The sequence below is a fragment of the uncultured Methanobrevibacter sp. genome (assembly GCF_946184425.1).
Taxonomy (GTDB): domain Archaea; phylum Methanobacteriota; class Methanobacteria; order Methanobacteriales; family Methanobacteriaceae; genus Methanocatella.
On record NZ_CAMHFP010000014.1, the window covers coordinates 1 to 42,260 of the forward strand.

The window sequence follows — 42,260 nt, forward strand, 5'->3', positions numbered from 1 at the left end:
TGCTTTTTGCATTTCTGAACCGTATTCTGTGATGGTTCTGTGTGTTTGTGAGGATGAACAGCATTTGTTTCTTGATGGACAGTGTTTACATGCTTCGTAGTTATTGTATAGTCTTTTTATTTTATCTGGTTTTTCTGGGTCTTTGTGTGGTTCAGTGTATGTTTTAAAGTGATGCATATATTGGTTTTCTGGGCATTTGAATGCATCTAATTCATAATCGTATATGAAATTGTCTTTATGATGGGGATTTTCGTTTATTTTACCTGTTTTTTCTTTGGATTGTTTTCTAGTTGGTATTAATCCATCTATTTTTTATCTGCAAGGTAGGATAATGATATTTGGTTTAAGTATATTGTGTCGGGCTTATGTATTTTGGTTTGGTTTGTATGTTTCTTATTGCTTTTTCTGCGATGTTTGGTAGTTCATAATGGTCTGTAGGGTTTTGTGTGACGTTTATTGCACAGATTAGTTTGGTGTCATAATCGACTGCAGATTAGATATTATAGGCAACATGAAGTTTCCTTTCTTTCCTTTCATAAATCTGGCTTCTATATCATTTACAGGTATTCTGTCTTGTCCTGTGAATGTGAATTGTGTTTCTATTCCATATAATAGTTCTAATTTATCTTCATCATTCATGTCTTTCTTTTCCAGTAATCTTTGGGCAGGTTTGTGAAGTTTTTCAAGGCTTTCAGAGTCTATTGGTCGTCCTTCGTAGTAATCTACCAATATTTGTGTTTCTTTTTTGGTAATGGTGGTGTTGTTGGAATTGTATGCTTTTTTGATGGTTCCATCAATTGCAACGTGATTAAAATCAGTGAATCCTTCATCAAAGACCTTTTTTAAGGTCATTTTCAATAATACTTCGAAATAACAGCCATATTCTCTCCTGTATCTTTGAATTGATCTTTCTGATGGTCTGATATCATCACAAACGTATTTAAATATATCATGGTACCTTGCCATGTCTGTAATTATGGATGTTCTATCAATATATTGGATTTTAGCATAAACCAGTAATTTTAACATAGAATCAACAGGAAGGGAGTCCCTTCCTTTCTTTTTCTTAGGTTCTTTGATTTCCAAAAGTGGAAAAACTTCATCAATAAATTCGACCACAAAACGAGAAATATGATCCTTTGGAACATTTCAATCTAATGTCTTAATTCCTAATTTTGCTTGATTCTTATCAAATTTTCTTTTAACCATAAAAAACAACACCAAAACTAATTATACTTAATATAAAATATATACAACAAAGTATATAAACTCAACTGTTTAAAAATCAATTAAATTAAAAATAAAAAAATAAAATAAATCCAAACAACTAAAAACAAATAAATAATCTAAAAAATTTAAAATTACGAATTTTAAATTACTATGATAGAAAAATAATAAAAATTAAAGCAAAAAATTTTTTCACAAAAATTCAAAAATTAATTTTGGCGGACACCCTTTTACAAAATTATCAAAGTTGAATAAATTTATGTAGATTGGCTAATTATTTTTTCCAATTATATGTCTTCTCTTTATTTTAATTTAATATATGAGTAATATTTTTTATAGCAAATAATTTTCAATAAATATTATGATAGTAACTTTTAATAATTTTGCATAGTAAATTTTACCTGTTTTTCGAACGGCAATGTTATTAAGTAAGTTATTTATATGCTCTTAAACAAATATTTATAAAAAGTGAGAAGTAGTGTAATTATGAATGAAACATATATGATTAATTGGGCATATGTTATTCTTTTATTTATTCTAGGTTTTATTACATACAGAAGAAAATCCCTGGATTTATTCGGATCAGCAGTCATGATTATCATGGGTATTGTAATTATCTTTTCAGCGGGAGCAAATTGGTTGATTTTAATTGTCCTGTTTCTTGTCATGTCACTTCTTGCAACAAAATTCTCTAAAAAATATAAGATGTCCTTAGGTGAATTTGAAGGAAGAAGAACTTCCAAAAATGTTATTTCAAATGGTGTTGTGGCATGTTTCATGGCTGCATTTGGAGGGTACTATTCTACTTTTGTAGGTGGTTTTATAGGAGCCATTGCAACAGCGACTGCCGATACTTTGGCTTCCGAAATTGGGGTATTGGATCAGCATCCTCGCCTGATTACAACTCTTCAGGCTGTGGACCCTGGTACAAACGGTGCCGTATCTCCTTTAGGAACTCTAATTGCAATAATTGGGGCGGCAATAATTGGTATTGCAGCATTCCTTTTAGGTGTTGAATTTGATTTTGTAGCTGCAATAGTGGTTGCAGTTGTTTCCGGAACTGTAGGTTGTTTTATAGATAGTATTTTAGGTGCTCTTTTTGAAAATCATGGTTGGATGACCAATGAACATGTAAATCTTCTTGCAACAATCGCAGGTGCACTTGTTGGAATTTTCTTAATGAATTTATTTTAATCTATTTTTTATTTTCAATATTCAACATAATTTCATTTTTTCAAAGTTAATTTTAAATAAATTATTTTAACTATTAAATATAAAAATTATATTAGTATATTTTATTAGGTGATATTTATGAAAGGTCTTATTTTAATCATGGATGGTATGGGTGACCGTCCTATTAAAGAATTGGGAAATAAAACTCCTCTTGAAGCTGCAAATACTCCAAATATGGATAAAATGGCTGAAGAAGGAATAACTGGGATTATGGATTCAATCGCTCCAGGTATTATTCCTGGAAGTGATACCGCACACTTGTCCATTTTAGGATATGACCCTTATGAAGTATATACTGGAAGGGGTCCTTTTGAAGCAAATGGTGTCGGTGTTGATGTATTGCCTGGAGACATTGCATTCAGATGCAATTTCTCAACTGCAGATGAAAACCTAATAGTAACTGACAGGCGTGCAGGCAGAATCAAAGAAGGCACAAAAGAAATAGTCGATGTGTTGAACACAATGGTTTTGGAAGACTATCCAGACATCAAAATCATTTTCAAGGAATCCACAGGCCATAGGGCAGTTTTAGTTTTAAGGGGTGAAGGGCTTTCAGGTAAAGTAAGTGATGCAGACCCTAAAGTTGAAGGAAATAAACCAAAAGAAGTAAAAGCTTTGGACGATACTCCTGAAGCGGCGAAAACTGCAGACATATTGAATAAATTAGTTGTAAAAACTTATGAAATGGTTAAAGATCATCCTGTTAACTTAAAAAGAATTGAAGAAGGTTTGCCTCCTGCAAATATTGTCATTCCTCGTGGGGCAGGTGAAGTTCCTGTTGTGGAATCATTAAATGAAAAATATGAAGTTAATTCAGCATGCATAGCGGAAACAGGTCTTATTATGGGTATTGGAAGATTTGCAGGCATGGACATTATTGAAATGGACGATGTAACTGGTGGAATTGACACCAATTTAGAAAACATTAGGGATACAATTGTAGATCAGGTTAAAAATTCAGAACATGACTTTTTCCTTATAAACATCGATGGTGCTGATGAGGCTGGACATGACGGACAGACAAAAGAGAAAAAGGAATTCATTGAAAAGGTCGATGAAGTTGTAATGAGTGAACTGATAAAGCTTGAAGATGTCTATATTTATTTGACTGCAGACCACTCAACACCTATCTCTGTAATGAATCACTCAGGAGATCCTGTGCCGGTATTAATCAGAGGTCCTGAAGTCAGAACTGATGATGTTAAAGAATTCTCAGAACGTGCTTGTGCAAAAGGAGGATTAAACAGAATTAGGGGTGCTGATGTAATGAATATTATGATGGATTTAATGAATTATGCTCATAAATTTGGAGCTTAGGTGATGAAATGGCGGCTAAAAAACTTTTCGGAACATCTGGAATAAGAGGAAAGATTGGCTCTGAAGTAACATGTGAACTTGCATTGAATGTCGGTAAATCCTTAGCTTACTATTTGGGTAATGAAGGTTCTGTTGTTCTTGGATATGATACAAGGACAACAAATAAAATGCTTGATCAGGCAATTTGTGCAGGATTGCTTGAAAGTGGTGTGGATGTAATCAAAATTGGTATGGTTCCAACACCGTTGGTAGGTTATGCTACCGAAAAATTAGGTGCCGATGCGGGAATCATGCTTACTGCGTCCCATAACCCTTCCCAATATAACGGAATTAAATTATGGAATAAAAATGGAATGGCATACACTTCTGCTCAGGAAGCTAAAATTGAAGAAATTTATGGCGAAAAATCCTACATTTCCGTAACTTGGGATAAAATAGGTCGTTTAAGTATAAATGAAGAGATTAAAGGCCAGTATATTGATGATTTGGTTTCAATGGTGGATATTAAAGAAGGTCTTAAAGTTGTTATTGACTGTGCATCAGGTGCGGGAAGTGAAATATCACCTTTAGTATTTAGAAAAGCGGGATGTGAAGTTACCACCCTTAACTCACAACCGGATGGATTTTTCCCGGGAAGAAATCCTGAACCTAATGCAGAAAACCTTCAGACATTGATGAAAACAGTTGTAGCTATTGGAGCTGATTTGGGTATTGCACATGATGGTGATGCTGACAGAATGATTACTGTTGATGAAAATGGAGATATTTCCCCATTTGATTCATTGCTGGCATTAATATCCAAGGAATTTGATGGTGACATTGTAACAACTGTTGATGCAGGATTATGTATGGATGAATCCGTAAAAGGTGAAGTTTTAAGAACTCCTGTTGGTGATGTAAATGTGGCTGAAGTAATCATTGAAAAGAATGCCGCATTTGGAGGCGAACCATCCGGAACATGGTTGCATCCTGATTTCTGCATGTGTCCTGATGGAATCCTGTCAGGTTTAAGAATGGCAGAATTGGTTTCTAGGAAAGGCAAATTATCCAATCTTTTAGCTGAAATTCCTTCATATCCTAATATTCGTGAAAAAATTACCTGCTCTAAGGAAGCAAAAATCAAAGTCATGGAAAATATGGAAGAGTTGCTTAAAGGAGCATTTGATGATATTCGTGAAATCAACTCAATCGACGGTGTTAGATTAACATTTGAAGATGACAGTTGGGTTTTGGTAAGACCATCCGGAACTGAAGACTACATCAGAATAACTTTGGAATCCCGTGATGCAAAAAGGGCTGAAGAAATTAAAGAAACCTGTGTGGAAATTATTAATGAAAACTTATAGATGAGTTACTCATCTAACTATTTTTTTTTATTTTTAACATTTTATTGATTATCTGATTCATTTTTAAGAGATTTTTCAAGCTCTTCGGTTGATGCCTTTGGAGATATTCTCTCAAGAATTGATGATCCGTAATGTGGCAGGATTACAAGCCCTATGATTGTTGCCATCCAAAATGAAATCATCCTTTCAACAACGGTTACAGGTGCGGTTATTGCAGTTGAAATGCCTGAAGTTGAATACAGGTATATCATTGTTCCGTCAACTGCTCCAAGACCTCCTGGAAGCAATGGAATCATTCCTATAAGTGATGCAACGATGAACACTTCTCCAATTAGTGAAAAACTTGTCACTGCTCCAAATGCCAAAAAGACGAAGTACACTCTTGAAATTTCAACAATCCAGATTAGAAATGACAATGGAATTGTGGTGTATAATACTTTTTTATTTGAAATCAGAAGATTCATTGTATTTTGAAAACCGTTAATGTTTTCGTGTATTGTTTCTTCCAGATGCTCTGAATCCTTTTTAAATCGGTTGGTTAATCTAAATATAAATTTCTCAATACGATTTCCGAAATTTAAATTGATACACATATAAACAAGAATAATCAAAATCAGAATGATGGCTATTGCGGCTATAATCATAATTACTATAAGCCAATCAGGGATATTCGGACTAAAACTTAATGTGAATATTGTAATGACTGTCAAAACGATGAACGGAAATGTGTCCAATACTCTGTCTGCAACAACGGTAGCAAATGTCTCCTTAATTTTGTATCCATGTTCTTTTGCAAGGATATATGCCCTTACAGGTTCTCCTCCGCCACGACCTGAAGGTGTGATGTTGTTAATGGCAAATCCGACCATTGTAATCGGAAGCAATGTTTTAAAACTTATGTTTATATTTGCTGTTTTGTTAAGCATATTCCAGCGGAGATTGTACAAAAGAAAAGTAATAATCTGCAATGCTATGGCCAATCCTATTAACATCATATTAGCCATTTTCAAAGCATTCCATACCTTGTCCACACCAATTATTCCAAGCATCGCTGAAAAAATTACGATACTTGCGACCACAAATATTGCCGTTCTTTTATCCATCGATTAATTTTATAAATTTAATATTATAAATTAATTTTGATTTATTCAAAAATGGCTATATGGTGGGATATTTCAAATCAGTTACATTATATTAGTTTTAATCATTCAATAACTTATTTTTTCACTTTATTTTTAATAAAAACTTTTATATTGTCAATTTAGGTATTATGAGCATTGAATGAACTTATTGTTTTATGAGAAAAAAAGAATCTGTATGATTTTTTTGTTTAACATTATAATTTATGATTTTTATTCTATTTAAACTTGTATATCTAATTTTTTCAATGAAAGAAAAAGTTTTCTATAAGTTTTTTTTTATTTAATTGAGTTTAATGTATCTAAATAAATTTTTATCTTCTTTTAATTGGAATGGGGTGTAAAATACTTTGTAATATCTATTTAAAAAATTTAATCTTGTTTAATCTTTTTAAACAGTCTTTAAACACGTTATTGCTGTTAATTTTGTCATTGTAATATAAATATTACACTTATAGCTCAATTAAACCTTCTGGTTTCTTTATTGGCATAAGTATATATACTTTGGGCATTAGACTAAAATCATGTTTAATAGGAAAAACCTGTTAATTTTACTTTTATTTATAATTGCTGTCGGAACTGTATCTTCAGTAAGCGCTGCTGATGTGAACAATGAGACAGTAATCGATTCTACGGATGGTAATGTGGAATTAACAGATGATTTAAATGATAATAATTTGGCATCTGTTGAAAATGATGATGAAACAGTTGACAATGTACTTAAATTAAATGAAAAATCTTTCTATGATCTTCAGAATTTGATTGACAATGCAAAATCAGGATCAACAATTTCATTAACTTCTGATTATTATTGTGACTCTGATTTTGAGGGTTATGGAGTTGAAATCAATAAACCTCTGACAATCAACGGTAACGGACACACTATTGATGCGCAAGAGTATAAGGGAATATTTTTAATCTATTCTGATGGTGTTGTTTTAAATAACATAAAATTTGTAAACGGATTTGACGATTATGAAGGTGGTGCTGCATTATTTATTCTAAATAATTTAACTACTGTTAATAATTGTCAATTCATAGATAATGTGGCGGAAAAGGATGGTGGAGCAATATATACTTCAGGACGTCTTGTGGTCAATAACTGTAAATTCACAGGTAACCGTGCTGAGAATGGTGCGGCAATTTATGCTTTTTATCCTGATTATGGAGATGAATCTGTAACAATATCAGGTTCTACTTTTGAAAATAATCGTGCTAGTAGTTATGGTGGAGCTATATATTTGGATTCTGACACTCAGGATAAGTTATTTGCTGATGGTGCTGCTAAAAGCTATATAAAAAACACTGTATTCAGGGAGAATCAAGCAAAATATGGTGGTGCAATATTCAATTTCCAATACACCGATATTCTTAACGGTGAATTTTATGACAATTATGCCAGCGAGGGAGGTGGAGCTATCTATATGAACAATGGTTACGTGATTGTTGAAGATGATGGCGATGAATTCTCACAAACTTACGGATTGATTATTCACGGTACCTCTAAATTTATAGGAAATGAAGCTAATACGTATGGGGGAGCTATTAGACTTTACGCAGCTCCTGATCATGTTAAATATGGTGTTAAAGGATATTTCAGAGTTTCAGGCAACACTTTATTCGAGTCAAATTATGCGGGAACCGGCGGTGCATTATCTTTCAGTGGAGTGGCTGATGCTATTGTGGAAGATGCGACATTCAGATATAATGATGCTGACAGTCAGGGCAGTGCAATGACTAACGGTACTGCAGTTCGCTGTGTTTTTGAAGGAAATTCCGCTCCTGTAACTTACAATACTAAAATTATTGAAAATGTTGAAGGTAAATTAACATTGGTGCAATCAGGTTCCTATTATGGTGACAAGACCATAACTGTGACTTTAACCAATGCAAAGACTAATGCACCTTTGTCAGGTAAAAAAGTAAATATTGCAATTAATGGAAAATCTGTTACATTAACAACCAATTCCGCAGGTAAGGCTACCTATAAGGTTCCATTTGCCCCTGGAACTTACACAGCAACTGCAACAGTTTCAGACAAAAACATTAATGCAAAATCTGTAAAATTATCCAATATCAGAATTCTCAAAGCACCTATTACAATCGCCCCATATAAGCTGTCAACACCATACGATTCAGGAAAATATTTCCAGGTCAAGGTAGTCAACACCAAAACCAAAAATGCTGTTGGTGGAGTTAAGCTTAAATTGACTATCTACACTGGCCGTTCAGCAAGGGCTGTATATGTAAACACCAATTCTTTGGGAGTTGCCAAATACGCTGCGTCCACACTTGCAATTGGTGCTCATAAAGTTATTGTAAGCAATGCTCAGCCTGCATATTGCACAGGCACAAATAAAATCAGTTCAATTTCAGTTTCAAAGGCAAGTTACAGCATTTACGCTCCAAGGGTATCAAATGCATTTAAAATGGGCACATTTAATATAGCTGTTAAAAATAAGGTATCAGGCAAAGTTGTACCTGGTGTTGCACTTACAGTTAAGATTTACACCGGATCCAAATTCTCCACACTTGTGGTAAAAACCAATGCTAAAGGTGTAGCCAGCATAAGTACCAAAACTCTTGCAAAAGGCAGTCATAAGGTTGTAATCAACATTAAGGCCAATGCCAAATATAATGCGGCCGCTGCAACCAGCTATATTAACATTGTAAACAAAATACCTACAAAATTAGATTATGAGATGCCGTTAGTTTTCTATGCTACACATGATGGATATCACTCCCACACTTACGCTGTGAGGGTTTCTGTAATTTTAAAGGATAATACTGGAGAAATATTGAGAAAACCGGTAACATTAATCCATTCAGGTGGTTACACTGCCAATGGTTATTCTGGTGATTCTATCACTGTCAGTGGTGGAAGACCTGGAACTGTCACTATACGATTCGCCGGTGACAGTAGATATGCTGCAAGTTCCTATAAGATTGATTTAGGATATGATATTTAGATTAAACAAGAGATTTCATTCTCTTATCTTTTTTTTATTTTTTCTATAATTTCTTCATGTTTAAAATATTCTTTTTAAAAAAAGCAGGGAATTCATTAAAATTTAAATAAATAAAAATAGTAATTGAAGAAGAAATTTATTCTTCTTCTGCGATAAATGCGTCTATTCCGAGAGCTGCGCATTCTGGGCAAACCCAGTCATCTGGCATGTCTGCAGGAGTTTTTCCAGCAGGGATATTGTATGCAGGGTCGCCTTTTTCTGTATCAAATCTGTATTCACAGTGTAAACAAACATATACTGTCATTTTAAAATCTCCTTTTTAGTTTCACTATTATTGTTATAATAATAGCTAATTATATTTTGACTCTATTTTAACTCATATTTAAAATTACTTATTTTTTTAGGAAAGTTAATTAATAAGTAAGGAGTTAAACATATATCATTATAAGATAATTTTATAAGGGGATATAAAATGAAAGCGATTATTTTAAGTGCTGGTGAAGGGTCCAGAATGAGGCCGTTAACACTTACAAAGCCTAAGACCATGTTGCCAGTTGCCGGAAAGCCAATCATACAATATAATATCGAATCATTAAGAAACAACGGTATAACTGATATTTTATTAATTGTGCGGTACAAAGAAGAGATGGTTCGTGACTACTTTGGTGACGGTAGTGATTTCGGCGTTAACATAACTTATAAAACTCAAAAAGATTTCCTGGGAACTGCAAATGCAATTTCCTATGGGGAAGATTTCATTGAAGACAGTCTAATTGTTCTGAATGGAGATATCATTCTTGATGATGAAATCATCAATGAAATTATTAAAAAGTATAATTATATGAATCCTGACACATTGATGGTATTGACTGAAGTGGAAGACCCTTCAGCTTTTGGTGTTGTTGAAATAGAAGACGGAAACATTAAAAATATTGTTGAAAAGCCTAAAAAGGAAGATGCTCCAAGCAATCTTGTCAACACAGGAATCTATATTTTTAATAAAGATATTTTTGATAAGATTAAAAATACAGAAATCTCCGAAAGAGGAGAATACGAAATTACTGACTCATTATCTATGCAGATTGAAGATGACAAAAAGGTAATTGGCCATAAAACCAACAAGGATTGGATTGATGTGGGTCGTCCATGGGAATTGATTGAAGTTAATGAGGAACTGATAGGTCAACTTAAAACAGAAATCAAAGGAACTATAGAGGATGGGGCTCATATTCATGGGGAAGTATTTCTGGATGAGGGAAGTATCATTCGTGCCGGAGTTTACATTGAAGGAAATGTGTACATAGGTAAAAACTGTGATATTGGTCCTAATTCCTATATTCGTGGTAATTCCTACTTTGGCGATAATGTTCACGTTGGTAATGCAGTTGAAATCAAAAATTCAATTGTCATGGAAAACACTAACGTCAGCCACTTAAGTTATGTTGGAGATTCTGTGATAGGATCCAACTGTAACATAGCTGCCGGAACTAACATTGCTAACCTGAGATTCGACAATCAATCCGTCAAAACCAAAATCAAAAATAAGATGATAGACAGTGGAAGGCGTAAGCTTGGTTCAATCATTGGAGATTCTGTTAAAACAGGAATCAACTCCAGTTTTTCTCCTGGAGTAAAGGTCGGCCACAATTCCACTATTGGATCTGGGGTTTTGTTATATGATGATGTACCCTCCGATACCCGTGTATTGGTAAAACAAAATCATATCATACAAGATAAAAATAAGAAAAAATAATTGGCGATATTATGGAAAATAAAAAAGACTCTATTGTAATATGCCCTGGTGCACAAGTAATTGGTGATGTTGAATTGGGAGAAGACGTATCCATCTGGCATGGTGCCGTTTTAAGGGGGGATACTGATTCAATCACAATAGGTGACAATTCAAATGTCCAAGATAATTGTGTTGTTCACTGTACTGCTGGTTTTCCAGTTGAAATAGGAAAGAATGTCTCTGTCGGTCACGGAGCAGTTGTTCACGGATGCAAACTGGAAGACAACGTTTTGATTGGAATGAATGCAACTGTTTTAAACGGCGCATGCATAGGTAAAAATTCCATTGTGGGTGCAGGTGCTGTTGTAAGTGAGGGAAAGGAATTTCCAGAAGGAAGCTTAATACTGGGAGTCCCCGCCAAAGCAGTCAAGCAGGTCACAGAAGAACAGATTAAACATATTCAAGATAATGCAGATAACTACCTCAAACTTTCCAAACAATATAAGGAAGACTGAATTATGAAACCAAGACAAATTGTAGATGAAATGGATTCCTATGTTCCTGGCAGGTCACAAGATGAAATTGCAGAGGAATTCAACTTAAATAAAGATGAAATTATTAAATTAGGTTCAAATGAAAATCCCTGGGGTCCATCTCCAAAGGCTATGGAAGCTATTGAAAAGGAAATCATGTCAATTAACAGATATCCTGAGTCTCAGCTAAAAGAACTGGTTCATGAAATGGCTATGTATAGTGATGTTGATGACTCACAGGTTATTGTTGGTGGGGATGGAGCTGATGAAATCATAGATGTGCTTGCAAAAACATTCATTGATGAGGGTGATGAATTTGTTGTTCCGTTACCTTCCTACATGTATTATGAATACCTGTTGCAGCAGTATGGAGCCCATCCGGTTTATGCCAAATGGGATTTGGATAAAAACGAATTGGATGTGGATTCAATTTTTGACTGCATAAGCGAAAAAACAAAAATGATTTTTTTATGCAGCCCGAACAATCCTACAGGAACTTTAATCGGAAAAGAAATCCTTGCAGATATTGCAGCTAAAAATCCGAATATTCTCATTGTAATCGATGAGGCATACTTTGAATATTCCGAAGTCACAAACAAGGATTTGATTAATGAATATGATAATATTTTCATAATCAGAACAATGTCCAAGGTTTTAGGTCTTGCTGGTATGAGGATAGGTTATGGTTTGGCTTGTGCGGAGATTATTGAATATATGCATAGGATTAAGCCTGTATTTTCACTTACAAGATTATCTTTTGCCGCTGCTCTCAACACATTCAGAGACAAAAAATACATTGCCGAATCAATCGAAAAAGGAATTGAGTCAAGACAGTATTTATATGAAGAATTATCAAAAATCGATTCACTTAATGTATTTCCATCAAAATCTAATTTCATGTTGATTGGTGTTAAAGACACTGGTTTTACAGCATCTGAATTGGCTTTGGAACTTATGAAACGTGGAATTATTGTTAGAGATTGTACTTCTTTTAAGGGATTGGATGAATATTGGATAAGAATCAGTATTTGCACTCTTGAAGAGGATGAGAAATTTATTAATGTTATGAAAGAGGTTTTAAATTAAATGTTTATCGGTGGAACGGTAATATCTTCAGTGGAATTTCATGGAAATATGTCACTGGTTATTTTCATGTCAGGTTGTCCATTAACCTGCAGATATTGCCATAATGTTGAATTATTTGAAGATAAAACTGAATGGTCTCTTGAAAAAGTGAAAGAAGAGATAGATTCTTCTGCAGATTTTTTAGATGCCATTGTAATTTCCGGAGGGGAACCGTTGGTTCAGACTGATGCGGTCATAGAAATATTTAAATATGTTCGTGAACTGGGTCTTAAAACAAAATTGGATACCAGTGGAATTTATCCCGAAAAGATACGTGAACTTCTGAATCTTAAGCTTATCGATTATGTTTCTTTGGATGTCAAAACAACTTTTTCAAAATACAGAAAGATTACGGGATCTAATGTCGGATTCAAGGTTAAAAAGTCAATGGAATTAATAAACAGCAATCCTGATGTTCATCTTGAGTTAAGGACAACTTATGTTCCGACATTGCATACTAAAAAGGATATCCTCAATCTTGTTGATGAGATTGAAGGGGATATCTATACTCTTCAGCAATTCAGAAATAAGAATGTTTTAGACCCGGCTCTTGAAAAAGTGGAGGTTCCGAATCCTCATGACTTAAGAAAAATAGCTGAAGAAATCAAACCTTATTTCGACGGTCAGGTTAAAGTGAAAAGCGCCGAATTTGGAGAGCAGATAATTTAATATTAAATGGAGGTGTCAATTTGCCAATTTTATCTTTTTCAAGTAATGATATTGATGTTATTACTGGTAAAAAAACAAGAACTATACGTAAAACTTGGAAGACTCCTCTTAAAAAAGGTGATAGGCTTTATTGCTATTGGAATCTTGTATCTAAAGAAAAAATGAAGATTTTTGAAGCCATCGTAACTGATGTTGAAAACATTCCGTTCAGTGAAATTGAAGGCAATGAGGAATTGGCCAGACAGGAGGGATTTGAAGATGCAAAGGATATGCTTCGTGAATTTAAGAAGATGTATGGTGGCAGAATCGACAAATCCGAAGAGTTCCAAATAATCTATTTTGAAAAGCTCAACATTGACGATTGGAAAGGAGACAAGATAGATGAAAAGGCCATGATTACGAAAAGGGCAGATATTCTTTTTGACACTGGTAAGTTTGATAAATCTACAATGTGTTATGATGCCGCTTTAAGACTGGATCCAAATGATGTTTATTTGCTTAACAAGCAGGGAGATAACCTGTCCAGATTGGGCAGGTTCATTGATGCAATTGAATGTTATGACAAGGCATTGGAAATTGAGCCTGACAATGAGTATATTTTAAACAACAAGGCTATTGCCCTTTTAAATTCCGGAAATATTAATGAGGCATATAAATCAAGCACCATTGCATATAATTTCGCTCCAAGCAATCCTATCGTTTTGTATTGGAGAGGATTTATTCTGGAAATGCTGGGAAGATATGACCAGGCATTAAGGATTTATGACAAGCTTATTCAAATTGATGGCGAAAACCCTGAAGTATGGAACTCCCGCGGTAATCTGTTGACTGATATGGGAAGACCTGAAGAAGCTATCGAATCATTTAATAAAGCTGTAGAAGTTTGTTTGGATGATTCTGAAATGGATGCTTCCGCAATCAATAGGATGGGCAATGCCTTCATTGATTTGGGTAAATTCGATGAAGCTTTAGATTGCTTTAATAAAGCTATTTCTCTTGAAAAATACAATATTGACTTTTTATTAAATAAAGGTGTTGTATTGATGGAATTGGGAAAATTTGAAGAAGCGGTAGATAGTTTTAATCAGGTGTTGCTTAGAAATCCGGATAATGAGGATGCATTTTTCTTAAAAGAGGAATGTTTGGAAAACTTTTAGATATTTGGTTTTGTGATGTAGATTGCTGTTCTACACTTTATTAATTTTTATTTTACATTTGCTTATTTTAGAAAAAAGATTATTTTAATTTAATGAAATCCTATATCTTGTGATTTAATTATTCATAAAATCAATTTAATGAGAATAAAATTTGGTGATGGTGGGAGTTTAATTATTTTTTATATTTTTTAATTAAACTCATTCCCCATTCGGTCATTTCGTCTGCTTTTTCCTGTGAGTCTGATTCTGAAAAGCATCTGAAAATTGGTTCTGTTCCGGATGGTCTTATGATTACCCATCCATCTTCTTTAAGGATTTTTACACCGTCTGTCAGGTCTAATTTAAAATCTGTTGTAGTTTTAATCTCTTCTGCAATGTTGTTCATTACTTCCTGCTTTTGATCGTCGCTACATTCGATTTTCATTTTACTTGAATAATAAATTGGAAGCTCTGAAACTAATTGGGACAATGTTTTTTTCTCTTTGGCAATTGTTTCTAAAATTTTTGCCACAGTCATTACAGCATCCCTTCCATAAACGAAGTCAGGGAAAATTAAACCGCCATTTTCTTCCCCTCCAAACAGACCATTTTCCTCTTTGAGTTTACGGGCTACAAGCAAATCTCCAACAGCGGTGGCTATAACTTTACCGTTGTATTCTTCTGCAATATCATAAATTGCCTGTGATGTAGCAACGGTTGTAACGATTGTTCCTCCATTGTTTTCTTTAAACATTTGTTTTTCTACAAGTGTGAATGTTTTATCTCCCAAAACAAAGCTGCCATTCTCATCAATGCAGATGGTTCTGTCTGCATCTCCGTCATGTGCAAGACCGATATCTGCGTTAAGATTTTTAACAACATTTATTAACTCCTGCAAGTTTTCTTCAATCGGTTCTGGGTCACGGCCTGGGAAAAATCCGTCAGCTTGACAATTGAGTGTTGTTACTTCACAGCCAAGTTTTCTAATCAGGTATGGTGCAGTGTATGATCCTGCTCCTGAACCGCAATCCACGACAACTTTCAGATTTGCTTCTTTGATTGCCTTGGCATCAACTTTGGAAATTGCTTCATCGATATACTCCTCAATGATTTTGTCATTTTTGTATAATTTTCCAATTTCAGACCAATGTGCTCTTTTAGGTTCTCCGTCAAAGTACAGTTTTTCGATTGCAAGATCCATTTCATCAGGTATTCCAATACCGAATTCATCCAAAAATTTGAGACCGTTATATTTTGGAGGATTGTGTGAAGCGGTAATCATCACTCCTCCGTCGTAATATTTGCGAACGGCATACTGAACAGCTGGTGTCGGCAAAATTCCTAAATCCACAACATCACATCCGGAAGATAAAAGTCCGGCTTTTACAGCTTCCATAAGCATAGGGCTTGATGTTCTGGTATCTCCTCCGACAGCTACAGTGCCTTGAATTTGTGTTCCATAACACGCTGCAAGTCTTGATGCGAATTCTGGGGTTAATACATCATTTGCAGTTCTTCTAACTCCAAATGTTCCAAATAATCGTTTTTTATCAGACATATTAGTAAATCCTTAAAATTTGTTTTATATTATTTTTGAATTTTAGTTAATAAATATTTAACTAGTTATTTTAAGACTGTCTCCCGATGACAAAATTAATTCGAGCTGTGAATTGTATTCGGTGATTTTTCCAACAATCTCCACTTTCTTGTCTTTAAAATCATTGATGTCCAAGTTATTTGATTGTATCTCGACCGCCTGACTTTCAAAGATTATTAAAGGCATCTGTCCGGTTCCATCATTAACTGTCAAAAAATAACTGCTTTTGGAGCTTGATTGGGATATATCCTGAATCACGCAATCGATTTTAACCTCTTCGTCTATCATTCCTCTGTTGATGTCCTTAATGTCAATTTCCTTAACTTCAATTGTGGGGGTGAATATAATCAGGCCGATTATTCCGATAAGAGAAGTTATTAAAGCTATTTTTAATAGTTTTTCATCTGTAATTTCCATAAGATGCTATTATTTTTTATAATTAAAATAGGTGATAGGATTTTGATTTGTAAAATTTATATCTTGAAAAAATTAAACTATACTCATGTTTGATAATCTTACAAAAGTGGAATTGTATTCTGTGCTGACCGGAATTTTCACCGCCTGTCTGATAATATCCAATATTATCGCAGGCAAGACCTTCTCGTTCTTTTCGTTTGTTCTTCCCTGTGGGGTGATTATATTTCCGGTGATTTATATCGTAAATGATGTTTTGGCTGAGGTATATGGTTATCGAAAGGCAAGAAATGTAATTCTGCTCGGATTTTTTATGAATATGGTTGCAGTAATCTGTTATGCTGTAACAATTTATCTTCCGGCACCAGTGTTTTTTGAAAACTCTGAAGCATTTAATGCTGTCCTTGGAAGTACCTGGAGGTTATTGCTCGCAAGTTTTCTTGCATATCTTGCAGGTTCTCTGGTAAATGCAAAACTGATGGTATTTTTGAAAGAAAAATCAGAAGACAGCTTATTTTTCAGGTGCATCGTATCAACTTTTGTAGGTGAAGGGTTGGATGCCATAATCTTTATTTCAATTGGATTTTTAGGAACAATGCCTTTGGAAGCTTTAATTTCAATGATTATAGCTCAGGCGATATTTAAAACGGTATATGAAATAATTGTGTATCCTTTAACAAAATATGTGATTGGTAGTGTCAAGGCACTACCTGAAAACTAATGTCCTGTATGATACATTGAAAGCAATCTTTCAACGGTATCTGCATCCATAGGACTTTTATCTTTTCTGATGTTTTTAACAACAGGGAATCTTAAGGAATAACCGGTTTCATATTCGGGAGATTCGACAATTTCGGAGAATGCGATTTCCAAAACGATTTTAGGTTCGACAGTTATTTCCCTGCCTTTGGTGGAAATTTCAAGTTCCTTCATTTTATTGGTCAGATATTCTAATGTCGCATCGTCAAGACCTGTTGCGGCATAAGCAACTGTTTTAAAGTCATCATTTTCATCCCTAAGCGCCACCAGATATGATCCGACAAAGTCTCCACGTTTTCCTATTCCATATGTTCCTCCGACAATCACCATATCCAATGTTTCAGGTTCTGCCTTATATTTAAGCATCTTTTTACCTCGCAATCCCGGAATATACTCTGATGATGCATCTTTAATCATTATTCCTTCATGGCCTTCGTCGATTGAGGTTTCGAATAACTTTTGAATCTCGTCAATGTTGTCTGCAGTTCCAACTACCATTGTACTTAAATTCATTTCATCAATGGAAGTGTCTACAATACTTTCCAAGGTTTCCCTTCTAATTTTTAGGGGTTCATCAATCATTGGAACCTTATAGTACATCACATCAAAGAGAAATACTTTCAGGGGAACATTTTCCATAGCCTCTTCCACATTGTGTTTTCTTCGAACCCTATGCAGAACATTTTGGAAAGGCAACGGTTTACCGTCTCTTGTGGCTATGACCTCTCCTTCTACAATGTAGTCTTCATGAGGTAAGTGTTCGTCGAACAGTTCAACAATTTCTGGAAGGGCGTGTGTAATGTTTTCAAGTCTTCTGGTGAATATTTTGATTTCCGAACCGTTTCTGTGAACTTGCAGCCTTATTCCGTCATATTTGGTATCGCAGATTGCTTCACCCATTTCAGGAATAATCTCTTCAAGTGGGGGTGCAAGCTGTGCAAGCATAGGTTTTACAGGAGTTCCGGGAGTTAAATTGAGTTTTTCCAATCCTTCGCTTCCTTCTTCTTTTGCAGTTCTTGCAACTACTGAAAAGTCATTTGTAAGCATTTGTGCCCGTTCAACAATAGCCTTGTCAATGTCGAATGCCTGAGCAATAGCATCTCTAACCACTCCATCTCCAACACCAATTCTAAGCTCTTCTGTTATAGTACGGGTTAGGTATTTGGCTTCAGTAGCACTGGCCTGACTTAATAATTCCAATATGATTGCAATTTTACGGTTGGTAGATCTTGAACCGCTTATCTGTGATAGTTTACGTAAGCTATTGAATACAAAATCAATTGTTAAAGGTTTTGAGAAAAATGTCATTTGGGACTTTTTAGCATATAATTTGATGCATGCAAGACCTATGTCTCCTTCATCACGGACGGCATCCTCCACTGCTGATTGTGTGGTTCCAACAGCTTCAGCAACAGCTCTTTCAACTAATTTTCCGCCAATTCCAATTTCTTCTGAGCTCCATGCCGGAAATACGACGCCCAATATCAATAATCCTACTTTTTCAATAGTATCTGAATCTAATTTTTTCAGATATTCAGCTATTATTTCAGTCTTTTCCAGTCTTTTTGTAGTTGCTTCTAAGCTTGAATAAACATCTACCAATTCTTGATATTTCATCAGAAATCGCCTTTTGCTATTTTTACTGCACAATATTCTCCGCACATTGCACACATTTCATCGTCATCAAGTTCGCATTTGTCTCTGTAGGTTCTAGGTTTTGATTTATCAAGAGCCAGGTCAAATTGAGCTTCCCAATCAAATTCTTTTCTAGCTTTTGCCATTGCATGTTCCTTTTCCCATGCCTGTGGAAGTCCTTTTGCAACATCAGCTGCTTGAGCCGCAATCTTTGAAGCTATCACTCCTTCCTTAACATCTTCCAAACTAGGAAGTGATAAGTGTTCTGCAGGTGTTACGTAGCACAAAAAGCTTGCACCTGCGGTGGCAGCTATTGCTCCACCTATTGCTCCGGTGATATGGTCGTAACCTGGTGCAAGATCTGTTACAAGGGGTCCCAATACATAGAATGGGGCGCCGTGACATATTGTTTTTTGAAGTTCCATATTTGCCGTAATCTGGTTTAATGGCATGTGTCCGGGTCCTTCCACCATTACCTGAACATTCGCATCCTGCGCCCTTTTAACAAGACCTCCTAAGTTTACAAGTTCTTGAATTTGAGGGATATCGCTTGCATCTGCTTGACAGCCCGGCCTCAGGCCATCGCCCAGTGATAATGTAATGTCGTATTCATAGGATAATTCAAGTAAATAATCGTAATTTTCGTATAACGGATTTTCCATGTCGTTGTGATTAATCCAGGAAGCCATGAATGTTCCTCCACGGCTAACAATTCCCATCATTCTGTTTGCATCTTTTAACTTTTGAACCAGATCTTTTGTAATTCCGCAGTGAAGTGTCATAAAGTCCACTCCTTCTTTTGCCTGTTTTTCAATAGCTTTAAAGATGTCATCAGGGTCCATATCAATAATTTCTCTATTCTTGGCCAGTGTAATGACGCCGGCCTCGTAAATAGGCACTGTTCCGATACAGATGTCTACAGCATCCATTATCTTTTTTCTGAATAATTTCAAATCGGAACCTGTGGAGAGGTCCATTAATGCATCCGCACCATATTCCTGTGCCAGTTTTGCTTTGTTGATTTCCAGTTCAATGTCATCAATCTTGGATGATGATCCAATATTTGCATTAATTTTTGTTTTAAGGCTTTCACCAATACCGCAAGGTTTTGAATGACCGTTAATATTTTTAGGAATAACTACAGTTCCTTTATCAATCAATTTAGCTAGTTTATTAACATCAATGTTTTCCATTTCTGCAACATATTCCATTTCGGGGGTAATGTTGCCTTTTTGAGCTTCACTTTTTTGAGTCAATTTTATCCCTCATGTTGACTAATCACAGATAATTTTGTTCGTTCAAGTATATAGATTTATAATAGATATTATTATACTATTAATTAGTTGGTGGTTATATGGTTAAAGATAGACATGTGATTGAAACATTGGGAAAGGTAGAAGTTGTCATTGAAAATGGTGAAATAACAAGTGTGGGATCATCTGATGTAAAATACTGTCCGATGTTTCATGCAATGCATGGGGTGGAAGAGCTGAATGAAGAATTCATTCGCAAAAACATCAATTTCAGAATAAAAGATTTTGGAATGTGTACACCTGAAAGAGTAATCGAAATGGATGATGCGGTAACGGTAGGGATTTCTGAAATTCTTAAAACAAACATTGAAAAAGGAAATATTGATTGTGTTGTAGGGGCCTGTGACGGTGCAGGAACATTACTGATGACTAATCCTCGCGTTGTGCAGGGTGTCGGAGGAAGAGTATCTGGCCTTGTGAGTACAACTCCGATTCCGGAGGTCATCAAAAATCTCGAAGAAAAAGATTGTATCATATTGAATCCGGAAACTGCGGAGTTGAATCAACTTGAAGGTTTAAAATTGGCTCTCGATAATGGATTTAAAAATATTGCAATTACAATTTTGCCTTCTCCGATGGTTGAGGAAATAAGAAATTATCCTGTGGATGACGATGTCAACATTTACATTTTTGTTGCCCACACAACAGGTGCAAAAGCTGACGAAGTCAAAATGTTATTCGATAATGCGGATATTGTTACTGCCTGTGCCTCAAAAGCCATTTCAGAGTATGCCGATAAATATGAACCTTATTATTATGGTATGAAAGTTCCGATTTTTTGTGCAAGTGAAGATGGCCGCAGACTATTGGATATCAGACTTGAAAAAATCGGAAAACCTCTGTCAACAAATGTTTATCCAAGAAACAAGGACGATGCTCCTTACAAATTAATTTAGGATGTTACTATGAAGGTAATTTATTTTGATACTGAAACTACAGGTTTGAATTGTAAAACCTGCCAGATAATAGAGCTTGCAATGCTTACCGTAATTGACGGTGAAATTACTGACACTTATGATGAATTCATCAATATCGGCTGTCAATTGCCTCCTAAAATCACTCAAATCACAGGCATCACTGATAAAATGCTTTGTGATGAGGGGATAAGTGAAAGGAGTGTTGCTGAAGATTTGAAAAATAGGTTAACTCCGGGTACTTTGATGGTGGCGCATAACTGTCAGTTTGATTTGTCATTTGTTTATTTCTTGTTAAAAAGGCATTTTCCTGAGGAAGCTGATGAAATAGTTGGAAATGTTGACTGGATTGATACATTGACTGTTCTGAAGGACCGCAAGGATTATCCTCACAAGTTAATCGATGCCGTTGAAAATTATGCTGTTGAAAAAGTCAATTTCCATAGGGCAATTGATGATACAAAGGCGTTATATCATGTAACTTTGGCAATGAAAAAAGAAAGGAATGATTTAACAGAATATAAAAATATCTTTGGTTTTAATCCTAAATGGGGAATTGGAGGTTATAGGTTTTCTTTTATAAAATATCAAAGCCAGCCATACCATAACCGGGGATTTTTGCCTTATGAAGATATTTTGCCGGAAAAAGTTAATAAATGAATTTGATTGTAATTCTATCATAATAAAAGTTGAATATTTGGAGGTTGTGTGGGAAGGGTCTGTTCTTCCCACTAAATATGGTTAGAAAGTTTTTTGGTAATTATCAATGGAGGAAAAAGGAAGAAATAGGGTTATTTCTTCCTTACATATATTGAACTAATTGTTCTTCTTCTTTTTGTTCTGGCTTCACTTTTTCGCTGGCTTCTTTGAAGTATTTGTTTGAGATTTCGGTGGTTTCTAAGTTATCTCTCAATGCAAGCATTGCTGCTTCACGGCATACCGCTTCAATATCTGCCCCGACGTATCCTTCGGTCTGTTTAGCTAATTTTTTGAGGTTGACATCGTCTGCTAAAGGCATATTTTTTGTATGTACTTCAAAGATTGCAAGTCTTGCTTCTTCATCGGGTTCTTTTACTTCGATGTGTCTGTCAAATCTGCCAGGTCTCATTAAACCGGCATCCAAAATGTCAGGTCTGTTGGTAGCTGCAATAATAGCTACATCCTCGAGTTCCTCTAGTCCATCCATTTCAGTCAGTAACTGATTAACAACTCTTTTTGTGACTCCACTGTCTCCATCATTGCCGCTACGGGCACTTGCGATTGCATCAATTTCATCGAAGAAAATCACAGTAGGTGCTGCTTGTTTTGCTTTTCTGAATACTTCGCGTACTCCTTTTTCGGATTCACCAACCCATTTGGATAAAAGTTCAGGTCCTTTAACGGAAATGAAGTTAGCTTCACTTTCGCTGGCCACAGCTTTTGCAAGTAATGTTTTACCGGTTCCAGGAATTCCGTAAAGCAATGTTCCTTTTGGAGGTCTTATTCCTAGACGTTGGAATGTTTCGGGATGTTTTAAAGGCCATTCGATTGCTTCTTTCAGTTCCTGTTTCACATTTTCCAGTCCACCAATATCTTCCCATTTGATGTCGGGAATTTGTACAAGAACTTCCCTTAAGGCTGAAGGTTGGATTTCTTTTTGAGCATTCTTGAAGTCTTCTCCGGTTACTACGATTTTTTCCATTACCTCTTTTGGAATCTCTTCGTCGTTTTGTATTTCTGGAAGAATTCTTCTGACTACTCTCATTGCTGCTTCTTTACATAATGATTCGAGATCTGCTCCTACAAATCCATGAGTTGTATTTGCAATCTTATCTAAGTCAACATCATCTGCAAGAGGCATGTTCCTTGTGTGAATTTCAAGTACTTCTTTTCTTTCTTCAGTGTCCGGGACTCCAATTTCGATTTCACGGTCGAATCTTCCAGGTCTTCTGAGTGCCGGGTCAAGGGAGTCTGGTCTGTTTGTTGCACCAATAACAACTACCTGTCCACGGGATTTCAGACCATCCATTAAAGTTAAAAGTTGAGCAACGGTTCTTCTTTCAACTTCACCATTGGTTTCTTCTCTTTTTGGAGCGATTGCATCAAGTTCATCTATGAATATGATTGAAGGTGAATTCTCTTCTGCTTCTTCGAAGTATTCTCTTAAGTTTTCTTCAGATCCGCCCACATATTTGCTCATAATTTCAGGACCGTTAATAGCAATGAAATGAGCATCACTTTCACTAGCTACTGCTTTAGCCAGTAATGTTTTACCTGTTCCTGGTGGGCCATGCATTAATACTCCTTTTGGAGGTGCAATACCTAATTTTTCAAAGAGCTCTGGTCTTTTAAGAGGAATTTCAATCATTTCTCTTACTTTTTTAACTTCTTCTTTCAAACCTCCGATGTCTTCATAACTTACATCTACAAGGTTTCCGACACCTTCGATTTTACTTACATCAACCGGACTCTCATATAATTGAACTTCGGTATTTGGACCTACAATTACAATGTCTTTTGGAGTTGTGGATACTACTGCAAATTTGATTTCTTTCATTGCCGGAGTGTAGTCCATCAGTTCATCAAAAAGACTGTTGAAACCCCTGCCCATACTTGGCCTTGGAGCTCTGATTTGTGATCCTATGATGTCTCCTTGAACCATTACTTTTCCGGCAAACAATCCGCGCACGTCACCTTGTACTCGAATATTATTTTCTATTGGTGCTAAAACAACTTTTTTAGCTTCAGTAGCGGCAGTTTTTTTAATTGTTACTTCTCCACCGATTGTTGCTCCTGAATTTTTACGGACCAATCCATCGATTCTAATAACTCCAAGACCAATATCGGTTTGTGAAGGAAGAGCGATAGCTGCAGTTTTTCTATCACCAACTATTTCAATAAGGTCTCTTTCATGGATTCCTAAATCATCCATTACATTAGGATCAAGTCTTGCAACGCCTTGACCAACATCCTTTTGTGATATTGCTTCTGCAACTTTTAGAGTAATTTCTTTTTCTGCCATGATATCATCTCCTTTGAAATGGCTGTAATGTAATAATTGTAATCTGTTGCGAAAATCTTTTATTAACTTTTGGTAAGTTTATTAATTTTCGACAATATAACATAGTATGTTTTAATATATAAAGCTTTCGGTCAAAAATTTAAAAAAATTCTTTCTTATTTATTTTTATTTTAAATAAAAAAAGTTAATTTTTATTTTTTTAAGAAATAACTAATTATAATATTTAATTAAATAAAAATAAATTTCAAGTGATGGTTATATTTGAAATAAAAATTTAATTACTTTTTGGTACTTTAATGTTTGTTCGTATTCATTGAAACAGTTATCTGAGGATTCCACCAAAACCTGTGAACAATTTTTTCACATTTTCAATATCTTCTTTTTCAAGTGCTGTAACCTCAAATGTCAAACTTATTGAATCATTGTCTATTTGGGGGCCGTTATAAGCATCGATTAACCTGATGTCAAGGATATTGTCAATATTCATCACAGTATTTTGAATTGTTTCAACATGGACGTTTTTTGAAAATATGCAACTTATTACAGCAATTTTTTTGTCATGATTTTTAACTTTCCAATCATAAAGTTCATCATCGCTGAGAACCTCAATATTAGCTAAACGCAAATGATTGACTTTGTTGCCTTTTCTCAAGATCGCTGTCTTATTTTTTATTCCTTCCAAAGTACCCACATGGATTTTTCCGGAGTATATGTGCTTGAGACCCACTTCCCGGCCAATTGACTTATTTAATAATGTAAATTCATGACTTAGTGCATTTATTGCTTTGTCACTTCTACCCAGGGCATTTTTAATGTCTCCCATATGTTTTGTTGCTTTATTTGCAATTTCAACAAATTTCTCATCATCCTCATTATTGATTACATCTCTCAATTCCAAAACAGCATCCGCAAAGGTGTTTCTGATTTTTGGTCCGTTGTTGTTCATTGATTGGATGTAGTATGTCAAATATGGATTTTGGGAAACAATACGGGCAATCATATCAATCATGAGATTGTAAATGGGACTTTCATAATTTTCAGTTTCGGACAAATCTACTTTTAACTTTTCAATCGCTGAAGCGGTAGATATGAACGAGAAATGAGTTAGCACCTGTACTATACTCATCATGAAATCATGCTTCTGTGGAGTAGTTTCTATGATTCTCATATTTTTTCTTGAAAGGTAATTATAAACCCTATCGTACCATTTGCCTTTTTTATCGGGGGTCAGAACAATAACTTGATTGTCCAGTTCGGTAGTTCTTGGTCCGAAAATAGGATGTGTCGGGATGTATTCAATAGTGTCCGGCAAAACTTCCGCCATTGTTTTTGAAGCCTCTTCCTTGACTGAAGTCACATCCATCATAAGTGAACCTTCCTTCATGAACGGTGCTGTTTCACGAATGACTTCTGAAGTGTGATGAATAGGCACAGAAATTATTAATATGTCACTTATATTGGCTAAACCTGCATTTGATTCAATGTAACTAATTCCCAAATTATCAGCTACTTTTCTGCCTTTGTCATGGTCTCTTGCACTTATAAATACATTAAATTCATCTCTGAAGTAGTAGACTAAAGTTTTCCCAAGTCCGTCACTACCACCAATAATTCCAACATTCATTTTAATCATTAATAATTTTAAATTAGAATGTATATATAATTAATATATAAAAAATTTAACTTGTGAAATTATGAAAATCATAAACCAAGATACAAAGGAAGGAATAATTGAAATAATTCCAGAAACATTGGATGATTTGTGGCATCTGTCCCATATTGTGGAAGTGGGAGATAATGCATCCTCTAAAACAACACGCCGTATACAGGACAATACTGGTGATAAATTAAGAAGTGACAGAGGAGTTAAAAAAACTTTTTATTTAGGTTTAGACATTGAAAATATTAGTTTTCATTTATTTACTGGAAAATTAAGATTGACCGGAGTTATTACAAGAGGTCCTGAAGATCTGATACCTCTCGGGTCACACCATACTCTTGAAGTAAAATTAAACACTCCAATTACCATTAAAAAAGATATGTGGCCAAAATGGGCTATCAAAAGACTTAACCAGGCTATAGACGCATCAAAAAAATTATCTGCAATCATCGTAGTTCTAGAAGATGACACTGCTACATTAGGTTTGATGAGGCAATTCGGAATTGAATATTATGGTCCTATTAAAGGTCATGTATCCGGAAAAAGGATAATTGACAAGAATAGGCAGAAAAATATTGTTCAGTTTTATGAAAAGGTCATAGAATCAATCACCAAATTTGATTCTCTTCAAAACATCATTATTGCAGGACCAGGTTTTGTCAAAAACGATTTTTACGATTATCTTAAAGATAAATATGGTGATTTAGCAAAAATGTCCATCGTCGAGTCAACTGGTTCGGGAGGAAGAAATGGGATCAGTGAGGTTCTTAAAAAAGGAACAGTTGAAAAATTAACTTCTGAAAATAGAGTTGCACAGGAGATGGGGGCCATTAATAAATTATTGGAACAGATAGGTAAGAATTCCTCAAAAATTGCATATGGTCCTAAAGAAACACAAAATGCAATTAATTTAGGTGCTGTCAGTGAACTTTTGGTATTGGACACTAAAGTGGCTGGTGAAAATATGGGTGATTTGATGGATATGGTAGAAAATATGAAGGGAGAGGTCATGGTTATCAGCAGCGAGCATGAGGGAGGCAAACAATTGGGAAGCCTTGGTGGAATGGCTGCGATTTTAAGGTATGAAATTGTTTAATTCTTTAAAATGACAGGGGTATAATAATTTATATAGAATAAAATTATAAGTTATAATGTATAATACTTTTAAATCTGTGATATCTATGATGTATACTTCAGTAATTTTTGCAATGATATTTGTTTTTATTCTGTCTGCGGTTGGAACTGCAGTTTTAAATATCATTTTTAATTTTTTGGGAAAACAAGGTTATTTGGGAAATTTATATCCTAATGTTCGTGGTGGAATACCTAGAGGGATAGGTTTAGTTCCTTTTATCATTTTATCATTTTACATGTTGCCCAAATTCAATAATCTCATTTTATTCATAGGTATCTTTGCTTTTATTGATGATGTGCTAGGCAGAAAAAAGTTTGCTCCGTTGGGAATCGAATGGGGTCAGCTTTCAAGAGGTATTGGAATATTGCTGGTTATGATTGTAGGAATAATGGAAGGATTGGGAGTTTCTGCAATTTTAATAGCTTTAATGGTTCAGCCACTTAATATTTCAGATATGCAACCTGGATCCACATGTATTGTAACAATCATAATGTGTGCTGTAACTATGATTATCATGATTTTGATAGGTTCAGCTCCCGAAGGAGAGCTACTGGCAATTTACACTCCTTTATTAATATTGGTTGTCGTTTTAGGATACTGTCCTTTGGATTTCTCCGGAAAAATCATGTTGGGGGAAGTTGGTAACCATACTTTAGGTGTTGCATTGGGTGTGGCATTTTATATTGTTGGTGGATTTTGGTGGCTATTGCTCTTATTCATAATTACCACAGCTTTAATTGCATTTGTCAGACGCAATACTCTGAAAGTATTCTTCAGACAAAGATTAGGTTTAATTAACCCTACCTTTGGAGATTATTTCATGGATGTGTTAACTGGTGGGGGATTAGGCGATCTTATTAGAAAATTAGTTTTAAAAGAAAAACAATATCCTGTCACAAATCCTTTATTAATTTTATTAGGTTTCAGAAGGTTATTATATAATCCTCATGCAAGACGTCATGCTTATTATCCTACTGATGATATTAAGCCAAGAATAATGTTGAGGAGATAATATGAAAGCATTATTCATTGTTACTGGTAGAGGATTAGGTGGGGATGCAATGGTGGCTTTCAATGCTATGAAAGCTCTCGAAAAAAGAGGAGTCACCTGTGAAGTGGCTTTGGATGCATCTGCTCATGGTACTCTATTTGAAAAAAACGGATATGACTGGCATAAAATATCTGTTCCTCATGCAGGAGGTCATTCTGCAACAAAATTGTCTGCTTTTAAGGGAGCAATGAAATTATTTGTTGCAACATTTAAAGCCAGAAGTCTTATTAAAAAATTAAATGCTGATTTTGTAGTTGGTGTTTTGGGTGGTGGAGCTATTGTCGGATCACTTGGAGGTAAATTTGCACGAAAACCGACATTTTCATTAATTTCAACACCTCTCGACTCTAAAGTTTGTCCAAAATTCAATCAATGTTACATTTTACCTGAATTGGATAAATTCAGATGGGAAAAATTACCTAAAAATATGGATAAGGCTTTTTACCCTTTATCTAAAGATGTTGATGAAGGTGATGCAAAAGTTGCATTAGAAAAACTTAGGGAATTTCCAAACTTTGATGAAAACAAAAAGACTATTTTATTTTCTTCTGGATCTTCTATTTTTAAAGGAACTATTACTGCACTAAATCTGGCATTGGAAGAATATGGTGATAAGTATAATATGGTTTTGGTGGGTCTGCCTCTTCATGATGAATATATGGATTTGATTGATGAAAACAAAATGATTTATGCGGGTTACATCACCTGGATTAATGATTTGTTCAGATATGCAGACCTGGCGGTTTTAACTGACGATGGTGTTTCTCTTGAAGAAGCTTTAGTTGCAAAAACTCCAATAATTGCATTGACTAAAGTGAAATGGGGAAGATATCAGAATATGGCAGGCGTATTTAAGGGCGCTATAATTGAATCTGAAGTTGAAGATGTCAGTAAAAGCATTGAAGAGGCATTCGCAAATATGGACTCTTTAAAAGAAAATGCAGTTAAATATGGTAAACTCTGTTCCGAGGCTGCTGATGATTTGGCAGATAGGATATTGAAAAAATTAGAATAGTGGTATTATAACCACATATTTTTTATAATTTTGTAATTTGAATCTGTTGACGGATGAATTTCCAGGAAATCACCGTAATCATCCAAATCGTAATTTTCTCTCATCAGATAAGATAAATATGCAACATCACTAACTGATGACGGAGATATTGAATTAATTTTATTGATTTTATTGTTCTTTTTGTCAAATTCCACTTCTGTATATCCTGTCTCACCATTCAAAATTTTCCAAAATGAACCCGGACCTGCAATTCCTGGGATTCCAATTGTTGCTTTATCTTCTTCACTGCACTGATTTTTTTCATTTTCAACAAAACTCACTTCCATGTTCAAACTTAATGTCTGTGGAATGCAATTGTAGCTTACTTTATTTGCATAGTTTGCCATATTCCTTGCTGCCGTGATGCCTTCCATTCTTGCTACTGGTGTTAATTGATATCCTCCGGTAACGTCACCTGCTGCATATACATTATTGACATTAGTTTCCATCATTTCATTAACTTTTATGGTTTTATCAGGATTCAGTTCAACGAAACCTTCTGCAATTTCACTGTTGGGGGTTCTTCCTGTTGCAAAAAATGGAATTCCCTCTAGTTCTTCATCATTTTCAGTCAAAACCTTGTCTTTGAATGCTTCTTTGATGTTGGTGTTTTCATAGACATTAACGTCTGGAATTATGTTTTTCAATACATATTCTTTGGTGGTTTCATTTATCTCTTTAAGGAACTTGCTTCTTGCAAGAACATTGACTTCACTTCCGAGTGTGGAATAAATATTTGCAATTTCACAAGCTATGATTCCTCCTCCGATTATGTTTAATTTTTCAGGGACTTCATCTAACTTTAAGATATCTTTATTTGTCAATCCATACTCTTTACCTTTTATGTCCGGAATGAATGGACGCGCTCCTGTAGCTATCAATAGATTGTCATATTCGAAACTTTCATTGTTTACTTTAATGATTTCCCCTTCAATACTGGCTTCTCCATAAATAACATTGTTTCCAACACTTTCATTTTCCATCTGATTCAATTTCCTAAGCATCTCTTGAGTTTCTACTATTTTTTCAACTATTTTTTCATAGGAAACATCGAGTTGGCTTTTGATAAATCCGTGATTGTTGAATCTGTTGTTTGTGTCAATAAATTTTGTAATGTCGGTTAATGCGCAAACAACCATACATCCTTCATTCAAGCAAGTTCCAGCTATATGGTTTTTTTCAATTAAAAGGACTTCTTCACCAAGTTTTCCAAGCTCTAGGGAACCTAATCTTCCTGCAGGTCCTGAACCAATAACAATATTTTTCATTAAATCACCCATATTAGATAGTTTTATATAATACTAACATTTAATATTATTAATATATTAAAATTTTGGAGATGGAATTATGTGTATTGCAGCACCGGCTCTTGTAGTCGAAATTAATAAAGACGATAATGTTTTATTTGCTGACTTTGGTGGAGCAAGACAAGCGGCTAAAATGGATCTTTTGCCAGATGTTGAAGTAGGTGAATATGTTTTAATCCATGCTGGTTTTGCTATTGAAAAATTATCTGAAGAAGCTGCTAAAGAATCTTTAGAAGCTTGGGAAGAACTTTTAGAAATTCTTGAAGAAGAAGACAAAGAAATGGAAAAAGCAAGAATGGCTGATTTAGAAAATCAGTAAATAGACACTCTTGTTACTCCTTTTATTTTTAAAAATTCATTTATTAAATCCCCACTAATTGGGGTTTCAGTTATTATAATTAAAGATGGATCAGTTTGAAGTTCAGTATCTTCAGCATAAGCTTGTCTTATGCCAATTCCTTTTTTTGAAATTAAATTTGTGGTTTCAGCCAGTATTCCTTCGTTTTCAGATCCGACTTCTATTTCAACAACGCCTAGATCCAAATTTTTAGCGATATTTTTTAGAAGGGTTCCTGCTGGAATGATGTTGCTGAAAAGATTATATAGTTCATCATCTTCTTTAATGATATTGATTGTTGATTTTATTACTCTTCTATCTACATCAGCGGCTGTTGCTAATGCTTTATCACTTATTTTTAAATTTCCACAATATATTTTGCCATCTTCATTTAGAGACAGTCCTAGTTCAATCATTTTTTCGGCAACTCTTATTCTTGCCGGATATTTTTTGAATTTTTCATTGATTTTTTCCCACATAAGTACCATCATTCCAACTTTTTGTACATTTATGTTATATTATGTAGAAAAAAGTATATAAAATTAAGCATTAGTTTTTAAAAAAATTTGTTAATCAAAGAAAAAATTGCCATGTAAAAATAAATATTTAAAAAATCAGTTAGAAGTAGGCTAGATGGGATTCGAACCCATGACCTCCCGGTTATCAGCCGAGCGCGCTAACCAAGCTGTGCCACTAGCCTATAAAAATTGTTTTGTGACAGTTAACTGTCAACACTTATACTTATATTAATCACTATATATAATCTTTTCGGTTTTTGTCAAGATTATATATAGAATTAAATAAGATTAAAAAAATTATCTGTTAATCATTTCGTTAATGGAGTCAGCCATAGCATGTCCTTCAACAATGATTTTTGCTTTTTCAATACCTTCAACGCCTTCAGCTCTGATTTTTGCATCAGCAGCAATACGTGTGATACTCATGCAACCAGGGTTGGTAGGTTTAAGTGTAATTTCGGCTTGATCGCCATCCACGGTAATATTCTGTACAATACCCATTTCTACAATACTGATTCCCATATGAGGGTCATTAATTACAGAAACAGCATCTTTAATATCGTTCACTAAATTTTCTGACATTAGTTTGTCTCCTATTTTTTTGTATTTATAACTATTATTAATGATATTTATATATGTTTTGTTTGTATTTCATGAAATGATTTATTAATTTTTGAGGCGGTGTTTAATTTTCACACCTATTCCATTGTGACATTCTTCCATTTCCCGGCCGGTCATTATTGCTTTTCCAACACCAACTACGGCATCTTCTTTAACAACAATGACTTCATCATTTGGAATAATGTTGTGGTCAGCTTTTTGTATTCCTGGAGCAAATACAGTATTGGTTTCCAAATCAAAATCAATGTTGACAATATTAATTCCCAAATCCTTTAAAATTTCTCCACCAGGTAAATTGAGTCTGAATAATCCATGGTCTTTATTGAGTAAAGCTAATTGTTTTCCGGAAGAAAGTATTCTTTTATGATACATTCCTTTGGTTTTAACATTATCTGGAATAAAATCATATGCCTTTTCGCCAAATTGATACATTGCAATTGAACGCAATTCATGCAGGGTTTTTTCTCTTCTGTTGACTTTCTGATATTTTTTAAGTTCCATTCTTAAATTATAAAGTGAATCAGGTGAAGTTGGTCTTTCGTCAACGCAAACGTTAGTATATTCATCGACATATTGCTCACAGGATTCCAGATACCCTCCTGAGAGATTTGCAATTACAGTTTTTCCTTCACAATACTTTTTGATTAACTTTCCGCTTTCGTCTATTTCATCCTGTGACCATGAACCTGTTGTACTTACGTCATAAGATTGAATTGGAAATGTGTTTTCAAGTTCTCTCGGACATATTCCGAATGGTGAAGTGACAATAAGTTCCTGAAATGACCTTGTAATCTTTCTAAATTTCTGATGTGACTTTGAATTGGAATATGGTTTTTTCATACTGCAAGGTAATAAGACAACAATATCTCCAAGAGGTTTCATCATTTCCATTCTTTTTCTCCACCTTACAGCCTCTGGACGGTATAAAGATTCTTCACTTGAACATATTACTTTCATATTTATTCCTCAAATTGTTTTATTAGTTCTTCATCCATTCTTAGCAATCTTTCAATGTTGCTGTCACTGTCTGGAATTCTCCTTTTCCATTTTTCAATTACAAAATCAATGTCCACTTCTTCACTGCCGCTAACTAAATTGTCTGCATGTGCAACAATTTTTTCTTCAAGTGTTTGAGGTACATAGGATTTAACAGGAAGGCCTAAGTTTTTCGCTTCATCTTCGGTAATGCCAACGCCGATGTGCCTTTCGATAATATTTAAAACATTCTGATCATAACCATATCTGCGAGCAATTTTCACACCTTCAATTGCATGAGTTATGTCATGGGTTTTAGATCTTCCAATATCATGCAATAAAGCACCTTTTTTTATAAGGTCTTTATCTACATCATCAAAATTAGTAGCTATTTCCATAGCTTTTTTATAAACAGCTTTACAATGTTCTATGACATTTTTAGGGGTATTTTCCCGTTCAAGTAATTCAATTTCCATTTTTATCTTATTTTTTTACTTTTTCATTAAAGGAATTAAAATTACTTTCAACCATTTTAATGTCTTCTTTAATTTGTTTTATAGTATTCTCATTGTCTTGGAATTCCAATTCTTCGCCACATGCAGGACATAAAAATTCATAATCTGAAGCTTCATCAAAATCAAGTCTCACATGGCCTTGAGGGCATATGAAAAACATGTTATTTTCTTCACGTTCTAACTCATCATTAAGCATTTTCAGGTATTTTTCTGAATCTTTAATGATACGTGAAATAACTTCATCAGTTTCGAATCTCCAAGAATATGTGAACCATTGAGTTTCAGGGTCTTTACTTCTTTTATAACTTGCTAATCCCATATCATAAAGTCTGTAAAGAATTTTTCTAACAATATTCAATTTTATTTCAGTTTTTTTAGCTATTTCTTCATCGGTTTCAATTCCGTCGATTAAAGCTTGAACAATTGGTAAATTGCTTTCATCTTCAACAACATTGGTTAATAAGGTCTTTACTAATGGATCATCTATCATTTAATTTCCCCTAAATCTCATTATCATAGTTTTATCTAAACTGAAAAATATAAAATAAACGAATAATTATGATAACTTATTAAAATTAATGTTTAGTTATATCTTTTTTATTATAAAAATATAACTAATTTCTTATGAATTTTTTTAAATTTTAATAATCTTTTAAAATATCTAAAAAGTTCTCCGTTATATAATCAACTTCTTCATCAGTTAATTTGGAATATATTGGCAAACTTATTTCATTTTTAAACAGATTATATGCATTCGGATAATCTTTTATGTCAAATCCTAAGTTTTTATATGCAGTCAATAACGGAAGAGGTTTATAATGGACATTAGTGCTTATTCCTCGTTCTTCCATTTTGATTATAATCTCATTTCTGTCTTCTAAAGAAATGTTTTTGATTCTTGAAAGGTACAAATGTCCTGAGGATTTGCTTGATTCAGTTTTATGCTGTGGAATAATAATATTTGAATCTTTAAATGCAGCATCGTATTTGTCTATGATTTCATGTCTCCTTTTAAGCATTGAATCATATCTTTCAATTTGACCAAGACCTATTCCCGCCTGAATATCGGTCATATTACATTTATATCCTGGAATCATTATGTCATATTCCCATGATCCTTTTTGTGTCTTTTCTAATGCGTCTTTGGTTTGACCATGCAATGACAGAATTTGGTATTCTTTGTAGAGTTTTTCATCATCCAATCCGTCATGGGTTTTCCATGTCACTGCACCACCTTCTGCTGTTGTTAAATTTTTAACTGCATGGAATGAGAAGCAGGTAAAGTCAGCTAAACTACCTGCAGTTTTTCCATCTTTCACAGCTCCGAAACCGTGTGCACAATCTGCCAGAACAATGATTCTTCCAAATTTCTTCTGAATTTCATTGTTGGCTTCGAATAATCCTTTTTTATCTTCAACTATTTCAAAAATTTTATCATAGTCACATAATATTCCTGCAATATCAACAGGTATGATTACTTTAGTTTTATCGCTAATTGCTTCAGCCATTAAGGAATAATCCATTTCTTCCCTGTCCTTTTGGCTATCGATGATTACGGGTGTTGCTCCAACGTGACAAACAACACTGCATGTTGCAGTATAAGTATATGCCGGAACGATTACTTCATCCCCTTTTCCAATACCCAATAATCTTAATGTCATTTCAAGGGCAGTTGTTGCAGCACTTAAACAAACGGTCTTGTCGGTGTTGCAGTATTCACTTATTTTTCTTTCAAGTTCTTTTGTTTTTGGACCGGTTGTAATCCAGCCTGATTTTAAAGCTGCGACAACTTCGTCAATTTCATTATCTGTAATGTCTGGTGGTGAAAATGGTATATTCATATTTTCTCTCCGTTAATTTCTTCAGGACTTTTATAAGTAGGAACACATTTCTTTAATGTGTCTTTTATTTTATCTTTATCAGTAATATCTTCATCAATCAGATATCTTAATGAGTCTAATTTTTCTTCAATGTCATCCATTGTAAAGTTCATAGGTTCGGTAATGAAAATCTTTTCGTGATTGGTCTTTTCAAGATTTTCTTCATCCATCAGTAACTCTTCGTAAATTTTTTCTCCAGGTCTTAAACCTGTAATTTCAATATCTATGTCGGTACCTAGTTTCAGTCCGGATAACTCTATAAGGCTTTTTGCCAAATCATAAATTTTAACCGGTTCGCCCATATTCAAAACGAAGATTTCTCCACCTTTTGCATAGGTTATGGATTGCAATACCAAAGCCACGGCTTCAGGTATTGTCATAAAGAATCTTGTGATGTCCTTATGGGTTACTGTTACTGGACCTCCGTTTTTAATTTGCTTTTTAAATAGTGGCACTACTGATCCGTTACTTCCCAGTACGTTTCCAAAACGAACTGCAACATATTCAGTTTCACTTTCCTTATCTTTTGCCTGGATAATCATTTCACATAATCTTTTGGTGGCGCCCATGACATTTGTAGGGTTAACTGCCTTGTCTGTTGATATCAGAATGAAACGTTTTGTTTTATACTTATCACATGCATTTACTAAATTATATGTTCCAAATACATTATTCTTAACGGCTTCTGATGGATTATTTTCCATTAATGGAACATGTTTATGTGCTGCTGCATGGAAAACGACTTCTGGAGAGTATTCTTCGAATAAATCGAACATCCTTTGTTCGTCTCTGATATTTGCAATAATTGCTATTATATCATTGTTCGGATATTTTGCCTTTAATTCCAATTCAATATTGTATAAACTGTTTTCATATATGTCCAACATCAATAACTGTTTCGGGTCGTGAAGCATTATTTGCCTACAAAGCTCTTCACCTATTGACCCTCCTCCACCTGTCACTAAAACAGTTTTTCCATGGATTAAACTTTTTATGTTGTTATTGTCCAGTTCAACAGGGTCTCTTCCAAGTAAATCTTCAATTTCCACATCTCTTAAGCTGTTGTAAAGATTTTCCTTTGTAATTATTTCCCTTAAACTTGGAAGCACTTTAATTTCGGCACCGGTTTTACTGCAGATTTCAAGAATTTCCTTTTTATTTTTATTGTCGATATTCACTATTGTGAAAAAGATTGAATCGATATTATATTTTTCGCAAATTCTTTCAATGTCTGTCCTGTCACCGATGATTCTTACTCCCGCAACGGAATATCCTTTACGTTTTCGGTTGTCATCTATTATTCCGATTATCTCATATCTTCCTTTTAATGTTGTATTTAAAGTGCTGATAATGTCATTGGCTGAATATCCTCCGCCAATAATTAATAATTTTTTCTGATTTTCAGGAGTGTAGTTTATTCCTTTATTCGCAATATCGGATAATAGTGCATATTTAATTAATAGTCTTAGTATGATTATAATCAGACCGATTATAATGCTAACCGCTAAGTTGAATTTAATTGAAGGATTTTTCATATTCAATATTAATTCTTCGATTAGGGATACGATAAGTATTGAAACAATGGACAGTATCATGTAAACTGCATAGTCTTGATTATTTTCATATCGGATAATGTTGGAATATCTTTTTGAAACTCTAAACACGATTTGGAAAATGATAATCGCCAATATTATACTTATTACAAGTTCATTTCTTGTAATTGCACTTGTCGGATTCATTAAAAATGAATCGGTTATTAACACCGATGCAAAATAATACCCTAAAATGATTGCAATACAATCAGCTAAGGGCAATAAGAAATTCCTATATTTACCTAGTGTATCAATATTCATCAAGACCAATCCTTCATTTTATAATCTTAAATAATAATTATTATAATTATTAGTTTAAGCATTTCTATTTATGTGAAATGTTCAATATAAAATTTTGTCTTGGTTTAAAAGTGAGATGGGGTTTAAATTATTTTGGTCGAATAATTACTGCAGGGGTATGTGTTATTGAATCAAGTGCTTCAACTGTAACTTCATTTATTTCAGTGCCTAAAACAGCTTTAACGCTATGTATTGTCTTCATTTCTGTTGAAAGTGATTTTTGATAATCTTCTGCAATGTTGGCTATTTTAAGTCCTTTTTCTACACTAATTTTTTCACTGCAGCCTAATGGTGTTGAGCCCATATTTTCAGACAATTGTCCTTTGAAATATCCGAAAAATCCTTTGTCTGCTTCAATTCCGTCAATGGCTATTGGAAGGCCTGTAAAATATTTGCCGTTTTTCATATAGGTTGCATCTGTATCTATTATCATCACGCACACATTTTTCCCTATTTCCTTTTTAATTTCCTTTGCTACCTGTTCCGGATTTTCGGGAAGTAGTGAAACATAAGTTCCAGGTGCATTACTTAAATCTATCCCTGCTTCTGAAGCGGGTTTGAGAGCATGTTTCAAACCATATAACTGAAGAACAACTTCTTTGTGAGCTTTTGTTTCTTCAGGCAATTTTCTAAGGTTTTTTATGGTTCTCTTTTTTATTCCAAGCAACGGTCCCAAGACATATCCCCAAAGATATTTGCTCCATACTGTCGTTAGAAATTTGGCAGTAAGTGAAGGGGTGTATTTCGATTCATCAACCAATCTATTTTGGGAAACTGAAATGGGGGTTTCAGCTATTACTAAATAATCACCATCTTGCATCAATTTCCTTGCAGGATTGATTATCGAATTTAAATTTTCATTTGGTTTAATATATCCAGTTTCAATAGGTATTACTATGTAATCTCCATTGACGACATGTTTTATATTTTGTAGTTCATCAATTATCATAAAAATCTTTTTAAAACTAGTTGTTTAATATTATAATATAGTAAGTTACTTTTATTAAATATTTAGAGTGTGTGTCAAATGGCAAGAAAATTTATAACATATTTCGATAAGGAAGGCAATGATTACACTGATGAATTAATTTTGGCTGTTAAAGATAAATTAGATTTGTCTGATCATATTAAATGTATAGTCATAGCTTCTGCATCTGGTAAATCTGCATTACGACTTTCTGAAGCTGTAGGAGATAAAGTTAAAATCATTAATGTCACTCATCATTATGGATTTAGCGGACCTAATGAATCAGATATTTCTGAAGATATGATTAAAAAATTAGATGATGAAGGGATCATAACTTACTTTGGATCCCATGCATTAAGCGGTGCTGCAAGGGGTGTTACAAATAAATATGGAGGTTATTCTCCATTAGATATTGTTGCAGACACTTTTAGAATGTTTTCTCATGGTATAAAGGTTGCAGCTGAAATTTCTATTATGGCTGCTGATGCAGGTTTGATTCCGGTTGGTGAGGAAATCATAGCTGTTGGTGGAAGGGGTCATGGAGTTGACAGTGCTGTTATTTTAACTCCCGTCAATGCTAAAAACTTATTTGACTTGAAATTCCATGAAATCATCGCAATGCCTAGGGATTAAATTTAAATATATTATGTTGTATAATATATTTTTCTCATAGTTTTTTAAAAAGTAGTTGCATTTAAATATGAGTTACAATAGAAATATTTAACAATTAATTTTAATAGCAGAGTATGTGGGGTTAATTTGTGAAATTTATAGATGATGCAATCAAAGAATCCGAACAAAGAATGGAAGAGAAAACACCAGAAAAGCTCTCTTCAGACATTGATGATGAGCTTGTAAAGATTATGGATGGTGTTAAAACTAAAATTTTCGTTGTTGGTGCTGGTGGAGCAGGAAACAACACTATTTCAAGATTAAATGAGATGGGTATAGAAGGAGCAACAACAATTGCAGTAAATACTGATGCTCAAGATTTATTTTACTGTCAATCTGGTAAAAAAATATTATTAGGTAGACAAACTTCAAAAGGTTTAGGTGCTGGCGGAGAACCTGCTGTCGGTGAAGAATGCGCTGAAGAAAGTGAAGATGAAATCAGAGAAGAATTGGTGGGTGCAGATATGGTATTTGTTACCTGCGGTCTTGGTGGAGGAACAGGAACTGGTTCAGCTCCAATCATTTCAAAATTATCTAAAAAATTAGGTGCATTAACTGTTGCTGTTGCAACATTACCATTTTCTGCTGAAGGAATTAAAAGAAGAGAAAATGCAGAACAAGGTTTAGAAAAACTCCAGGAATCTGCAGACACTGTTATTGTTATACCTAATGATAAATTATTGGAAGTTGCACCGAACTTACCTTTAAACAAAGCTTTCATGGTTTCTGATGAAATTTTAGGAAGAGCTGTTAAAGGAATTACTGAACTGATTACTAAAAGAGGTCTTGTAAGTTTAGACTTTGCAGACATTAGAAGTATCATGGGTGGTTCTGGAATGGCAATGATTGGTATGGGTGAATCAGACTCTGGTGACAGAGCTTTAGAATCTGTACATGAAGCATTAAGTAGCCCATTATTAGATATTGATATTTCCAATGCTACTGGTGCATTAGTTAACATATCCGGTAGTTCTGATTTAACTTTACATGAAGCTGAAAAAATTGTTCAAGTTGTTGCTGATAAATTAGATCCTGAAGCTAACATTATTTGGGGTACTCAAATTGATGAAAGTCTTCAAAATACTGTTAGGACAACTGTGGTTGTTTCAGGCATTAAAACTGATTATGATTCTGACAATGAACCTGATGTGGAATATATTGATGAATCTTCAGAATCTGAGTCAGCTAACGATCAACTAGATGATTTTATTGATGGAATTTTCTAATTCTATCTTCTTATTTTTTTCGAATAATGCAAACATTTATTAATGTTTAAAATATAAATTATTTTATTACTATTATTTTATTATAATTCATTAAACTATGTCTTCATAGTTTTTTTAATTTTGGGTATTTAAAATGAATGTACAAGAACGTATTGATAAATTTGTTAAAGACAGTAAAAGAGTATTAAAAGTAGCAAGAAAACCAGATTGGCCTGAATATAGGGAACTAGCAAAAGTTTCCGCTATTGGTGTAGTTATTATTGGTGTAATCGGTTTTGTTATAGTTTTACTCGGTAGTTTAATCGGTCTATAGATTTAACGATCATTTCTTTTACTCCAAGTAGGTTATAATAGAATTTTGTAATAATTTTATCTTTTTTGGTTTTAGATTTTTTTCTTTAAGTAAAATCTATAATCATATTATGATATTATTAGAACCTAGGGAAGATGGGGGATAGCTTAGTCAATTTTCACATCTGTGAATTACCTAAGAATCTGCAATATAATTGCAGGCTTCATAAACTTTTAACTTAATGTATGATTTTATTAACCAGTAAATATAGAAATAGGTGAATTTTTCATGGAAGATACTAATAGTTCCATATATGCTCTTAAAACCTCTGCAGGTCAAGAAAGAAATGTTGCTAGGTTACTTGCTCGTAAAGCTAGAACCATTGATGGCATTGGCATTTCATCAATTCTTGTTCCGGAATCTTTGAAAGGGTATATTTTAGTTGAATCTTCAACAAAAATAGATCTTAGAAATCCTGATTTAAAAGTACAACATTTAAGAGGGGTTGTTGAAGGTAGTGTTGGCATTACTTTCGAAGAAGTAAAAAGATTCTTAAAACCAGAGCCAATTATTTCCTCTATTCAAAAAGGAAGTATTGTTGAGCTTATTTCTGGACCATTTAAAGGGGAAAGAGCGAAAGTGGTTCGTATTGATGAATCACGTGAAGAAGTCGTTCTAGAGTTAATAGAAGCAGCAGTGCCTATTCCGGTTACTGTTAAAGCTGATCAAATTAGAATAATTCAAAAGGAGGCTGACTGATGGCTAAAGATACAGTCGAAGTTCTTATCGAAGGTGGAACCGCTACTCCAGGACCACCATTAGGACCTGCTTTAGGACCTTTCGGTATTAACATGATGCAAGTAGTTGAAGAAATCAATAAAAAAAGTGCTGACTTTGCTGGAATGAAAGTGCCTGTTAAAGTCACTATTGATAGAGATACCAAAGATTTTGAAATTGAAATAGGTACTCCACCAACAACTGCTCTTATCATGGAAGAGTTAGGCATCGAAAAAGCTTCTCATGAACCAGGTTTAGATATAGTAAACGACTTACCAATTGAAACCGCTTTAAAAATTGCTAGAATGAAATTTGATTCATTACTTTCTAACGATTACAAAGCAGGTGTTAAAGAAGTTATGGGAACCTGTGTTAGTATGGGATTATCTGTTGATGGTAAAGACCCAAGAGAAGCACAAAAAGATGTAGATGCTGGAAAATATGATGATATCTTATTAGAATAGATATTATTCAGTAAATTAAAATTTAAGTTAATAATACAGTGTATATGATGTTATAATTAATATTATAATTGATATACTGTTTTTAATTCATGCAATCGTTTAAGAATTTTTTTCTTGTAATGATCTCATGAAACCAAAAAGAATCCATTGAACAATAATGTTCATGGGGGATGAATATGACACAAGATGTAGTTAACGCGGTGAAGGAGGCTAAAGAACAATCAAAGCCGAGAAACTTCACTGAGTCCGTAGATATTATTATTAATCTCCGTGACTTAGATGTCAGAAAGCCAGAAAATAGGTTTAATGAGGAAGTTACTCTTCCTAACGGCCGTGGCAAAGAAGTAAAAATCGGAGTCATAGCTGATGGGGAACTCATTGTTCAAGCTAAAAATGCTGGTCTCGATCTTGTAATCAACAAAGCTGATTTAGAAGAGTTTGGAAAAGACAGGAAATCTGCTAAAAAAGCAGCTAACTCTGTTGATTTCTTTGTAGCTCAAGCTGATATGATGCCACTCGTTGGTAGATTCTTAGGTCCAGTTCTTGGTCCTCGTGGAAAAATGCCAAAACCAGTGCCTGCAAGTATCAAACTTGACCCTCTTTTAGAAAGATTACAAAGTACTGTTAAAGTTGGTGTAAAACAACAACCAAGTATTCAAATTGTTGTTGGAAGCCAAGACATGTCAGACGAAGACATAGCAGAAAACATTGAAACTGTTCTTACAGTCTTAGACCGCAATTTAGAAAAAGGAAGAAGTCAAATCAAGTCCATGTTTATAAAAACAACTATGGGACCAGTAGTGAGGGTGATCTAATGGCTCATGTTGCTGAATGGAAAAAGGAAGAAGTTAAAGAGCT

The 42,260-nt window shown here is 34.2% G+C and carries 40 protein-coding genes and 1 tRNA gene; 22 read left to right on the plus strand and 19 right to left on the minus strand.

What is annotated here, in order from left to right:
* Positions 1 to 465 precede the first annotated feature (465 nt).
* The gene (locus Q0P94_RS04330; RefSeq protein WP_295114141.1) at positions 466 to 1,119 is read right to left on the minus strand and encodes a hypothetical protein; all 654 of its coding nucleotides are present in this window, start codon (positions 1,117 to 1,119) and stop codon (positions 466 to 468) included.
* 591 nt (positions 1,120 to 1,710) lie between these two features.
* Between Q0P94_RS04330 and Q0P94_RS04335 the strand changes: the two genes are divergently transcribed.
* The 3 genes from Q0P94_RS04335 to glmM (Q0P94_RS04345) all read left to right on the plus strand — a co-directional run bounded on the left by Q0P94_RS04335 (position 1,711) and on the right by glmM (Q0P94_RS04345) (position 5,123).
* On the plus strand, positions 1,711 to 2,421 hold the full coding sequence (locus Q0P94_RS04335; protein ID WP_295114212.1) for a TIGR00297 family protein: 711 nt from the start codon (positions 1,711 to 1,713) through the stop codon (positions 2,419 to 2,421).
* 117 nt (positions 2,422 to 2,538) lie between these two features.
* A complete protein-coding gene (locus Q0P94_RS04340; protein ID WP_295114143.1) occupies positions 2,539 to 3,777 on the plus strand; it encodes a 2,3-bisphosphoglycerate-independent phosphoglycerate mutase in 1,239 nt (412 codons plus the stop codon).
* 8 nt (positions 3,778 to 3,785) lie between these two features.
* Positions 3,786 to 5,123: a phosphoglucosamine mutase gene (glmM, locus tag Q0P94_RS04345; RefSeq protein ID WP_295114145.1), complete on the plus strand. Its 1,338-nt coding sequence runs from the start codon at positions 3,786 to 3,788 to the stop codon at positions 5,121 to 5,123.
* Positions 5,124 to 5,164: 41 nt separating this feature from the next.
* Here the strand turns inward: glmM (Q0P94_RS04345) and Q0P94_RS04350 are convergent, their stop codons facing one another.
* On the minus strand, positions 5,165 to 6,226 hold the full coding sequence (locus Q0P94_RS04350) for a UPF0104 family protein (protein ID WP_295114147.1): 1,062 nt from the start codon (positions 6,224 to 6,226) through the stop codon (positions 5,165 to 5,167).
* A 560-nt stretch (positions 6,227 to 6,786) separates the two neighbouring features.
* Here Q0P94_RS04350 and Q0P94_RS04355 point away from each other — a divergent pair.
* Positions 6,787 to 9,231, plus strand: a complete 2,445-nt coding sequence (locus Q0P94_RS04355; protein ID WP_295114149.1) for a hypothetical protein — start codon at positions 6,787 to 6,789, stop codon at positions 9,229 to 9,231.
* Positions 9,232 to 9,367: 136 nt separating this feature from the next.
* On the opposite strand, the gene Q0P94_RS04360 is transcribed toward Q0P94_RS04355, so the two are convergent.
* Positions 9,368 to 9,535 carry a rubredoxin gene (locus Q0P94_RS04360; RefSeq protein ID WP_292805434.1) on the minus strand — a complete coding sequence of 56 codons (168 nt, stop codon included), beginning with the start codon at positions 9,533 to 9,535 and terminating at the stop codon, positions 9,368 to 9,370.
* Between the two features lie 168 nt (positions 9,536 to 9,703).
* Between Q0P94_RS04360 and glmU the strand changes: the two genes are divergently transcribed.
* From glmU to Q0P94_RS04385, 5 genes are read left to right on the plus strand one after another with little or no spacing between them, the layout of a single operon-like run.
* The gene (glmU, locus tag Q0P94_RS04365) at positions 9,704 to 10,984 is read left to right on the plus strand and encodes a bifunctional sugar-1-phosphate nucleotidylyltransferase/acetyltransferase (protein WP_295114151.1); all 1,281 of its coding nucleotides are present in this window, start codon (positions 9,704 to 9,706) and stop codon (positions 10,982 to 10,984) included.
* 11 nt (positions 10,985 to 10,995) lie between these two features.
* A complete protein-coding gene (locus tag Q0P94_RS04370) occupies positions 10,996 to 11,478 on the plus strand; it encodes a gamma carbonic anhydrase family protein (RefSeq protein ID WP_295114153.1) in 483 nt (160 codons plus the stop codon).
* 3 nt (positions 11,479 to 11,481) lie between these two features.
* Positions 11,482 to 12,582: a histidinol-phosphate transaminase gene (gene hisC, locus Q0P94_RS04375; protein WP_295114155.1), complete on the plus strand. Its 1,101-nt coding sequence runs from the start codon at positions 11,482 to 11,484 to the stop codon at positions 12,580 to 12,582.
* Complete coding sequence (locus Q0P94_RS04380; RefSeq protein WP_295114157.1) at positions 12,583 to 13,290, plus strand: anaerobic ribonucleoside-triphosphate reductase activating protein; 708 nt, start codon at positions 12,583 to 12,585, stop codon at positions 13,288 to 13,290.
* A gap of 20 nt (positions 13,291 to 13,310) precedes the next feature.
* On the plus strand, positions 13,311 to 14,447 hold the full coding sequence (locus Q0P94_RS04385) for a tetratricopeptide repeat protein (protein WP_295114159.1): 1,137 nt from the start codon (positions 13,311 to 13,313) through the stop codon (positions 14,445 to 14,447).
* A 172-nt stretch (positions 14,448 to 14,619) separates the two neighbouring features.
* Here the strand turns inward: Q0P94_RS04385 and glmM (Q0P94_RS04390) are convergent, their stop codons facing one another.
* Positions 14,620 to 15,984 (minus strand): phosphoglucosamine mutase, encoded by a 1,365-nt coding sequence (gene glmM / locus Q0P94_RS04390; RefSeq protein WP_295114161.1) that lies wholly within the window; start codon positions 15,982 to 15,984, stop codon positions 14,620 to 14,622.
* A gap of 57 nt (positions 15,985 to 16,041) precedes the next feature.
* On the minus strand, positions 16,042 to 16,440 hold the full coding sequence (locus Q0P94_RS04395; RefSeq protein WP_295114163.1) for an RNA-binding protein: 399 nt from the start codon (positions 16,438 to 16,440) through the stop codon (positions 16,042 to 16,044).
* 85 nt (positions 16,441 to 16,525) lie between these two features.
* On the opposite strand from Q0P94_RS04395, the gene Q0P94_RS04400 reads away from it, so the two are divergent.
* On the plus strand, positions 16,526 to 17,158 hold the full coding sequence (locus tag Q0P94_RS04400) for a queuosine precursor transporter (protein ID WP_295114165.1): 633 nt from the start codon (positions 16,526 to 16,528) through the stop codon (positions 17,156 to 17,158).
* Here the strand turns inward: Q0P94_RS04400 and Q0P94_RS04405 are convergent.
* Together Q0P94_RS04405 and thiC are read right to left on the minus strand one after the other, a co-directional pair.
* The gene (locus tag Q0P94_RS04405; protein WP_295114167.1) at positions 17,155 to 18,813 is read right to left on the minus strand and encodes an ATP-dependent DNA ligase; all 1,659 of its coding nucleotides are present in this window, start codon (positions 18,811 to 18,813) and stop codon (positions 17,155 to 17,157) included. The genes Q0P94_RS04400 and Q0P94_RS04405 overlap by 4 nt on opposite strands.
* Positions 18,813 to 20,087 (minus strand): phosphomethylpyrimidine synthase, encoded by a 1,275-nt coding sequence (gene thiC / locus Q0P94_RS04410; protein ID WP_295114168.1) that lies wholly within the window; start codon positions 20,085 to 20,087, stop codon positions 18,813 to 18,815. The genes Q0P94_RS04405 and thiC overlap by 1 nt, the downstream gene beginning before the upstream one ends.
* Before the next feature lie 98 nt (positions 20,088 to 20,185).
* On the opposite strand from thiC, the gene Q0P94_RS04415 reads away from it, so the two are divergent.
* Positions 20,186 to 21,040 carry a methanogenesis marker 8 protein gene (locus tag Q0P94_RS04415; RefSeq protein ID WP_295114170.1) on the plus strand — a complete coding sequence of 285 codons (855 nt, stop codon included), beginning with the start codon at positions 20,186 to 20,188 and terminating at the stop codon, positions 21,038 to 21,040.
* Between the two features lie 9 nt (positions 21,041 to 21,049).
* Positions 21,050 to 21,718 (plus strand): PolC-type DNA polymerase III, encoded by a 669-nt coding sequence (locus tag Q0P94_RS04420; RefSeq protein ID WP_295114172.1) that lies wholly within the window; start codon positions 21,050 to 21,052, stop codon positions 21,716 to 21,718.
* A gap of 142 nt (positions 21,719 to 21,860) precedes the next feature.
* Here Q0P94_RS04420 and Q0P94_RS04425 read toward each other — a convergent pair whose 3' ends face one another.
* The gene (locus Q0P94_RS04425; protein WP_295114174.1) at positions 21,861 to 24,059 is read right to left on the minus strand and encodes a CDC48 family AAA ATPase; all 2,199 of its coding nucleotides are present in this window, start codon (positions 24,057 to 24,059) and stop codon (positions 21,861 to 21,863) included.
* A gap of 322 nt (positions 24,060 to 24,381) precedes the next feature.
* Positions 24,382 to 25,692, minus strand: a complete 1,311-nt coding sequence (locus Q0P94_RS04430; RefSeq protein WP_295114175.1) for a prephenate dehydrogenase — start codon at positions 25,690 to 25,692, stop codon at positions 24,382 to 24,384.
* A 61-nt stretch (positions 25,693 to 25,753) separates the two neighbouring features.
* On the opposite strand from Q0P94_RS04430, the gene Q0P94_RS04435 reads away from it, so the two are divergent.
* The 3 genes from Q0P94_RS04435 (at position 25,754) to Q0P94_RS04445 (ending at position 28,920) form a co-directional block, all read left to right on the plus strand.
* Positions 25,754 to 26,815 carry an mRNA surveillance protein pelota gene (locus tag Q0P94_RS04435; RefSeq protein ID WP_295114177.1) on the plus strand — a complete coding sequence of 354 codons (1,062 nt, stop codon included), beginning with the start codon at positions 25,754 to 25,756 and terminating at the stop codon, positions 26,813 to 26,815.
* An 85-nt stretch (positions 26,816 to 26,900) separates the two neighbouring features.
* Complete coding sequence (locus Q0P94_RS04440) at positions 26,901 to 27,866, plus strand: cell wall biosynthesis protein (RefSeq protein WP_295114179.1); 966 nt, start codon at positions 26,901 to 26,903, stop codon at positions 27,864 to 27,866.
* A gap of 1 nt (position 27,867) precedes the next feature.
* Positions 27,868 to 28,920 (plus strand): glycosyltransferase family 1 protein, encoded by a 1,053-nt coding sequence (locus Q0P94_RS04445; protein WP_295114181.1) that lies wholly within the window; start codon positions 27,868 to 27,870, stop codon positions 28,918 to 28,920.
* Between the two features lie 5 nt (positions 28,921 to 28,925).
* Here Q0P94_RS04445 and Q0P94_RS04450 read toward each other — a convergent pair whose 3' ends face one another.
* Entirely contained in the window at positions 28,926 to 30,227 is a 1,302-nt protein-coding gene (locus Q0P94_RS04450) for an NAD(P)/FAD-dependent oxidoreductase (RefSeq protein ID WP_295114183.1), read from the minus strand.
* 79 nt (positions 30,228 to 30,306) lie between these two features.
* Here Q0P94_RS04450 and Q0P94_RS04455 point away from each other — a divergent pair, with 79 nt between their 5' ends.
* Positions 30,307 to 30,585: a HypC/HybG/HupF family hydrogenase formation chaperone gene (locus Q0P94_RS04455; RefSeq protein WP_295114185.1), complete on the plus strand. Its 279-nt coding sequence runs from the start codon at positions 30,307 to 30,309 to the stop codon at positions 30,583 to 30,585.
* On the opposite strand, the gene Q0P94_RS04460 is transcribed toward Q0P94_RS04455, so the two are convergent.
* From Q0P94_RS04460 to Q0P94_RS04500, 9 genes are all read right to left on the minus strand, one after another.
* Positions 30,579 to 31,094 (minus strand): amino acid-binding protein, encoded by a 516-nt coding sequence (locus Q0P94_RS04460; protein WP_295114187.1) that lies wholly within the window; start codon positions 31,092 to 31,094, stop codon positions 30,579 to 30,581. The genes Q0P94_RS04455 and Q0P94_RS04460 overlap by 7 nt on opposite strands.
* A gap of 134 nt (positions 31,095 to 31,228) precedes the next feature.
* Positions 31,229 to 31,303, minus strand: a tRNA-Ile gene (locus tag Q0P94_RS04465).
* Positions 31,304 to 31,418: 115 nt separating this feature from the next.
* The gene (locus Q0P94_RS04470) at positions 31,419 to 31,703 is read right to left on the minus strand and encodes an iron-sulfur cluster assembly protein (protein ID WP_295114189.1); all 285 of its coding nucleotides are present in this window, start codon (positions 31,701 to 31,703) and stop codon (positions 31,419 to 31,421) included.
* Between the two features lie 84 nt (positions 31,704 to 31,787).
* On the minus strand, positions 31,788 to 32,699 hold the full coding sequence (locus tag Q0P94_RS04475; protein ID WP_295114191.1) for a DUF5591 domain-containing protein: 912 nt from the start codon (positions 32,697 to 32,699) through the stop codon (positions 31,788 to 31,790).
* A gap of 2 nt (positions 32,700 to 32,701) precedes the next feature.
* Positions 32,702 to 33,193 (minus strand): TIGR00295 family protein, encoded by a 492-nt coding sequence (locus Q0P94_RS04480; RefSeq protein ID WP_295114193.1) that lies wholly within the window; start codon positions 33,191 to 33,193, stop codon positions 32,702 to 32,704.
* 7 nt (positions 33,194 to 33,200) lie between these two features.
* Complete coding sequence (gene tfe / locus Q0P94_RS04485) at positions 33,201 to 33,722, minus strand: transcription factor E (RefSeq protein WP_295114195.1); 522 nt, start codon at positions 33,720 to 33,722, stop codon at positions 33,201 to 33,203.
* A gap of 151 nt (positions 33,723 to 33,873) precedes the next feature.
* Positions 33,874 to 35,073, minus strand: a complete 1,200-nt coding sequence (locus Q0P94_RS04490) for a DegT/DnrJ/EryC1/StrS aminotransferase family protein (RefSeq protein ID WP_295114197.1) — start codon at positions 35,071 to 35,073, stop codon at positions 33,874 to 33,876.
* Positions 35,070 to 36,965, minus strand: coding sequence for a nucleoside-diphosphate sugar epimerase/dehydratase (locus Q0P94_RS04495; protein WP_295114199.1), 1,896 nt, complete (start codon positions 36,963 to 36,965; stop codon positions 35,070 to 35,072). The genes Q0P94_RS04490 and Q0P94_RS04495 overlap by 4 nt, the downstream gene beginning before the upstream one ends.
* Before the next feature lie 127 nt (positions 36,966 to 37,092).
* Positions 37,093 to 37,950, minus strand: coding sequence for a coenzyme F420-0:L-glutamate ligase (locus Q0P94_RS04500; protein ID WP_295114214.1), 858 nt, complete (start codon positions 37,948 to 37,950; stop codon positions 37,093 to 37,095).
* 81 nt (positions 37,951 to 38,031) lie between these two features.
* On the opposite strand from Q0P94_RS04500, the gene Q0P94_RS04505 reads away from it, so the two are divergent.
* The 6 genes from Q0P94_RS04505 (at position 38,032) to Q0P94_RS04530 (ending at position 42,217) form a co-directional block, all read left to right on the plus strand.
* On the plus strand, positions 38,032 to 38,604 hold the full coding sequence (locus Q0P94_RS04505; protein ID WP_295114201.1) for a pyruvate kinase alpha/beta domain-containing protein: 573 nt from the start codon (positions 38,032 to 38,034) through the stop codon (positions 38,602 to 38,604).
* A 128-nt stretch (positions 38,605 to 38,732) separates the two neighbouring features.
* Positions 38,733 to 39,869, plus strand: coding sequence for a cell division protein FtsZ (ftsZ, locus tag Q0P94_RS04510; RefSeq protein WP_295114203.1), 1,137 nt, complete (start codon positions 38,733 to 38,735; stop codon positions 39,867 to 39,869).
* Between the two features lie 133 nt (positions 39,870 to 40,002).
* Positions 40,003 to 40,182: a protein translocase SEC61 complex subunit gamma gene (locus Q0P94_RS04515; RefSeq protein ID WP_295114205.1), complete on the plus strand. Its 180-nt coding sequence runs from the start codon at positions 40,003 to 40,005 to the stop codon at positions 40,180 to 40,182.
* 267 nt (positions 40,183 to 40,449) lie between these two features.
* Positions 40,450 to 40,920, plus strand: coding sequence for a transcription elongation factor Spt5 (locus Q0P94_RS04520; RefSeq protein ID WP_292605964.1), 471 nt, complete (start codon positions 40,450 to 40,452; stop codon positions 40,918 to 40,920).
* A complete protein-coding gene (locus Q0P94_RS04525; RefSeq protein WP_295114208.1) occupies positions 40,920 to 41,402 on the plus strand; it encodes a 50S ribosomal protein L11 in 483 nt (160 codons plus the stop codon). The genes Q0P94_RS04520 and Q0P94_RS04525 overlap by 1 nt, the downstream gene beginning before the upstream one ends.
* A 176-nt stretch (positions 41,403 to 41,578) precedes the next feature.
* On the plus strand, positions 41,579 to 42,217 hold the full coding sequence (locus tag Q0P94_RS04530; protein WP_295114210.1) for a 50S ribosomal protein L1: 639 nt from the start codon (positions 41,579 to 41,581) through the stop codon (positions 42,215 to 42,217).
* Positions 42,218 to 42,260: the final 43 nt, after the last annotated feature.

Excerpts from the sequence above, each read along its gene's own strand:
- Q0P94_RS04340 (WP_295114143.1), top strand. The coding sequence starts at position 2,539 with ATGAAAGGTCTTATTTTAATCATGGATGGTATGGGTGACCGTCCTATT.
- glmM (WP_295114145.1), top strand. The coding sequence starts at position 3,786 with ATGGCGGCTAAAAAACTTTTCGGAACATCTGGAATAAGAGGAAAGATT.
- Q0P94_RS04350 (WP_295114147.1), bottom strand. The coding sequence starts at position 6,226 with ATGGATAAAAGAACGGCAATATTTGTGGTCGCAAGTATCGTAATTTTT.
- Q0P94_RS04355 (WP_295114149.1), top strand. The coding sequence starts at position 6,787 with ATGTTTAATAGGAAAAACCTGTTAATTTTACTTTTATTTATAATTGCT.
- Q0P94_RS04360 (WP_292805434.1), bottom strand. The coding sequence starts at position 9,535 with ATGACAGTATATGTTTGTTTACACTGTGAATACAGATTTGATACAGAA.
- glmU (WP_295114151.1), top strand. The coding sequence starts at position 9,704 with ATGAAAGCGATTATTTTAAGTGCTGGTGAAGGGTCCAGAATGAGGCCG.
- Q0P94_RS04370 (WP_295114153.1), top strand. The coding sequence starts at position 10,996 with ATGGAAAATAAAAAAGACTCTATTGTAATATGCCCTGGTGCACAAGTA.
- hisC (WP_295114155.1), top strand. The coding sequence starts at position 11,482 with ATGAAACCAAGACAAATTGTAGATGAAATGGATTCCTATGTTCCTGGC.
- Q0P94_RS04380 (WP_295114157.1), top strand. The coding sequence starts at position 12,583 with ATGTTTATCGGTGGAACGGTAATATCTTCAGTGGAATTTCATGGAAAT.
- glmM (WP_295114161.1), bottom strand. The coding sequence starts at position 15,984 with ATGTCTGATAAAAAACGATTATTTGGAACATTTGGAGTTAGAAGAACT.
- Q0P94_RS04395 (WP_295114163.1), bottom strand. The coding sequence starts at position 16,440 with ATGGAAATTACAGATGAAAAACTATTAAAAATAGCTTTAATAACTTCT.
- Q0P94_RS04400 (WP_295114165.1), top strand. The coding sequence starts at position 16,526 with ATGTTTGATAATCTTACAAAAGTGGAATTGTATTCTGTGCTGACCGGA.
- Q0P94_RS04405 (WP_295114167.1), bottom strand. The coding sequence starts at position 18,813 with ATGAAATATCAAGAATTGGTAGATGTTTATTCAAGCTTAGAAGCAACT.
- Q0P94_RS04415 (WP_295114170.1), top strand. The coding sequence starts at position 20,186 with ATGGTTAAAGATAGACATGTGATTGAAACATTGGGAAAGGTAGAAGTT.
- Q0P94_RS04420 (WP_295114172.1), top strand. The coding sequence starts at position 21,050 with ATGAAGGTAATTTATTTTGATACTGAAACTACAGGTTTGAATTGTAAA.
- Q0P94_RS04425 (WP_295114174.1), bottom strand. The coding sequence starts at position 24,059 with ATGGCAGAAAAAGAAATTACTCTAAAAGTTGCAGAAGCAATATCACAA.
- Q0P94_RS04430 (WP_295114175.1), bottom strand. The coding sequence starts at position 25,692 with ATGATTAAAATGAATGTTGGAATTATTGGTGGTAGTGACGGACTTGGG.
- Q0P94_RS04435 (WP_295114177.1), top strand. The coding sequence starts at position 25,754 with ATGAAAATCATAAACCAAGATACAAAGGAAGGAATAATTGAAATAATT.
- Q0P94_RS04440 (WP_295114179.1), top strand. The coding sequence starts at position 26,901 with ATGATGTATACTTCAGTAATTTTTGCAATGATATTTGTTTTTATTCTG.
- Q0P94_RS04445 (WP_295114181.1), top strand. The coding sequence starts at position 27,868 with ATGAAAGCATTATTCATTGTTACTGGTAGAGGATTAGGTGGGGATGCA.
- Q0P94_RS04450 (WP_295114183.1), bottom strand. The coding sequence starts at position 30,227 with ATGAAAAATATTGTTATTGGTTCAGGACCTGCAGGAAGATTAGGTTCC.
- Q0P94_RS04455 (WP_295114185.1), top strand. The coding sequence starts at position 30,307 with ATGTGTATTGCAGCACCGGCTCTTGTAGTCGAAATTAATAAAGACGAT.
- Q0P94_RS04460 (WP_295114187.1), bottom strand. The coding sequence starts at position 31,094 with ATGATGGTACTTATGTGGGAAAAAATCAATGAAAAATTCAAAAAATAT.
- Q0P94_RS04470 (WP_295114189.1), bottom strand. The coding sequence starts at position 31,703 with ATGTCAGAAAATTTAGTGAACGATATTAAAGATGCTGTTTCTGTAATT.
- Q0P94_RS04475 (WP_295114191.1), bottom strand. The coding sequence starts at position 32,699 with ATGAAAGTAATATGTTCAAGTGAAGAATCTTTATACCGTCCAGAGGCT.
- Q0P94_RS04480 (WP_295114193.1), bottom strand. The coding sequence starts at position 33,193 with ATGGAAATTGAATTACTTGAACGGGAAAATACCCCTAAAAATGTCATA.
- tfe (WP_295114195.1), bottom strand. The coding sequence starts at position 33,722 with ATGATAGATGATCCATTAGTAAAGACCTTATTAACCAATGTTGTTGAA.
- Q0P94_RS04490 (WP_295114197.1), bottom strand. The coding sequence starts at position 35,073 with ATGAATATACCATTTTCACCACCAGACATTACAGATAATGAAATTGAC.
- Q0P94_RS04495 (WP_295114199.1), bottom strand. The coding sequence starts at position 36,965 with ATGAATATTGATACACTAGGTAAATATAGGAATTTCTTATTGCCCTTA.
- Q0P94_RS04505 (WP_295114201.1), top strand. The coding sequence starts at position 38,032 with ATGGCAAGAAAATTTATAACATATTTCGATAAGGAAGGCAATGATTAC.
- Q0P94_RS04515 (WP_295114205.1), top strand. The coding sequence starts at position 40,003 with ATGAATGTACAAGAACGTATTGATAAATTTGTTAAAGACAGTAAAAGA.
- Q0P94_RS04520 (WP_292605964.1), top strand. The coding sequence starts at position 40,450 with ATGGAAGATACTAATAGTTCCATATATGCTCTTAAAACCTCTGCAGGT.
- Q0P94_RS04525 (WP_295114208.1), top strand. The coding sequence starts at position 40,920 with ATGGCTAAAGATACAGTCGAAGTTCTTATCGAAGGTGGAACCGCTACT.
- Q0P94_RS04530 (WP_295114210.1), top strand. The coding sequence starts at position 41,579 with ATGACACAAGATGTAGTTAACGCGGTGAAGGAGGCTAAAGAACAATCA.